The sequence below is a fragment of the Synechococcus sp. MU1648 genome (genome assembly GCF_023630615.1).
Taxonomy (GTDB): domain Bacteria; phylum Cyanobacteriota; class Cyanobacteriia; order PCC-6307; family Cyanobiaceae; genus Parasynechococcus.
Window position 1 is genome coordinate 1 of the sequence record NZ_JAKUHI010000005.1, and the last position, 55,943, is coordinate 55,943.

General features: G+C 60.6%; 57 protein-coding genes, 1 tRNA gene and 1 pseudogene (1 of these 59 running past the window's edge). 22 read left to right on the forward strand and 37 right to left on the reverse strand.

The features are described 5' to 3' along the window. Positions 1-276: pseudogene (locus tag NCN06_RS06945) on the forward strand (Rne/Rng family ribonuclease); the annotation flags it as partial. Positions 277-281: 5 nt separating this feature from the next. Next, positions 282-881, forward strand: a complete 600-nt coding sequence (locus NCN06_RS06950; protein WP_226397935.1) for a ribonuclease HII — start codon at positions 282-284, stop codon at positions 879-881. Here NCN06_RS06950 and NCN06_RS06955 read toward each other — a convergent pair. Next, positions 828-1,403, reverse strand: coding sequence for a DUF1997 domain-containing protein (locus NCN06_RS06955; RefSeq protein WP_226409150.1), 576 nt, complete (start codon positions 1,401-1,403; stop codon positions 828-830). The two genes, NCN06_RS06950 and NCN06_RS06955, sit on opposite strands and share 54 nt — an antisense overlap. 52 nt (positions 1,404-1,455) lie before the next feature. Between NCN06_RS06955 and pheA the strand changes: the two genes are divergently transcribed. Continuing rightward, complete coding sequence (gene pheA, locus NCN06_RS06960; RefSeq protein ID WP_226397936.1) at positions 1,456-2,298, forward strand: prephenate dehydratase; 843 nt, start codon at positions 1,456-1,458, stop codon at positions 2,296-2,298. A 37-nt stretch (positions 2,299-2,335) separates the two neighbouring features. Here the strand turns inward: pheA and NCN06_RS06965 are convergent, their stop codons facing one another. The 9 genes from NCN06_RS06965 to NCN06_RS07005 form a co-directional block, all read right to left on the reverse strand. Beyond that, positions 2,336-3,268 (reverse strand): methyltransferase domain-containing protein, encoded by a 933-nt coding sequence (locus tag NCN06_RS06965; RefSeq protein ID WP_226397937.1) that lies wholly within the window; start codon positions 3,266-3,268, stop codon positions 2,336-2,338. Next, positions 3,268-3,903, reverse strand: coding sequence for an LON peptidase substrate-binding domain-containing protein (locus tag NCN06_RS06970; RefSeq protein WP_115022728.1), 636 nt, complete (start codon positions 3,901-3,903; stop codon positions 3,268-3,270). The genes NCN06_RS06965 and NCN06_RS06970 overlap by 1 nt, the downstream gene beginning before the upstream one ends. Before the next feature lie 56 nt (positions 3,904-3,959). Further along, positions 3,960-4,280, reverse strand: coding sequence for a 30S ribosomal protein S10 (rpsJ, locus tag NCN06_RS06975; RefSeq protein ID WP_011363346.1), 321 nt, complete (start codon positions 4,278-4,280; stop codon positions 3,960-3,962). A gap of 121 nt (positions 4,281-4,401) precedes the next feature. Beyond that, positions 4,402-5,601: an elongation factor Tu gene (gene tuf, locus NCN06_RS06980; protein ID WP_226397938.1), complete on the reverse strand. Its 1,200-nt coding sequence runs from the start codon at positions 5,599-5,601 to the stop codon at positions 4,402-4,404. 44 nt (positions 5,602-5,645) lie between these two features. Beyond that, a complete protein-coding gene (fusA, locus tag NCN06_RS06985) occupies positions 5,646-7,721 on the reverse strand; it encodes an elongation factor G (protein WP_115022731.1) in 2,076 nt (691 codons plus the stop codon). A gap of 90 nt (positions 7,722-7,811) precedes the next feature. Beyond that, complete coding sequence (rpsG, locus tag NCN06_RS06990) at positions 7,812-8,282, reverse strand: 30S ribosomal protein S7 (protein WP_115022733.1); 471 nt, start codon at positions 8,280-8,282, stop codon at positions 7,812-7,814. A gap of 41 nt (positions 8,283-8,323) precedes the next feature. Beyond that, on the reverse strand, positions 8,324-8,698 hold the full coding sequence (gene rpsL / locus NCN06_RS06995) for a 30S ribosomal protein S12 (protein ID WP_006850614.1): 375 nt from the start codon (positions 8,696-8,698) through the stop codon (positions 8,324-8,326). A 72-nt stretch (positions 8,699-8,770) separates the two neighbouring features. After that, positions 8,771-9,097, reverse strand: coding sequence for an AIR synthase (locus NCN06_RS07000; protein WP_115022735.1), 327 nt, complete (start codon positions 9,095-9,097; stop codon positions 8,771-8,773). A 34-nt stretch (positions 9,098-9,131) separates the two neighbouring features. After that, entirely contained in the window at positions 9,132-10,829 is a 1,698-nt protein-coding gene (locus tag NCN06_RS07005) for a phosphodiester glycosidase family protein (RefSeq protein WP_250398789.1), read from the reverse strand. A 102-nt stretch (positions 10,830-10,931) separates the two neighbouring features. Here NCN06_RS07005 and gltB point away from each other — a divergent pair, with 102 nt between their 5' ends. Next, positions 10,932-15,533 carry a glutamate synthase large subunit gene (gltB, locus tag NCN06_RS07010; RefSeq protein ID WP_250398790.1) on the forward strand — a complete coding sequence of 1,534 codons (4,602 nt, stop codon included), beginning with the start codon at positions 10,932-10,934 and terminating at the stop codon, positions 15,531-15,533. Between the two features lie 14 nt (positions 15,534-15,547). Next, a complete protein-coding gene (locus NCN06_RS07015; RefSeq protein ID WP_226397941.1) occupies positions 15,548-15,856 on the forward strand; it encodes a YciI family protein in 309 nt (102 codons plus the stop codon). Here the strand turns inward: NCN06_RS07015 and lipA are convergent. Further along, positions 15,834-16,703, reverse strand: a complete 870-nt coding sequence (gene lipA / locus NCN06_RS07020) for a lipoyl synthase (protein WP_226423280.1) — start codon at positions 16,701-16,703, stop codon at positions 15,834-15,836. The genes NCN06_RS07015 and lipA overlap by 23 nt on opposite strands. Positions 16,704-16,792: 89 nt before the next feature. Between lipA and NCN06_RS07025 the strand changes: the two genes are divergently transcribed. Beyond that, a tRNA-Pro gene (locus NCN06_RS07025) sits at positions 16,793-16,866 on the forward strand. A 65-nt stretch (positions 16,867-16,931) separates the two neighbouring features. Here NCN06_RS07025 and NCN06_RS07030 read toward each other — a convergent pair. After that, positions 16,932-17,459, reverse strand: a complete 528-nt coding sequence (locus tag NCN06_RS07030) for a hypothetical protein (RefSeq protein WP_226397943.1) — start codon at positions 17,457-17,459, stop codon at positions 16,932-16,934. Between the two features lie 15 nt (positions 17,460-17,474). Continuing rightward, entirely contained in the window at positions 17,475-18,230 is a 756-nt protein-coding gene (locus NCN06_RS07035; RefSeq protein WP_226397944.1) for a CsgG/HfaB family protein, read from the reverse strand. 802 nt (positions 18,231-19,032) lie between these two features. Here NCN06_RS07035 and NCN06_RS07040 point away from each other — a divergent pair. The 3 genes from NCN06_RS07040 to NCN06_RS07050 all read left to right on the forward strand — a co-directional run bounded on the left by NCN06_RS07040 (position 19,033) and on the right by NCN06_RS07050 (position 21,142). Further along, the gene (locus tag NCN06_RS07040) at positions 19,033-19,305 is read left to right on the forward strand and encodes a DUF3303 domain-containing protein (protein ID WP_115022469.1); all 273 of its coding nucleotides are present in this window, start codon (positions 19,033-19,035) and stop codon (positions 19,303-19,305) included. A gap of 713 nt (positions 19,306-20,018) precedes the next feature. Further along, a complete protein-coding gene (locus tag NCN06_RS07045; protein ID WP_250398791.1) occupies positions 20,019-20,537 on the forward strand; it encodes a hypothetical protein in 519 nt (172 codons plus the stop codon). Positions 20,538-20,635: 98 nt separating this feature from the next. After that, complete coding sequence (locus tag NCN06_RS07050) at positions 20,636-21,142, forward strand: DUF2808 domain-containing protein (protein WP_226397946.1); 507 nt, start codon at positions 20,636-20,638, stop codon at positions 21,140-21,142. A gap of 10 nt (positions 21,143-21,152) precedes the next feature. Here NCN06_RS07050 and NCN06_RS12780 read toward each other — a convergent pair whose 3' ends face one another. The 3 genes from NCN06_RS12780 to NCN06_RS07060 all read right to left on the reverse strand — a co-directional run bounded on the left by NCN06_RS12780 (position 21,153) and on the right by NCN06_RS07060 (position 22,135). Beyond that, positions 21,153-21,287 (reverse strand): hypothetical protein, encoded by a 135-nt coding sequence (locus tag NCN06_RS12780; RefSeq protein WP_255453091.1) that lies wholly within the window; start codon positions 21,285-21,287, stop codon positions 21,153-21,155. 68 nt (positions 21,288-21,355) lie between these two features. Further along, the gene (locus NCN06_RS07055) at positions 21,356-21,892 is read right to left on the reverse strand and encodes a PAP/fibrillin family protein (RefSeq protein WP_226397947.1); all 537 of its coding nucleotides are present in this window, start codon (positions 21,890-21,892) and stop codon (positions 21,356-21,358) included. A gap of 27 nt (positions 21,893-21,919) precedes the next feature. Then, positions 21,920-22,135, reverse strand: a complete 216-nt coding sequence (locus NCN06_RS07060) for a Nif11-like leader peptide family natural product precursor (RefSeq protein WP_226397948.1) — start codon at positions 22,133-22,135, stop codon at positions 21,920-21,922. 83 nt (positions 22,136-22,218) lie between these two features. Between NCN06_RS07060 and NCN06_RS07065 the strand changes: the two genes are divergently transcribed. Continuing rightward, complete coding sequence (locus NCN06_RS07065) at positions 22,219-22,905, forward strand: SDR family oxidoreductase (protein ID WP_226398033.1); 687 nt, start codon at positions 22,219-22,221, stop codon at positions 22,903-22,905. A gap of 13 nt (positions 22,906-22,918) precedes the next feature. Here NCN06_RS07065 and NCN06_RS07070 read toward each other — a convergent pair whose 3' ends face one another. Genes NCN06_RS07070 through NCN06_RS07105 form a run of 8 tightly spaced genes read right to left on the reverse strand, consistent with a single transcriptional unit; the run spans position 22,919 to position 32,127 of the window. Further along, on the reverse strand, positions 22,919-23,770 hold the full coding sequence (locus tag NCN06_RS07070) for a sulfotransferase domain-containing protein (protein ID WP_226397949.1): 852 nt from the start codon (positions 23,768-23,770) through the stop codon (positions 22,919-22,921). Further along, a complete protein-coding gene (locus NCN06_RS07075; RefSeq protein WP_115022459.1) occupies positions 23,754-24,530 on the reverse strand; it encodes a sulfotransferase family protein in 777 nt (258 codons plus the stop codon). The genes NCN06_RS07070 and NCN06_RS07075 overlap by 17 nt, the downstream gene beginning before the upstream one ends. 3 nt (positions 24,531-24,533) lie before the next feature. Next, entirely contained in the window at positions 24,534-25,451 is a 918-nt protein-coding gene (locus NCN06_RS07080; protein ID WP_250398792.1) for a hypothetical protein, read from the reverse strand. Further along, the gene (locus tag NCN06_RS07085; RefSeq protein WP_502988830.1) at positions 25,448-27,748 is read right to left on the reverse strand and encodes an N-acetylneuraminate synthase family protein; all 2,301 of its coding nucleotides are present in this window, start codon (positions 27,746-27,748) and stop codon (positions 25,448-25,450) included. Before NCN06_RS07085 ends, NCN06_RS07080 begins: the two co-directional genes overlap by 4 nt. A 23-nt stretch (positions 27,749-27,771) precedes the next feature. Next, positions 27,772-29,091, reverse strand: a complete 1,320-nt coding sequence (locus NCN06_RS07090; protein ID WP_226397951.1) for a DUF6716 putative glycosyltransferase — start codon at positions 29,089-29,091, stop codon at positions 27,772-27,774. Further along, positions 29,088-30,116 carry a DUF6716 putative glycosyltransferase gene (locus NCN06_RS07095; RefSeq protein ID WP_226397952.1) on the reverse strand — a complete coding sequence of 343 codons (1,029 nt, stop codon included), beginning with the start codon at positions 30,114-30,116 and terminating at the stop codon, positions 29,088-29,090. The genes NCN06_RS07090 and NCN06_RS07095 overlap by 4 nt, the downstream gene beginning before the upstream one ends. Further along, the gene (locus tag NCN06_RS07100; RefSeq protein ID WP_226397953.1) at positions 30,113-31,420 is read right to left on the reverse strand and encodes a DUF6716 putative glycosyltransferase; all 1,308 of its coding nucleotides are present in this window, start codon (positions 31,418-31,420) and stop codon (positions 30,113-30,115) included. Before NCN06_RS07100 ends, NCN06_RS07095 begins: the two co-directional genes overlap by 4 nt. Before the next feature lie 26 nt (positions 31,421-31,446). After that, on the reverse strand, positions 31,447-32,127 hold the full coding sequence (locus tag NCN06_RS07105; protein ID WP_226397954.1) for an acylneuraminate cytidylyltransferase family protein: 681 nt from the start codon (positions 32,125-32,127) through the stop codon (positions 31,447-31,449). A 32-nt stretch (positions 32,128-32,159) separates the two neighbouring features. Here NCN06_RS07105 and NCN06_RS07110 point away from each other — a divergent pair, with 32 nt between their 5' ends. Continuing rightward, positions 32,160-34,157, forward strand: a complete 1,998-nt coding sequence (locus tag NCN06_RS07110) for a capsule polysaccharide biogenesis protein (protein ID WP_250398793.1) — start codon at positions 32,160-32,162, stop codon at positions 34,155-34,157. Positions 34,158-34,197: 40 nt separating this feature from the next. Further along, positions 34,198-36,216 carry a capsular biosynthesis protein gene (locus NCN06_RS07115; RefSeq protein WP_226397956.1) on the forward strand — a complete coding sequence of 673 codons (2,019 nt, stop codon included), beginning with the start codon at positions 34,198-34,200 and terminating at the stop codon, positions 36,214-36,216. Here the strand turns inward: NCN06_RS07115 and NCN06_RS07120 are convergent. Genes NCN06_RS07120 through NCN06_RS07130 form a run of 3 tightly spaced genes read right to left on the reverse strand, consistent with a single transcriptional unit; the run spans position 36,167 to position 38,718 of the window. Next, positions 36,167-37,447, reverse strand: coding sequence for a beta-ketoacyl-[acyl-carrier-protein] synthase family protein (locus tag NCN06_RS07120; RefSeq protein WP_250398794.1), 1,281 nt, complete (start codon positions 37,445-37,447; stop codon positions 36,167-36,169). The two genes, NCN06_RS07115 and NCN06_RS07120, sit on opposite strands and share 50 nt — an antisense overlap. 2 nt (positions 37,448-37,449) lie before the next feature. Further along, positions 37,450-37,740, reverse strand: a complete 291-nt coding sequence (locus NCN06_RS07125) for an acyl carrier protein (protein ID WP_226423272.1) — start codon at positions 37,738-37,740, stop codon at positions 37,450-37,452. Between the two features lie 39 nt (positions 37,741-37,779). Continuing rightward, complete coding sequence (locus NCN06_RS07130) at positions 37,780-38,718, reverse strand: GNAT family N-acyltransferase (RefSeq protein ID WP_226423271.1); 939 nt, start codon at positions 38,716-38,718, stop codon at positions 37,780-37,782. 69 nt (positions 38,719-38,787) lie between these two features. On the opposite strand from NCN06_RS07130, the gene NCN06_RS07135 reads away from it, so the two are divergent. Next, positions 38,788-39,981 (forward strand): polysaccharide biosynthesis/export family protein, encoded by a 1,194-nt coding sequence (locus NCN06_RS07135; protein ID WP_226397959.1) that lies wholly within the window; start codon positions 38,788-38,790, stop codon positions 39,979-39,981. Here NCN06_RS07135 and purB read toward each other — a convergent pair whose 3' ends face one another. Together purB and NCN06_RS07145 are read right to left on the reverse strand one after the other, a co-directional pair. Next, the gene (gene purB / locus NCN06_RS07140) at positions 39,982-41,277 is read right to left on the reverse strand and encodes an adenylosuccinate lyase (RefSeq protein ID WP_226397960.1); all 1,296 of its coding nucleotides are present in this window, start codon (positions 41,275-41,277) and stop codon (positions 39,982-39,984) included. It abuts the gene before it with no gap. Positions 41,278-41,575: 298 nt separating this feature from the next. Then, the gene (locus NCN06_RS07145; protein WP_006851285.1) at positions 41,576-41,914 is read right to left on the reverse strand and encodes a P-II family nitrogen regulator; all 339 of its coding nucleotides are present in this window, start codon (positions 41,912-41,914) and stop codon (positions 41,576-41,578) included. 126 nt (positions 41,915-42,040) lie between these two features. Here NCN06_RS07145 and queF point away from each other — a divergent pair, with 126 nt between their 5' ends. After that, a complete protein-coding gene (gene queF / locus NCN06_RS07150; RefSeq protein WP_226397961.1) occupies positions 42,041-42,430 on the forward strand; it encodes a preQ(1) synthase in 390 nt (129 codons plus the stop codon). Here the strand turns inward: queF and NCN06_RS07155 are convergent. From NCN06_RS07155 to NCN06_RS07170, 4 genes are all read right to left on the reverse strand, one after another. Continuing rightward, positions 42,418-43,725, reverse strand: coding sequence for a cytochrome c biogenesis ResB family protein (locus NCN06_RS07155; protein WP_250398821.1), 1,308 nt, complete (start codon positions 43,723-43,725; stop codon positions 42,418-42,420). The two genes, queF and NCN06_RS07155, sit on opposite strands and share 13 nt — an antisense overlap. 11 nt (positions 43,726-43,736) lie before the next feature. Further along, a complete protein-coding gene (locus NCN06_RS07160; protein ID WP_226397963.1) occupies positions 43,737-44,450 on the reverse strand; it encodes a cytochrome c biogenesis CcdA family protein in 714 nt (237 codons plus the stop codon). A gap of 54 nt (positions 44,451-44,504) precedes the next feature. Then, positions 44,505-45,602 (reverse strand): FtsW/RodA/SpoVE family cell cycle protein, encoded by a 1,098-nt coding sequence (locus tag NCN06_RS07165; protein WP_370629806.1) that lies wholly within the window; start codon positions 45,600-45,602, stop codon positions 44,505-44,507. Positions 45,603-45,805: 203 nt separating this feature from the next. After that, entirely contained in the window at positions 45,806-46,006 is a 201-nt protein-coding gene (locus NCN06_RS07170) for a hypothetical protein (RefSeq protein ID WP_115022436.1), read from the reverse strand. A gap of 97 nt (positions 46,007-46,103) precedes the next feature. Here NCN06_RS07170 and NCN06_RS07175 point away from each other — a divergent pair, with 97 nt between their 5' ends. Continuing rightward, entirely contained in the window at positions 46,104-46,910 is an 807-nt protein-coding gene (locus NCN06_RS07175) for a TlyA family RNA methyltransferase (RefSeq protein ID WP_115022435.1), read from the forward strand. Positions 46,911-46,966: 56 nt separating this feature from the next. Here the strand turns inward: NCN06_RS07175 and NCN06_RS07180 are convergent, their stop codons facing one another. From NCN06_RS07180 to NCN06_RS07195, 4 genes are all read right to left on the reverse strand, one after another. Beyond that, positions 46,967-47,167 (reverse strand): phycobilisome linker polypeptide, encoded by a 201-nt coding sequence (locus tag NCN06_RS07180; protein WP_006851140.1) that lies wholly within the window; start codon positions 47,165-47,167, stop codon positions 46,967-46,969. A 5-nt stretch (positions 47,168-47,172) separates the two neighbouring features. Next, positions 47,173-47,661 (reverse strand): allophycocyanin subunit beta, encoded by a 489-nt coding sequence (gene apcB / locus NCN06_RS07185; protein WP_115022433.1) that lies wholly within the window; start codon positions 47,659-47,661, stop codon positions 47,173-47,175. A 39-nt stretch (positions 47,662-47,700) separates the two neighbouring features. Then, complete coding sequence (apcA, locus tag NCN06_RS07190) at positions 47,701-48,186, reverse strand: allophycocyanin subunit alpha (RefSeq protein ID WP_006849995.1); 486 nt, start codon at positions 48,184-48,186, stop codon at positions 47,701-47,703. Between the two features lie 406 nt (positions 48,187-48,592). Then, a complete protein-coding gene (locus tag NCN06_RS07195) occupies positions 48,593-51,544 on the reverse strand; it encodes a phycobilisome rod-core linker polypeptide (protein WP_226423267.1) in 2,952 nt (983 codons plus the stop codon). A gap of 146 nt (positions 51,545-51,690) precedes the next feature. On the opposite strand from NCN06_RS07195, the gene NCN06_RS07200 reads away from it, so the two are divergent. The 7 genes from NCN06_RS07200 to atpH all read left to right on the forward strand — a co-directional run. After that, positions 51,691-52,860 carry a class I SAM-dependent methyltransferase gene (locus tag NCN06_RS07200; protein WP_226423266.1) on the forward strand — a complete coding sequence of 390 codons (1,170 nt, stop codon included), beginning with the start codon at positions 51,691-51,693 and terminating at the stop codon, positions 52,858-52,860. 43 nt (positions 52,861-52,903) lie between these two features. Further along, positions 52,904-53,242: a hypothetical protein gene (locus NCN06_RS07205; RefSeq protein ID WP_115022430.1), complete on the forward strand. Its 339-nt coding sequence runs from the start codon at positions 52,904-52,906 to the stop codon at positions 53,240-53,242. Between the two features lie 24 nt (positions 53,243-53,266). Further along, entirely contained in the window at positions 53,267-53,992 is a 726-nt protein-coding gene (gene atpB, locus NCN06_RS07210; protein ID WP_115022428.1) for a F0F1 ATP synthase subunit A, read from the forward strand. 169 nt (positions 53,993-54,161) lie between these two features. After that, positions 54,162-54,410, forward strand: a complete 249-nt coding sequence (gene atpE, locus NCN06_RS07215) for an ATP synthase F0 subunit C (RefSeq protein WP_006851467.1) — start codon at positions 54,162-54,164, stop codon at positions 54,408-54,410. Between the two features lie 70 nt (positions 54,411-54,480). Next, on the forward strand, positions 54,481-54,945 hold the full coding sequence (locus tag NCN06_RS07220; protein ID WP_115022426.1) for a F0F1 ATP synthase subunit B': 465 nt from the start codon (positions 54,481-54,483) through the stop codon (positions 54,943-54,945). After that, entirely contained in the window at positions 54,945-55,427 is a 483-nt protein-coding gene (locus NCN06_RS07225; protein ID WP_115022424.1) for a F0F1 ATP synthase subunit B, read from the forward strand. Before NCN06_RS07220 ends, NCN06_RS07225 begins: the two co-directional genes overlap by 1 nt. Further along, positions 55,427-55,943: the 5' portion of an ATP synthase F1 subunit delta gene (gene atpH / locus NCN06_RS07230; protein ID WP_115022423.1), read on the forward strand. Its footprint extends 32 nt past the window's final position; 517 of the gene's 549 nt are visible here — the first part of the coding sequence; the start codon lies at positions 55,427-55,429; its stop codon lies off the right edge, out of view. The genes NCN06_RS07225 and atpH overlap by 1 nt, the downstream gene beginning before the upstream one ends.

Here is a 55,943-nt window from a genome sequence, read left to right on the forward strand (position 1 = left end):
GGCCGTTCAGGCGCACGTAATGGCGTCAGTCAGCCCGCCGTGACCCCTGCCACGGAAACTCCAGTTGTCGTGACGTCTTCCGTCCCGGATGAGACTGCACCCCTGATGGTGGAGATCACCCCCTTGGAGGCCGTGACCAATCTGACGATCAGCGAACCAGAGCCAACGATCGTTACGGAACCGGTTGAGTCGGAGCCTGCTCCGGTGGCGGAACCGGCTGAGTCAGAGGAGCCCCGCCGTCGTCGTCGCCGCTCCTCTGCTGTCGCCACGGTCTGAACCGGATGACTCCGCAGGAGTCTCTCCCCATCGGGAGGGATGTGGCTGGAGTGGATGAAGTTGGTCGTGGTTGCTTGTTCGGACCTGTTTTTGCGGCTGCTGTCGTGCTGGATGGCGCAGCTGCAGAACGCCTGTTGAAGGCGGGACTGACCGACAGCAAGAAACTCTCCGCCAAACGTCGGGCTGCCTTGGTTCCCTTGATTCATTCGCTGTGTGTTGCCTCCGGCATGGGCCAGGCTTCAGCGCGAGAAATTGACGCCAGTGGTATTCGCGTTGCCACTGAACGCGCCATGTTGCGTGCTCTTCAGCGACTGCCGCAATCCCCTGGCTTGGTGCTTGTGGATGGCAACCTTCCCCTCAGGCTCTGGCTGGGCCCGCAGCGCACTGTTGTTTCCGGCGACAGCCGCTCACCTGCCATCGCTGCTGCCAGCGTTCTGGCCAAGGAGGCCCGAGATGCACTCATTCGGCGTTTGTCCGATCGCTTCCCCGGGTATGGACTCGAGCGCCATGCGGGCTATGGCACGGCACAGCATCGTCAGAGCTTGATGGTTTCAGGCCCCACGCCCTTGCATCGGCAGACGTTCCTGAAGCGGCTGCTGGGATGAGAGTTGCGCCTCTGTTGCACCGCACCAGCTCCGATAGTCGTCAATGAGCTGCTGGCCGACACGGGTTTTGATGCCAATGAGGATGCCGCTCAGGATGGATTCCCCTGTTGACTCCAACACTCGTTTTGGAATCAACTTCAGCAGGGAGGGTTGACTCACGCTGACCGACAGATGCGCGTTCCCCTGAAGCCCCTCGGGTGTGCAGGCGAGTCGTGCTTCCAGATTCAGCGCAAAGTCATCAACGATCCCTAGGCCTTCCAGTTCGCAATCCAGGGCGCGCATCACCAGAGTGTCCCCTTCCCTATGGATCTGAAGCGACACCACGGGCTTCACATGGAGCTGAAAGACCTTCAGGCTGGTCACGACGTAGCGGTAAAGACCCGGCTGTAAGGGGGTGAGCTGGCGTGCGTCTAGTAGGGCTCCGAGAACCCGTTCCTCCTCAAGCAAATAGGTGGGCAGCCGCTCTGCTCCGGTTCTGACAGGCAGATCAAGCTTTTGACTGGCTTCGAAGGCCAGGGGCATGGACTTCACCTGACGCGGCATGATCTTATCGAGTCCATGCAGTGCGGCTTCGATGCCTACACGTCTCGCATTCCTTGGTCCAGCTGGGACCTATGGCGAGCAGGCCGCCCGGGTGTTGATCGACCAGGACGCCCTAAATGATGTCCAGTTGATGCCGTGCACCGGTCTTCGATCGGTTGTGGAACAGCTGGCCCAGGGGCAGTGTGATGCAGCCGTTGTTCCGATTGAGAACTCAGTTGAAGGGGGAGTGACAGCGACCCTCGATGCTCTCTGGTCGCATCCTGAGCTTTGTATTCAAAGGGCGTTGGTGCTCCCGATTCAGCATGCTCTGCTGGGGAGTGGTCCACTCAGCAGAGTCACGGAAGTGCTCTCTCATCCGCAGGCCCTTGCCCAGTGCAGTGGCTGGTTGGCACAGCATTTGCCTGATGCCCTGCAGCTCCCTACCTCGTCTACCGCTGAGGCTGCTCGCATGGTGGCCGGCAGTCCCTTTCGTGCTGCGATTGCATCCAAGACGGCTGCAAGCGAACACGGGTTGGATGAGTTGGCTTTTCCCGTGAATGATGTGGCGGGAAATCGCACCCGTTTTCTCTTGTTGCGCCGTGGTGAACGCAGTGAACATGGAGATGTGGCCAGTCTTGCGTTCTCGCTGCATCGCAATGCACCTGGGGCCCTGCTTGAGGCGCTGGCTTGTTTGGCTCAGCGGGGGTTGAACATGAGCCGAATTGAATCTCGTCCGTCCAAACGGGAGTTGGGGGAATACGTGTTTTTTGTGGATGTGGACCTTCCTTCAGCGCCTTCAAATGCGCTGGCTGAACTCATCGCTCAATTGCAGCCTCTCTGTGAGCATCTCGCCCATTTCGGCGCCTACCCCAGCAGCGACCTCAGTGGCTGTTGAAAATCAGTGGCTGTTGAAAATCAGTGGTTGTTGACGATCAGTCTCGACGGATCCGAAAAACGCCAAATTGCATCAGGCCGGTGGCGAAGGCCCAGTGCATGAGCAACAACGTCGGGGTTTCTCTCAGGCCTTGAAGCACTGCTTTGGGTCCCAGGCTGAGCACAGACCAGGGACGTCGGATGCCCTCGACGATGGAGTCAATCCATGAGGGCAGCGTGGCCTGGGTCCAGTCATCGGTAACGATCTGACCACGATGGTGAGCGCTGTTGTCGAGGTTTTGGCGGAACCCCTTGATGCTGGCGAATTCGGGATGGGCCCACTGGTTGAGCAACTGACGCATCACCCAGCGTTCGGGTCGCGTCATGCCGCCGTCGGATGGGTCGCGGCGGTTCCAGTCGGCCACAGCAAGCAGACCCTCCGGCCGCATCACCCGCAGCAGTTCATCGGCATAACGCTGTTTGTCCGGCATGTGCGGGCCTGCCTCCACACTCCAGACCGCATCAAAGCTCTGATCGGGCAGTTGAAGATCCAAGGCGTCCATCACCTGGAAGCGGCAGGTCAGGCCTGATGGGGTGAGTTGCGTGGCCCGCTTCACCTGGGCTGGGCTGATGCTGATGCCGAGAACGTCCAACCCGTAATCCCGCGCCAGGATTCGGGCACTGCCACCGATGCCGCATCCCACATCCAGCACCCGGCTGCCGGCGGGAAGTTGGTCCAGACCGCTCCATCGCACAAGCTCGTGAACGAAGGCTTCCTTGGCTTCGCGGAAGTCGCAGGAGCCGGGCGGGGTCCCGTAATGGCCGAGATGGACATGTTCCCCCCAGAGTTGCTCCAACAAACGGTCTTCCGTCCAGGCGTCGTAGGCGGAGGCAACACTCTCCGACGATTCGTAGCGCCGGTCGCGACGAAGCCATAGGGCAAGCCCGGTTGCTCCAGCCGCTCCGGCCACCACAAGTAAAGATCCCAACATCACTTCAGATCCATCAGTACGGTGCGGGCCGCCAACTGGCGTCGGGTGTGGTCCAACATTTCAAACTGCTGACTCAAACGCTCTTGGGTGTCGGTCAGTTCCAGAAGACTCTGTTGCTCTGATGCGGCCTGGTCGAGATGGGCACTGATCCAGAACGACAGCTCCCGCGGTAGATCAGGGAGATCATCAGGGAGTTCCACCTCTCGGTTCTGCAGCTTGCTTGTCAGCTGAACGACGTCGTTCAAGGCTTCGCTGACCTTGTCCCGCAAGCTGTTGAGTGCCTCGGCATCGGCCACGGGCTCATCTTCCAACCAGCTCACCATGGCTGTTCTGTAGGGCGTTTCACGGGTGATGTTCAACAGGCGGAACCGCTGTTGGCCCAGCGAAACGATGTAGCTGCGACCGTCTTCAGTGGTTTGGTGCTGGAGCACCTCTGCGCAGCACCCGATTTCGGCCATCTCGCCGTTCTCAGGATTGATGCGAACGATGCCGAATCGTTTGTCGGTCTCCAGAACCGTCTGGAGAAGCATCCGATAACGCGATTCAAAAATGTGCAGCGGCAGGAGCTGCTGAGGGAACAACACGACGTCCGGCAGGGGGAACAGGGGAAGCTCCCTCACGGAAAAATCGGACACGAACGCCGTGTTGTAGGCAACTGAATCCTAGGAAAGTGAAGTCCTGATCGACTGGATCAGAGCTTCACTTCGATGTCCACACCACTGGGGAGATCAAGCTTCATCAGCGCATCGATGGTTTTGGCTGAAGGGCTGTAGATGTCGATAATCCGACGGTGCGTGCGGGTCTCGAAGTGCTCGCGGGAGTCCTTGTCCACGTGGGGGGAGCGCAGAACGCAGTAGATCTTGCGTTTCGTGGGCAGGGGGATCGGACCGATGGCAGTTGCAGCGGTGTTATCGGCCGTTTCAATGATTTTCTCGCAAGACAGATCCAGCATGCGGCGGTCAAACGCCTTAAGGCGGATGCGGATCTTCTGCTGAGCGATGGCAGTGGACATAGGAGAGAGGCGAAAGAGCTCCGAAGACGAAGCAGGACTTCAGTTGTCGAGGTTCTTAGAAATGTAGGAGATGGGGGGCGGAGCCCCTCCATCTCCTGCTTTGTGGTTCAGCTCGCGCTGATCACTCGATGATCTTGGAGACCACGCCAGCACCGATGGTGCGGCCGCCTTCGCGGATAGCGAAACGCATGCCGGTTTCCATCGCAACAGGACAGATCAGCTCACCGGTCATCTGGATGTTGTCACCAGGCATCACCATTTCGACATTGCTGCCGTCTTCAGCGGTGAAGGCGGTGATCTGGCCGGTCACGTCAGTTGTACGGATGTAGAACTGCGGGCGGTAGCCAGCGAAGAAAGGAGTGTGGCGGCCGCCTTCTTCTTTCTTCAGGACATACACCTGACCTTCGAATTTGGTGTGAGGGGTGATGGAGCCAGGCTTCACCAGCACCATGCCGCGTTCGATGTCTTCCTTCTGGATGCCACGCAGCAGCAGACCAACGTTGTCGCCAGCCATGCCCTCGTCGAGCAGCTTGCGGAACATTTCCACACCGGTGACGGTTGTCTTCCGAGGCTCGCGAATACCGACGATTTCGATTTCTTCGCCGACTTTGACGATGCCGCGCTCAATACGGCCGGTGGCCACGGTGCCACGACCGGTGATGGAGAAGACGTCTTCCACAGCCATCAGGAAGGGCTTGTCCACTTCCCGCTCAGGCTCAGGAATGCTGGCGTCAACAGCCGCCATCAGTTCCTCGATCTTGGCTTCCCAGGCAGCCTCGCCTTCGATGGCCTTCAGGCCAGACACCTGAACGACAGGGATGTCATCGCCGGGGAAGTCGTAGCTGGAGAGCAGTTCACGGATCTCCATTTCCACCAGTTCGATGATCTCTTCGTCATCGACCATGTCGCACTTGTTCAGTGCAACAACCAGAGCGGGAACGCCCACCTGCTTGGCCAAAAGGATGTGCTCCTTGGTCTGGGCCATGGGGCCGTCGGTAGCAGCACACACCAGGATGGCGCCGTCCATTTGAGCGGCACCGGTGATCATGTTCTTCACATAGTCCGCGTGGCCAGGGCAGTCCACGTGAGCGTAGTGACGTGACTCTGTTTCGTACTCAACGTGAGCGGTGTTGATGGTGATGCCGCGCTCACGCTCTTCGGGGGCGCCGTCGATGTCGGCATAGTTCTGAACTTCAGCCTGACCCTTCTTGGCGAGCACGTTGGTGATCGCGGCGGTGAGGGTGGTCTTGCCGTGGTCAACGTGGCCGATGGTGCCGATGTTGACGTGGGGCTTGTTCCTTTCGAACTTCTCGCGTGCCATGGGTGTTTAAAGAATCGAGGGTTGGGTTTGGAGGAGTTTAGAGATCAGGAATTGCCCTGATTCTTGGAGATGATGGCCTCGGCCACATTGCGAGGAACTTCGGCGTAATTGTCGAATTCCATCGAGAAAATGCCCCGGCCCTGGGTCATGGAGCGGAGCTCGGTGGCGTAACCGAACATCTCGGCAAGGGGCACCTTGGCCGAGATTTTGGACGTGCCGTCATCGACGGACTGGCCTTCAACCTGACCTCGACGGGAGGACAGGTCGCCGATGATCGAACCGAGGAAATCCTCGGGGACTTCGACCTCGACCTTCATCATCGGTTCAAGCAGCACAGGATTGCACTTCTTGACGCCGTCCTTGAAGGCCATGGATCCGGCGATCTTGAACGCCATCTCCGAAGAGTCGACGTCGTGATATGAGCCATGCACCATCGTGCATTTCACATCGATCAGCGGATATCCGGCGATCACACCGGATTCGCAGGTCTCTTTCATGCCCTGCTCGGCGGGCTTGATGTATTCCTTCGGAACGACACCGCCCACGATCTTGTTGACGAATTCGAAGCCGGAGCCGGGCTCACCCGGTTCCATTTCGATCACGACGTGGCCGTATTGACCCTTACCACCGGTCTGACGAGAGAACTTGCCTTCGCCACCTGCGGAACCACGGATGGTTTCGCGATAGGACACCTGAGGTGCGCCGATGTTGGCTTCCACCTTGAATTCGCGCAGCATGCGGTCCACCAAGATTTCCAGGTGGAGCTCGCCCATGCCGGCGATCACGGTCTGACCGGTTTCAGAGTCAGTATTGACGCGGAACGTGGGGTCTTCCTCTGCCAAAGACACAAGTGCCTTGGAGAGTTTTTCCATGTCTCCCTTGGTCTTGGGCTCCACGGCCACTGAGATCACCGGTTCGGGGATGAACAGGGTCTCAAGAACGATGGGATCGTCCTGGGTGCACAGGGTGTCACCTGTGGTGGTGTTCTTCAGACCCAGCACCGCGCCGAGGTCTCCGGCTCGCAGGGCATCGACTTCTTCGCGGTCATCCGCCTTCAGCACCACAAGACGAGAGATGCGCTCCTTCTCTCCCTTGGTGGAGTTGAGCACATAACTGCCTTTCTCCAGCACGCCGGAGTACATCCGGACGAAGGTGAGTTTGCCGTAAGGATCGGCCATCACCTTGAAGGCGAGGGCACTGAAAGGAGCGCTGTCGTCGGAAGGACGCACGGCTTCGCTGCCGTCGGGAAGCACACCCTGGATGGGGGGGACATCGACAGGAGCTGGCAGGTAGTCGATCACGGCGTCGAGCACCAGCTGCACGCCTTTGTTCTTGAAGGCAGAGCCGCAGAGCATGGGTACAAGACCGTGCTTCAGCACGCCTTCGCGAATGCCTTGCTTGAGCTCATCAACGCTGAGTTCGCCGCTCTCGAGGAACTTCTCGATCAGAGACTCGTCGGTTTCGGCGACGGTTTCCATCAAGGTGTTTCGCCATTCGGCCACCTCGTCGGCCATAGCAGCCGGCACCTCGGCCTCTTCGATATCGGTGCCGAGATCGTTCTTATAGATGTACGCCTTGTTGGCAACGAGATCGATGATGCCGCTCAGTTCACCTTCAGCCCCGATCGGAAGCTGGATCGGGACAGCATTGGCCTTGAGGCGATCCTTGATCTGGCCGTGAACCTTGAGGAAGTCCGCACCGGTGCGGTCCATCTTGTTGACGAACACCATCCGGGGGACGGAGTAGCGATCCGCCTGACGCCAAACGGTCTCGGATTGGGGCTGAACACCACCAACGGCGCAGAAGACGGCGATCACACCATCTAGCACACGCATGGAACGCTCCACCTCAATGGTGAAGTCCACGTGACCAGGCGTGTCAATGATGTTGATCCGATGGTCCTGCCAAGACGTCGAAATGGCAGCTGCCGTGATCGTGATGCCACGTTCCCGCTCCTGGGCCATCCAGTCGGTGACTGCAGCGCCGTCATGCACTTCGCCGATTTTGTGCACCACACCGGAATAGAACAGGATCCGTTCGGTAGTGGTGGTTTTTCCGGCATCGATGTGAGCAGCGATACCAATATTTCTGACGCGTTCCAGGGGGAAGTCGCGGGCCACAGGAAATTCTCCGGGGGTGGGGCGTGAAAAGGCGGGGAGACTCTACAGGTCAGCCATGAACATCTGTGTTGACGGGCTGGCCTGAAAGGCTCAGTAGCGGTAGTGGGCGAAGGCTTTGTTGGCTTCGGCCATTTTGTGGGTCTCTTCGCGCTTGCGAACGGCGCTGCCAGCCTCATTGGCAGCATCCATCAATTCGCCAGCCAACTTCTGGGCCATGCTCCGACCATTGCGGGCACGGGAAAAGCTCACAAGCCAGCGCAGGGCCATGGCCGTTCCGCGCTCCTGGCGCACTTCCATGGGCACCTGATAGGTGGCGCCACCAACCCGGCGAGCGCGCACTTCCACCAATGGAGTGGCGTTCTTGACGGCAGTTTCGAACAGTTCGAGCGGATCTCCGCCGGTGCGCTCATTGATCAGCCCGAACGCGTCGGACAGGATCCGTTGCGCTGTGGACTTCTTGCCGTGCTGCATCAGGCGTACCACCATCATCGTGGCGAGGCGGCTGTTGAACTGCGGATCGGGAAGAATCGGGCGCTTTTCAGCGGCGTTGCGGCGGGACATTAGGGATCAGAACGTTGTGGGAATGAGGAAGAAACCGGTGATCACTCCTTGGGAGCCTTGGCGCCGTACTTGGAGCGGGACTGACGCCGGTCTTTCACGCCAGCTGTATCCAGGGTTCCGCGAATGATGTGATAGCGGACGCCAGGGAGGTCCTTGACACGACCACCACGGATCAAAACGACCGAGTGCTCCTGCAGGTTGTGACCGACGCCACCGATATAAGCCGTGACTTCAAAGCCGGAAGTAAGGCGCACACGAGCCACCTTGCGCAAAGCCGAATTGGGCTTTTTCGGCGTTGAGGTGTAGACGCGGGTGCAAACACCGCGACGTTCCGGACACGATTTCAGGGCCGGGGACTTTGTCTTGGCCTTGAGGCGTGAGCGCTCAGTGCGGATCAGCTGTTGGATGGTTGGCATCGATGGTCGGTGAGCGGTCGGACTCCCGACCTGATTCGACAATCGACCACGATACTGGGTGACGGTCCCCTTTCAGACGCGGCTGAAGGCACTGCCACAGGCACAGGGTTCAACACCGTCGCTGCTGCGGATCAGAAATCCGCCACCACTGAGGTCGCCGCGGTAGTCCAGACAAAGACCCTCGAGCAATTTGAGCTGCTCTGCAGGGGCGTGCAGCGTCACTCCATCGGCCCTTGCAATGGCAATACCGGCCAAATGTCCTGCTCGAATGCGCAGCACATGCTGTGCGCATTCCCCTGGAGTGACGTCGAGATGCATTTGCCCGGGTGTTCCTGCCACGGCAGCCTGACGCCCTAGCTCGGCAGCAGCGGCAGCGGTCAGCCGCAAATTGGCAGCCATGCTCAGTTTCTTGGGTTCCCCACTGTTGCAGGTCTCAGAGGGGGATAAGCCCCAGTCCGTTGTGAACTCTCGGGGTGCTGCCACGACCGTTCATCACGGTTTGACCTGCCACGACGAGGGTTGTCGAACTGCCGCCATCCATATTCAACGCATCACGTAGGCCCAGTTGTTGGGCTGCCAGTGCTGTTTCCACAAGCGTGGGATCACTGCCAGAGGCACCACGCAGGGTCATTAGCCATTGACCGCTCTGCCCTTGGGCCACCACGGTCCGCGGTGCGGCCAAGCTCATGAAGCCGGGACTAAAGCCTTCTTGGCGTCCATTCAGAACCACCCGCCCGTTCTGCATCAGGAGTGGACCGCCGCCCAGCACATTCGGCTGTTGGGCGAGGGATGAGCTAGCCCGTGATCTCACCAGGATCCGATCGCCAGGTCGCGCTGGTAGTGGGGTGCGCCCGCGAGCCACCACCAACTCAGCGTCCTGTGGGATGGAAATCCCGCGCTGCAGGTTGGTTTGCTCGAACGTTGCCTCGACGCGGCCACCGCGAATCAAGAGTGCTTCCTCTTCACCGCTCAAGGCCCGGTAGCGGGGGCCCCAGGCCGGTGTGTAAAGGCTCAGTCCCTTTTGGACGTAGCCGCTGTTGATCGCTTTGATGCCCCAGTGCTGACCGTTGTTCACCTGCAACGTTTGGTCCAGGCGAAGTCGGCCGAACTGCAGATCTCCTGACGATCCCCAAGCGATGACGCCGCGGTTCAAAATCGGTCCCGATAGCCAGACCCCCTCGCGCCGCAGGGCTCCAAGGGGGAGTTGATTGATCCGGTTGAAAAACCCTCCGTTCACGGCGACCAGCGCCCCTGCGGGTTGGGAGAGCTGCGGAAGAAACTGCAGGCCCTGTTGCTGTTCGGTCTTGGCCAGGGGCTGCAGGGTGATCCCGAGGCCTCTCAGGTCACCGCCAGCACGAAACACCTGGATGGGTTTCACCCCTACCTTGATCGTGCGTTGCTCCAGCACAAAGCCCCGCCTGAGCAACGCGGCAACAGTTGGATTGCTTAGGGGCAGGCGTGCGCTTGGGGGTTGGCGGCGGCCGCCGACCAGCACACCGTCCAGCACCAATCGCCAGGGAGACGACAGGCTCAAGCTCCGTAGCTTTGTGGCTTGTCCCTGCAGCACAAGGCCGCCGTCACGACGCTGCTGAGGAGCGAGCCCCCACGCTTTGAGCTGACGTTTCTGTGACGGCGAGACCTTGAGCTCCAGCAACAGGTCACCGTTCAGCTGCTGCACCAAGGCGGGTCCGTTCAGGTCAAGCACCAAACGATCGGCTGTTGAACCCTTGCCGCGGCGCAGGTTGTTCACGGTTGGGGTGGGCAGCCGAAGCGTCAGGCTGCTTCCGTTCACTTGGGTGGTAACACCGATCTCGGTTAGCCAGTCGCTCACTTCGAGACCGACTTCATCCCCGAGGGAACGGGTCTCTAACGAAGCCAGGGGGACGGTTCGACCGAACCATTCCAGTGCCTCTCCGTCGATGCGAGCAACGCGCCTGAAACCCAGCCGGGATTCCAAGAGCTCCAAGGGCAGCCAGAGTTCCTCTGTTGCTGTGTCGCTGCCCCTCCAAAGCCAAACCGCTTTGCTGCGCTCTCGGCCGATGAGGACTTCATCGCCACTTTGCTTCGGCACAAAGCGCAGCTCTGGAGGTGGCGCGGGCGGTGGCGCGGAAAGTGGGGCAAAGGCCAGCATGAAATGCCTTGGCGGAGAGGCGCCTGCCTAGGATCGTCCCTCGAGATGGTTTCTGCAGAGCTCGAAGCTGCAGGCCCATGCGACCGTCCGGTTGAGTTCCCTATGACTGAAGCCATCCGTTCCGCTGTCTGGCCTTACTGCGACAGCCCTGCGCCCGAGGTTGTTGCGGGTGAGAAGGATGCTTGTGGAGTTGGCTTTTTGGCCCAGCTCCAGGGACAGGCCAGCCATTGGGTGTTGGAGCAGGCCCTGCGTGGTTTGGGATGCATGGAGCACAGAGGCGGTTGTGGGGGAGATGGAGACTCCGGCGATGGCGCAGGGGTGTTGTGTCAAATCCCCTGGACGTACCTAAAAGCCGTCTGGCCTGAGGCGGGTGCAGCGCGGGGCCTCGGGATGATGTTCATGCCGACCGATGCCACCCGTCGTGCCGAGGTCCGAGGCCTCTGTGATGACGAGGCCAAGGCGCTCGGCTTGCAACCGCTTGGTTGGCGAATTGTTCCTGTGGACTCTGCGGTGCTTGGCCCCCTGGCCCGCGCCACCGCTCCCGTTATTGAGCAGTGGGTGCTCAACGGCGATGCTGACGACGCAGGGTTTGATGGGCAGCTTCTCCGCTTACGGCGGCGGATTGGCGCCCGTGTGCGGGCTGCCCTTGGCGCCGAGGTGGCCCAGGAGGTTTATGTCGCTTCCCTGAGCAGCCGGACGGTTGTCTACAAGGGCATGGTCCGGTCCGAGGTTCTGGCGCAGTACTACGCCGATCTGCAGGATCCACGTTTTGCGGTGAGTTTTGCGGTCTATCACCGTCGCTTCAGCACGAACACCTTGCCCCGTTGGCCTCTGGCGCAGCCGATGCGGCTTTTGGGTCATAACGGTGAGATCAACACGCTGCTGGGAAATCTCAACTGGGCCAAGGCGTCAGAAGCCAGCCTCGAGAACGTTTGGGGAGAGGCTGCAGACGACCTGATCCCAGTGGTAAACCCTGCGTTCAGTGATTCCGCCAACCTTGACGCCACCCTGGAGCTGATGGTGCGCAGTGGGCGGTCGATCACCGACAGCCTGATCACGCTCGTTCCGGAAGCCTTCCGCAATCAGCCCGACCTCGACAGCCGTCCCGATGTGACGGCGATGTATGAATTCAACGCGGGAATTCAGGAGCCATGGGATGGCCCAGCCCTGCTGGTCTTTGCTGACGGCAAGCGGGTGGGTGCCACGCTCGACCGCAATGGGTTGCGCCCGGCGCGTTGGTGCACCACCGAAGACGGCTTCGTGATCATGGGGTCTGAGACCGGCGTGGTCGACCTCAGCGGCAAGACGATTGTTCAGAAAGGACGTCTTGGCCCCGGCCAGATGGTTGCCGTTGATCTGGAACGCGGTGAGTTGCTCGACAACTGGTCGGTTAAGGAAGACGCGGCATGTCGATTTCCCTATGCCGATTGGTTGCAGCAGCATCGTCGCGGTGTGGAACCCCAGCCTTGGACTCAAAACCGACAGGTGGGTGAACTCGACCTGCTGCGGTTGCAGACCGCCATGGGCTTCACCGCTGAAGACTTCGATTTGATCATTGAAGACATGGCGGCCCTCGGCAAGGAGCCGACTTACTGCATGGGGGATGACATTCCCCTGGCGGTGCTTTCCGATAAGCCGCACCTGCTCTACGACTATTTCAAGCAGCGCTTCGCCCAGGTCACGAACCCACCGATTGATCCCTTGAGGGAAAAGCTGGTGATGAGCCTGGAGATGCATCTGGGTGAACGCCGGCCGGCCCTGAAGCCCCAGCCGGAAGCGGCTTCAGTGATCCACCTCGAGACTCCTGTTCTGAATGAGGCGGAACTAGCGGCCATCAGTCAGCAAGGTTTGCCCGTCCAGACCGTGTCCACCCAGGTGGCAGTGGAGTCCTGCGCGGGAGGCCTTCAGAAGGCCATTGATGCGCTTTGCAGCCTTGCGGAACAGGCGGTGCGCGACGGTGCACAGGTGCTGGTGCTCTCCGATCGGGTTAGCAGCACGGGGGCGGCGGCACAGCTGACGCCCACAACGGTGGCAATGCCGGCCTTGCTGGCCGTGGGTGCTGTTCACCACCATCTGTTGCGCCAGAAGTTGCGTCTGCAGTGCTCTCTTGTGGTCGATACCGCCCAGTGCTGGAGCACCCATCACATGGCGTGTCTGATCGGCTACGGCGCCAGTGCCGTCTGCCCGTGGCTCACCTGGGAGACAACGCGCCACTGGCTGGAGCATCCCAAGACCAAGAAGCGGATCGAACAGGGCAAGTTGCCAGCCCTGGATGTCGATCAGGCGCAGGCCAATGTGCGTTTGTCGCTGGAGAACGGTCTCCGGAAGATCCTCTCCAAAATTGGAATCTCATTGCTGGCCAGCTATCACGGCGCCCAGATCTTTGAAGCGATTGGACTAGGTGCGGATGTGGTGGAGACCGCCTTCACCGGGACAACGAGCCGTGTTGCAGGCATGACGCTCTCCGAGTTGGCGAATGAAACGCTCTCGATGCATGCCAAGGCCTTCCCCGAGCTCAACCGCAGCAAGCTTGAGTTCATGGGCTTTGTTCAGTACCGCAGTGGTGCTGAATACCACCGCAATAACCCCGAGCTTTCCAAGGCGCTGCACAAGGCAGTGGCCCAGGGCCCTGGTTATGACCACTTCTCCACTTACCAGGCGCTCTTGGAGAACCGCCCGGTGATGGCCCTGCGGGACCTGTTGGAGTTCAAGCTGGCGCCCACCCCGGTGCCGCTCGACCAGGTGGAGAGTGTGGAGAGCATCTGCACCCGCTTCTGTACGGGGGGGATGAGCCTCGGTGCGCTGTCCCGGGAAGCCCATGAAGTGCTGGCCGTGGCGATGAATCGCATCGGTGGCAAGAGCAACAGCGGTGAAGGTGGTGAAGACCCCGCACGTTTCCAGATCCTCAAGGATGTGGATGGGGAAGGACGGTCCGCCGCATTCCCCAGCATCGGCGGGCTTCGCAATGGCGACACCGCTTGTTCGGCGATCAAGCAGGTGGCTTCAGGGCGTTTCGGTGTGACGGCTGAATACCTGCGCAGTGGCAAACAACTGGAGATCAAGGTGGCCCAGGGGGCCAAGCCCGGTGAAGGGGGCCAACTGCCTGGGCCGAAGGTCGATAAGTACATCGCCTGGCTGCGCAACAGCAAGCCAGGAGTGGCCTTGATTTCGCCGCCGCCGCATCACGACATCTATTCCATTGAGGACCTGGCGCAGTTGATTCATGACCTGCACCAGGTGCATCCTGCTGCTCCTGTGAGCGTGAAGCTGGTGGCCGAGATCGGCATTGGCACCATCGCTGCGGGCGTGGCGAAGGCCAACGCGGATGTGATCCAGATCTCGGGTCACGACGGGGGCACGGGAGCATCTCCCCTGAGTTCGATTAAGCACGCCGGCAGTCCATGGGAACTGGGCCTGACCGAGGTGCATCGCTCTCTGGTGGAAAACGGTCTGCGCGATCGGGTCCTGCTGCGTGCTGATGGAGGTCTGAAAACCGGCTGGGACGTCATGATCGCTGCCCTGCTCGGCGCGGAAGAGTACGGGTTCGGGTCGATCGCCATGATCGCTGAGGGCTGCGTCATGGCTCGTGTCTGCCACACCAACAATTGCCCTGTCGGGGTTGCCACGCAGAAGGAGAACCTGCGCAAGCGCTTCAACGGTGTACCTGAGCACGTCGTCAACTTTTTCTGGTATGTCGCCGAGGAAGTGCGGCAGCTGATGAGTCTGCTCGGCGTTACCCGCCTGGAAGAGCTGATTGGCCGTACGGATCTGCTCAAGGCTCGTTCCGTCGATCTGGCCAAGACAAACTGTGTGGATCTATCTGGCCTGATCGCTCCGATCAGTGGCGCTGCGGATCGGTCCTGGCTTCGTCACAGTGATCAGGCTCACGGCAATGGTCTGATTCTTGAGGATCAGCTGCTCGCCGATGTTGACCTCATGGCAGCGCTGGAGAACCACGGTGCCGTCAGCCGCAGCATCGAGATCATCAATACCGATCGCAGTGTCTGTGCACGTCTGGCTGGTGAAATTGCCCAGCGTCATGGCAACTGCGGATTCAATGGACAGCTCGATCTGACGTTCCGTGGTGCCGCGGGCCAGAGCTTTGGGGCTTTCCTGGTGCAGGGCATGCAGGTTCGTCTTGAGGGTGAGGCCAACGACTACGTCGGCAAGGGCATGAACAGTGGTCGCATCACCCTGGTGCCTTCTGACGGTTCTGCCTCTCCAGGGGATCAGGTGATCCTCGGCAACACCTGTCTCTATGGGGCCACCGGTGGTGAGCTGTTTGCTCATGGCCGGGCTGGCGAGCGCTTCGGCGTTCGCAACAGTGGAGCCCGCACCGTGGTGGAAGGCGCTGGTGACCACTGCTGTGAGTACATGACCGGTGGTGTGGTGGTTGTCCTCGGAAGCACCGGCCGCAATATCGGTGCTGGCATGACCGGTGGTGTGGCCTTCTTGCTGGATGAGGAGGGCCGTGTCGCGCCTCGGGTTAACCCGGAGATTGTTGAGGTCTGCACCATCACCACCCATGAGCAGGAGACGCTGCTGAAGGGCCTGCTGCAACAGCATGTGGATCTAACGGGCAGCGAAAAGGCTGCCGATCTCTTGGCCAACTGGTCTGAGGCGAAGCATCGCTTCAAGGTGTTGGTCCCACCAAGCGAGCGGGAACCCATGGGATTGGCCGTTAAGCAGGCTGTGGCCGCCTAGCGCCGTCGTCTCTCGTGGCCTGGTTCGTCAAGACCGAAACCTTCACGGCCGTCGCCGCCGCTCTGCCCGTCGAGCAGCGGCGGCCCACCTTGGAGGCTCACCGCCACTGGGTTGTGCAGGAAGCCGCTGCAGGACGACGTCTTCAGAGCGGTTACCTGGTTGATGACAACCGGCGGCCTGGTGGCGGGGGATTGCTGATGTTTGAAGCTTCGTCCTACGCCGAAGCTCGTGCGTGGGTGCAGAACGACCCGATGATTCGAGCCGGTCTGGTGGACTGGCAGTTGCACGAATGGATCCCCGTCAGCGGGGATGGCTGGTCATAAGCCGCTGCACCTCACCGGCGTGGTAGCTGCTGCGGGTGAGTGGTGTGCTGACGACCTGGAGGAAGCCCAGTTCCTCTTCGCCGACTCTTCTGTAGGTGTCGAACTGAGCAGGAGTCACAAAGCGGTCGACGGCCAGATGTTTCGGACCGGGAGAAAGGTATTGGCCGATGGTGACGATGTCGACCTTGTGCTGGCGCAAATCCCGGAGCGTCTCGATCACCTCTTCATCGTTTTCTCCTAGTCCCACCATCAGGCCTGACTTGCTGTAAGCCTTGGGCCATTGGTCACGCACCCGTTGCAGCAGTTCCAGAGAGCGTTCATAGATGCCTTGGGGCCGAGCCAGGCGGTACATCCGCGGCACCGTTTCGATGTTGTGGTTCAGCACATGGGGTGCAGCTCCCATCACGCTTGCCAAAGCGTCCCAGTTGCCACAGAAGTCAGGAATCAGCAGCTCGATTGTTGTGAGCGGTGAGCGCTTTTTGACCTGTTCAATGCAGGCCACGAACTGGGAGGCGCCGCCATCAGCGAGATCATCACGGTTCACGGAGGTGATCACCACATGTTTCAGGCCCAGACGGGCTACTGCTTCGCCAAGTCGTTGCGGCTCGGTGGGATCCAGCGCGCGCACGCTTTTGTCGAAGTCGATGTCGCAGTAGGGGCATGCGCGGGTGCAGCCAGGCCCCATGATCAGAAACGTGGCTGTGCCGCCTGCGAAGCATTCCCCGATGTTGGGGCAGCTCGCTTCCTGGCAGACCGTGTTCAGGTTCAAGTCCAGCAGCAGGTCGGCCACGGCGCCAATCCGTTCGCGCTGCGGAGCCTTAACGCGCAACCACTCCGGCTTAAGCACGGCGAAGTCTCTTCAATCCATGACCTTAGACCTTGCGCCGATGGCGCTACTGGCCTCTCGGAAACACCAATCTCCTAAGATTGACATGCCGGGATGTGGCGCAGTTTGGTAGCGCACTTCGTTCGGGACGAAGGGGCCGCAGGTTCGAATCCTGTCATCCCGATTGATGCATTCCCTTTGCCCAAAAGGATCCTGTCCGGTGGGTGAGGCAAGGTCCCTGGCGCATGCTTAGTTGAAGATCAGGATCGGCGAATAAGACCGACCGGCCCAGAGTGACCACCAACGGGTTGCACGGGCCTCAGCGATCCGACGTGCCTCCACGGCCATTCGGTACTGATGTTCCCGTTGCTCCCGCAGTTTTCGTTCCCGGGTTTCTCTTTTTTGGTCGTAGTTGGCGGCTCCTTCACGCTCCATTTGTTCTCTGGCAACAGCTTTAAAGGATTTGAGTTGCCTGAGCTGATTCACTCTTGCGCTGTAGACAGCCTCGATTTCATTCACGCCTTCAATGCCGCGGTTTTTGCTGAGGAAGGCATTGATCCTCGCGATCGTCAGGTCAGCAATCCGATCCGCTTCTTCGAACATCAGGTTGTCGTAGAGCTGTTCGGCCCGGTCCAGTTCCCTGCTGAAGAACTCCATCTGGCCGGCAGAATCCTTGGGAGGGAGCTGGGCAACCAGCGCTGAGCTGGATTGCTCAACCGCCAAAGCAGGGTGAGCTGAACAAAGAAGCAACCCTGCAATCAGTACGGGAAGACGCATGGTCAGTGGCCCTGTTCAGAAATCCAGCACATCTTTTGTCGCTTCCCGCCGCCGCTGCTCCTTCGCGTCGTATTCAGCGATGCAGCTGTTCTTCAGATACAGAACACAGTTCAAATATTCGCTGATTTCGATCATCGCAGCCCGCACAGCTTTGGAGGCGGGTACTTTCTTGCTCGAGGACTGGTTGTCACTGAAGCCGACCCCATACAAGCCTCCAGAAGTTGACTTTGATTCCGATTTGGAGGTCGCTTTGCCTTCAATCGTTCGGACGTAAGCGATTTCACCGGTGGTGGTGTCCACGACGCGCACATCCACAGCGACATAGGCCGAGCTGGAGGATGACGACTTGCGCTGGCCGAAGCCCATGATGTTGAAGCCACCGCCACCACTTTTGGTTTCGGTGTTCTCGCGGTAATCGCTGACACTGCCCAGGATGTAGTACTTCGCACCGGTCATGATTCCCTTCTTGGGAGCCGTGGCTTGTCGGGTGATGCCCAGCTCAGCTAGTTCCTGCTCGCCGAGCACTTTTTTCAGCCCTTGGCGTTCGACAACAGTGAAATGCCCGGTGCTTTTCAGCTCATTGGCGAGCATTCCTGTGAGTTTGCTGGAGACCGCAGGGCTCCACCACCAGGCTCCTGTGGCCGTGTTGGTGATCTCCTTCACCGCAACGGTGACAGGGCCTGACGACATTCCTGAAATCTGAGCCAAGCCGGGTTGCACTGTTGCTCCCGAAACCATCAAGGCTGTGGCGGCGATCCAGGAGAGTTTCATAAACCTCAGGGAGTGACTTTCTTACGAGAAAGCTAGTCACAACCTGCAGAAAAAACATTCATAGGTTCAATCCACTGGGTGGTGGGGCTGTCTTATTTCTGAAAGCTTGGTTTATTGGGGCAGCAGCTAAGGCAACGTGGTTCGCACCCTGAAAGACCAATGGTTCGCTTTGGCAGTTGGGGCCACCGCGCTAACCGCACTGTTTTGGCTTGAGTTGATCGCGTCGTAGCAAAGATTCAGTTAAATATGCAAAGAGGACACACCTCAGGCCGTCACGTCTGAACCCTGACCCTTGATGCCCGCATTGCACTGTTCCTGTGGCAGCTGGTTTTTAGAGCTGTGTTCTCTTTTCATCCCCCCAATTCAGTCAATTGACTCCTAGGCACCCAACAGGCCGCTTTTCTTAATTAGGACGTAATCAGGCCTTGAATTTCAATCTGTAGAACAACCTTGCTGAGTTCAAAAAGCAGCTTTGCAAGACCTTCTCGTGAGATCTCCCTTTTGGTCATGGCTGTTTGCAGCGGGGGTCGTATGGGGACCAGGTTTCGTGGCACTCCACTTACAACAGAACGGCATGATGCCGATGCCCACCGATCAAGCTTCGTCTGTGCAGCGATCCGCCGATTGATGTCTCCAGACTCTTTGCCTTGCCACGCACGGACGTGGGCATGAATCCCCTGCCGGAGAAACCGGGCTGTGACGTTTGGCTGGCTGCGCTGTTCACTACCCCTGTGGTGACGTGATTTGACTTGCAGACAAGATTTCGGATGTGTGGGAATCTTCGTCGGCTTCAACCATTTCAATGACTTTTTTGATGCACTGGTCGTTCAAGACCGGCTACCATGAAATTGCTGCCAAGAAGTTCCTGGCAACGGGTGCGCCCTTTCCCGAGTGCAAGTCATGGAAGCGTTTTCATGCGCCTGGCTCCGTAGAGGGGTGGATTCTGGTGGAGTCTGACAACGCTGATGCTTGTTATGAGCACGCTGCGGAGTGGGCAGAGTGCCTCGATTGGGACGTCACCCCCGTGCTGGCAGACGAGCAGGCGGGCCCCCTGATCGCCAAGGCATACAGCTGATCATCAGCGTGGAAGGCTGCCCCTCGCTCATGCGGGGGCTCCACAAGCCCAAGTCGCACAAAAACCGGCCCCCTCGGACCGGTTGACGCATTCAAAGAGCACTGAGGCTTGGCCTGAGCTCATTCCATTGGCTCCTTAGTTGTGGCTTCAGTGTTCAGATGGATTTATGAGCTGGCTCTGCATGGCGCATTGATGGACAGCCAAATGCAAGTTGAGAGCCAATGCTCAATCAATTGCCCTCAATGCCTGCCTCCGGGTTAATGCCGACATCGTCGATATAGGCTTGCTTCTCCACCTGGCACAACAGCTGCATCAAGTTCTGATGATCGAGAGCTGACAGCTATCCGGCGATCTCCTGCGTCAGGCAAGTTCTGCGTTGGCAGCGGCCCGTGTGTTCCTTGAATACCTCGAACATTGCAGCCTCCTCTGGGCTGATGATTCGATTCTTATGACGGCTTGATGGTGGGGTTCTAGAGCCTCAAGACCCACTCTCATCCTGTTGTTGTGTGGATCGCCCCTGGTCAAATGAGGTGTGAGAGAGGCGGTAGGTCGTGACACCACCCACCAAATCAAGCAACCACGCCCGAAGAGGTCTCCCTCTCACCTCAGAACCATAGGTCTGCATTGCAATTCAGGCGGCTCTTGGGTGGCGATCTGACTGGAAGCGGGCTTGAGCGCAGGCCTAGGCTCAGCGTGCGTCTGATGCGTCTTGCTTGCTAGGCCTCCGTCTGCTGCTCCCCATTGCGTTGCTGGTTGCCTGGGGCGCTCCTGCCCATGCGGTTTCGCTTTCAGCTCGGACGGATCGTTTGATCGATAGGCTTCAGCAGCTTGGTGTTGTTATTGATCGCCTTGATCGTTGTGGCCCCGGAGCCGAACGAGCTGCTTACAATATGGGCGTGAACCGACTGTGTTTGTCGCAGGGGCTGCGCGATGAGCCAGGGCTTCAGTTGGATGTATTGACCCATGAGGCCATCCATGTGGTTCAGGACTGTCTGGCTGGTTTGGGCACGCCGTCCTCGTCCACCATCAGCTTGATGTTGCAGTCGCAGGGTGGTTTCAGCCGTGTTCAGGTCGACAAGTTTTTTGCCCACCATCTCGACTCGTCCACGGCCGACCATGTGCTGCGGGTGACTCAGTCGCTGGGGCCGCTGCAGCGCCGCCGTGAAGTCGAGGCCTATGCCCTTCAAGGCCACACCGGCATGGTCGAATCCTTGTTGGCCAGGCATTGCTGAAGTCGGTCGATGGCTGACACTTCGGCCTGCAATGTTGACCTGATCACCCTGGCTAATCTTGTTTCATTCGTCGGGTTAATCGGGTGAAGCGACAGTGGATGGCGATGCTTTTAGTGGCTCCGATGCTGTTGCTGGAGGCGCCGTCGCTCGCGCAATCGTTGTTTGATCGACCCCCAACGCGGGTCAGGATTCATAACCCTGAAGCCACAGAAGGATTACGCAATCGCACCACAATCACTGTTGTAGTTCCTGAGGATGCAGGCAATGCTTTGAGATCGATTGTTTTACGTCAGTTGCCCAACATTGATCAGTGGGACTGGGGGCGCTCAGAACCTCGGGTTTATTTTGGCGACTACTCACTTCGCGGGAAAGGAGTAACCGGTTTGGCCTCTGCTGTTGTCTCAGATTCCGAAGGGGTTTTGAACATCCAACTCACTCCGGCGGTTCAGCCGGGGCAGACTGTGAATGTTGTCTTCCGTGGCTTTAATCCCGACTCCAGTATTTATCAATGGTCCACGGAACTCCTGGCAGATGGTGAGGATCCCGTCCGTTATGTAGGCCCCACCTTGCGTTCGAATGTTTACGAGCAGGACCAATTTCGCTAGTTGGCACCGCCTAAAGCATGTTGGGGTAAGCGTTGAAAAGACCCCAGATCACAAGTGCGGTGATCGAGGCAAAGATCACGGCAGTCCATGCCGCCAGATCGGCACTGTTGCTGGATCCCTGCAGAATCTGAAGAAGGCGTGCCATCAGGACGAATTCAAGCCCTTCGGTTCTGGCTCAGTTGGTTGGCAAATTCCAGCCTTGTTTGCGACTCCTCATACGCCCAAGAGTTCACTCAGGTTCAAGTCGTTACGTCTCAGCAGCGCGAATGTTGTTCCTGCGTTACCGCGGCAGATCCGCAGCTTTTGATCCAGCACGGTGATGTCGAGCCAGGCCGGAGTGCTCTGCTGAACCTGTCGCATCAGGCTCAACTGTTGCCGGTTAGGCAGGAATGGCCCCATCCAGCCTCCCCGGCGAAACCGCACCTCGACCCTCTTGTTGTCGGCGATTTGCAGCTCGGCTTGCAGATTGATGCCGCCGAGTGCGCCGAAGGGGGCGCGAAGCCGCAGCAGATTGCAGCCGCGCCCCTGCTCTGGATCCAGCGCCTGCAGGTTCTCCAGCCCGGCGGCCTGTTTCAGCCATGGTTGTTTGGAACTGCTCCAGCGCAATTCCCAGACCCCCCGCAGCAAGCTCGCTGAGGTTGTGAGGTCGGCGGGATCCTCCTGTTCCACCCGGTTGATCAGCCTCTGGAGGTCTGGATCGCTGGGTCTCTTCTGCAGCAGGTGCACCAGTTGGTCGCGGTGATGCCCCACGGGATGGCTTTTACTGCTGCAGCTGTTCTAGTGGTATTCACCGGGGTGCTGAATCTTGGTGACGCTGACGCCCGACGCGCTCTTGCCGGAGAACCGCAGCAGTTCATCGCCAGAGACTTCGTAGCCCAGCTTTTGGGCGATAAGGGCGGCAGCATCGGCACTCACGGCCTGCAGCACCTGCTCCTTAAGGGATGGATCCCTGGAGATGTGAGCAAAAAATTGCCGGAGTTGATCCGTACTCATGCGGCTAGGGCTTTCGCGCTGATTCTGACCGGTCTGGTCTTGACGCTGGTCTGTTGACTGGTGCGGAGACGAGTTTTGGTGGGATGACTCAACTGGCGGTGTCAGGCGCCTCTGGAAAAACCGGATGGCGGGTTGTAGACGAGGCGCTCAAGCGGGGTCGATCTGTCAGAGCCATTGTTCGGCCCGCTTCCGTGCTGCCCCCTGCCCTTGCCCAAGCCGAGCAGGAGGGGCGCCTTGATGTGCGTCGGCTGGAGCTGGACACGGCGGAAGCACTGCTTCATGCGCTGCAGGGCTGTACGGAGTTGGTGATCGCCACCGGTGCTCGCCCTTCGATCAACCTGGCGGGCCCCTTGCGGGTGGATGCCTGGGGGGTGCAGGACCAGCTGCAGGCCTGCTGCTCCCTGGGGTTGCAGCGTGTTGTGCTGGTGAGTTCCCTCTGTGCCGGCCGTTGGCTGCATCCCCTCAACCTGTTTGGCTTGATCCTGATTTGGAAGCGGGTTGGTGAGCGCTGCTTGGAACGGAGCGGTCTGGATTGGACCGTGATCCGGCCTGGAGGCCTCAGCGAAGACGACAGTCGCGCCATCACGGAGGGCGTGCTGGTGACGGAGGCGGATCAACAGCAGAGCAACAGTATTCCTCGGCGCCTCGTGGCCCAGGTGTGCCTAGACGCTTTGGAGCAGCCGCGTGCCTGTGGTCGCATCCTCGAAATCACCAGCTCGCCTGCCCAGCCTCAGCAGAATCTGGGCGAGTGGTTGGATCAGCTCGGTTGATCCAGGGCGGGAGTTACTCCCAGGTCCAGGTGCTGCTGGGCCGGCCTGTGCTGGCCAGGAACTGTTCGCTGTCGGGGCGAATCAAGGCAATCGTCTGCTGTTTGAGCTCGTCGTTCCAGCTGGGGGCAGCAACCTCGCGTCGTCCTTTGGACCCCGCCAGATTCATCAACGGCAGTTCGCCCTTTTCCAGCAGACTGGAGCAATCCGGGGTTGCGCCAATGAAGCTCAGGATGCGTCGCAGGCTGGTTTGCGGGTGCGCGCTGAGTTCTTCGGTGGTGACGCTCAGCATCGACTGCTGCGGAAACCAGCGTCGGTAGCGCTGCCATTGCTGGTGATAGAGCGAGGCCTCCACAACGCGTTGCCTCAAGCGAGGCGAGCGGAGGAGTTGATCAAATGACGGGCAGTCCTTGATGCGTCCGCGCCAGTGCCGCCAGTGGGATTCAATCCTTCGCAGGGGATGGCGCACCAGGTAGATCAGCGGAATGGGGCCGAGGTGGTGGTGGATTAGCTCCGGTGTTCTGGCGTAGGAGCCATAGGACGAGGTGTACATCGTGCTGGCTTCACCCCGCAGGGGCCGCCGAGGATCCGCCGCAAACTGATTCGCGTACCACTCCCAGCCCCGCAGATAGTTCCGGCCGAAGAATTTCGGCTCCATCGACTTACTGATCTGAATCTGGGGATGGCGTCGCAGCGCCGTGGCCAGACTTGTTGTGGCCGATTTGGCCGCTCCAATAATGATGAACGAGGGCAATTGAGAGCGGTAGACCGCCGCTATGTGGTCGTGCCGTCCCTGCAGGCTGCGATTGATCTGATGCCTGCAAAGCCAGGACTCCAGCCAACCTCTTCGATCAGCGCCCGAAGCCATGGGTCCGGAGCCAGTTCGACAGCTTCAATCCCGTACTGCGCAAGGGATTGATCGTCGGCAGGGGGGAATTTTTGATCAATTGATCCACAGACACATCATTATAAAAAAGACGCACATCATCCCCATAAATTTGCATTGTTTTTTCGATTAGAGCATCGCTGTTGAAGTAACTCTGCAGGCCGCCGCGATCACTCCGTCGCACATTTTTCTGAGGTAAAGATTCCATCACATCGATCCCATTCCGGGCCAGGATGTCGCGCAGTTCAGACCAGTGTTCGTTGATCTGTTCAACGCGTCCCACAAACTTCGGCACGATCTGATTGCCGATGCAAAGCAATTGGTTCTGGGGCAAAACGTGAACGTCATAGTGCTTGAACGGTGTCTCGATTAAGACATCGAGAAAAGCGTCAAACGACATGCCATGGGTGATTCCCATGTTCTGCATCGGCAGAGGTGGCTCCTCGATTTCGATCACTTTGTTGTTGTAAGCCGCGATCAGTCGGTCGAACGGGTTGCGCACGAAGCTGAAGCTGAAATGGCTGCGCCGGTACTTGCGCGCACGGCGCAGGGTGATCAGCTCCGTTTCCTGATTGGTTTCGTGCTGCCAGAACTTGTCAGAGGTCGTTTTGGTGCCTTTTGGAGGCCTTTCGCTGAGCAAGCGGCATAGTGCCGCTTTGATCGAGGAATTTGCCGCCTTTGGAACCCGCCCATAGAGAAGGTTGTGGCGTTTCATCCGGATGAAGTGATGCGGTTGTGCCATGGATTAACGGACTTTGGCGAAATTTTTTTCGAGGAATTTGCGAAATAGCTTCCATTCGCTGCGGCTGAACAGCGGTCGCGCCTGGATGGCCAGTTCAACCCCCCGTTCGTTCAGCCCTGGATTGGTGTTTCTGTTCAGGTTGACGTTGTCCGTGTTCGCTTCCAGCTGCTGTCTGAGCCGGTCGGCTTGCTCGGGCAGGGCCAGCTTCAGCACATTCCACAAAAAGGTCCTGGGCTCATGAGGATCGCTGGCTTGTTCATAGTTGATGCTCACGAAATTAAGGTCGCGTTTACCACCCAGCTTTGAGAGGGTCTGCTCCAGGTGGTTGGGGTCGGTGTAAGAGAAATCGGCTGTTCGTCGGAACGTGTCGAAGTGACTTGCTTCGGGATTGAGTCGCCCTTCCTTGAGCAGCTGGGTATGGCATGAGCGGATGAACGCTTCATGGGTTCTGCTGGCGAACAGGATGCTCCACGAGATAGAACGCTCTTCAAGACTGTCTTCCAACCCGACCATTAAGCGTTTGGTGCGCGACTTGGCATAGCGATACAAGCCCGTCCTGTGTTCCTTATTGCGAGGTTTTCTGCGTGGTGGCTCCGCAAGGCCGCTGCGCAATGTGCCGAAAATGGCCTCGAAAGACAGAACAATGGTGTGGATCGATTCCGGATGCTCCCCTGCCAGCTCGAGCAGAGTGGTTCTGGTCTGTGAGGTCAGTCTTGTGGACGTTTTTCGATCTCTACGTCCCCATTGCAGGTGACGCCATAACTCGGAGCAACGCTTTTTGAAGGTCTTGGGTCCGAGATACAGCACCCCATGCTCCAGTAGCAGCTCTCGGTTGGTCTGCAGGTTTCGCTGGATGTAGGTGCTGCCGGTTTTGTGCAGCCCGCAATGCAGAACAATCCGGCTCGGTTTGAGCTGAATCACGCGACCTGCCGTTGTGGGCTGGACTCAAGACAGCCTTCAAGGCGTTCGAGGGCAAGCCAGGCGCCTTCGCCGTTGTTTTTGTGGCCCTGCCAGATTTCGGGAATGAAGCTTGCCTTGGGGGCGAACTGGTCCATCAGGGCAAACAACTGGACCCAGTCGATTTCACCGTCGTGGATCTGTAGGCCTTCACCATCGACACCTTTCGCATCGGCCAGGTGCATGTGCGCCGTGAAGGGAAGGATCGCCTTGAGGAAGGTGCTGAAGGAGGCATTGAGGTGGGTGCAGGCGAGCTTGGAGTGGGACACATCCAGGCAGACGCGCATGCCCGTTTCGTTGCAGAACTCCTGGATGAAGTCGGTGTCGACAAACAGGTTGTGATAGCGCTGCCCACCGAAGTGCCAGGGGAAGGGGGGCATGGTCTGGGGAATGATCTCTACTTCGCCAGCTGTGTTGATCTGCTGAAGGCTGTCAATCAGGCGTTGCCTCAGCGGTTGCAACTCAGTGCGCTCGAGATGGTGGTGCTCTGAGAAGCCACCGACGTTGGTCACCAGAAGGACGGGATCGGGGCAGTCGAAGCGACTACGCAGGTCACGGGAAATGTCGACCACGCGCTGGAGTTCCTCAATCGAGTGACGCCGATAGTCGTAATCAGCGCTGCAGAGGTCGAGGGTGTGATCGCCTGCAAAGAGTTCAGGGGCGTGCACCACCAGGCCGAGCTGTTGTTGTGTCGGCAGCACCTGATCAAGGTTGACCTCGAGGTCCTTGTAGCTGAGGTGGATTTCAACGAGGTCGAGATTGCTGGTGGCGGAAAAACTCTCAATGTCGTGATACCTGACCGGAACACCGAAGTGATGTTGGAAGCGGTAGGCGCGCGGGGCGGCGGCCGGGGTCTCGAGGTCTGAGGGGAAGAAGAAGTCCCCGGAGGTTTTGCTCACCGGCAACGTCTTCCCAATCAGATCCTCCAGACGGTTCGGCTGCAGCCCTTGCCCCGGGCTTTGGATGCCGACCATCGCTTCGGTGATCTCCATACCGGCGGGGATGTCGCAGGTGGCGACCAGGCTCTTGGCGAGTACCTCGCGGTTCATCATTTCGCCCTGGCTGATGCTGCGTTCGCCGCTGCTGCCCATCGATTCCTCCACCCGGCGGATGCCGTGGATCATCTGGGCGAATTCATCGGGCAGCAGGCTCACCTTGTGATCGTTGCCTTCCATGGATCGATCGAGGGTGATGTGTTTCTCAATCACCACGGCGCCAAGGGCGGCGGCGGCAATGGGCACTTCGATGCCCCGCTCATGGCCGGAATAGCCCACGGGAGCCTCGGCCAGGTCACGCAAACGCTCGAGATAGCGGAGGTTGACGTCCTTGAACGGGGTCGGATAGGTGGAATTGCAGTGGAGCAGCACATAGCCAGCCCCCTCATTTTGGAGATGACGGATGCCGGAGCGGATCTCCACCTCGGAGGCCATGCCGGTGGAGCAGATCAGGGGCTTGCCTGTGGCCGCAAGGCTGGAGAGCAGGGCGTGGTTGGTGAAATCTGCCGACGCCACCTTGAAGCCTTCCATCCCCCAGCGGTTGAGCTTGTCGAGGCTGGTTTCATCCCATGGGGTGCAGAGGGGTACCAGCCCCTTGCTGGCGGCGTGATCAAAGCAGCGGAACAGCTCATCGTCGCTGAGCTGAAAGCGCTCAAGCAGATCCAGGGTGTATTGGGTGCCCAGATCTGAAGCCATGTCGTTGCTGTCGCCCGCATTGCGGTACAGCCGACTCATGTCCCGCATCTGGAACTTGGCGCAGTCCGCTCCCGCTGCGTGGGCTGCATCAATGAGTTGGAGAGCGATGTCGAGATCGCCGTTGTGGTTGTTGCCGATTTCGGCGATCAGGAAGCAAGGGGCGTCATCGCCGATGCGATGGGAGCCAATTTGGAGCCCATCGGTGGCACGTCGGGCCACCGCGACAATGCGGCCATGGCTGTCCAGCAGGGGCAGCGCGATGATGCGTGAGTTGAGTAATGCGCTCAGATCACCTGCGCTGGTGCCCTCGGCAGCCGAGCGGCAGTTGGCGTTCATGGCGGCGGTGACCGGCCGGTTCAGGTCGATCTCTCCGCAACCGGCAATCCAGCGGCGGAAGTCGCCATCCGTGAGGACACCCTGGAGGATGCCGCTTTCCGAGACAACAAAGATCAGGCGTGACTGGTTGGCCGTGATCTTGCTCAGCGCCGACAGGATGCTGTCTTCCGCGAAGACAACAAACTGGGTGAAATTTCGCTCAATCAGGATGCCTCTCACCGTTCTGTCGGCCACCTGGGTTGAGTCAGTCGTCGAACTTACTTCAGATCTCTGTAAGAGATCACTAGTGCGATCTGCCGGAGCAGTGGGTTGGGCTGGCGGACAGCCCAATATCGACGGGCGACGCCGCGGTGGAGCGGGCGCATCAGGGCCGCCTGGCACAGCAGTTCCTGAGCACTGCTCCAGTCGCCAGTGGCGATGGCGGCTTCCGCTCCCAACCGCAGTTGGTTGAAGCTGGACTGGGCATTGCCCGGGTAGCCGCTCGTGCTGGGGAGGGATTGCGGTGGCTGGCCTTTCTGCTCCTGCAGGGCCTGGAGCAGGGCGGAGGGGCTGAATTGCTGCCCGTAGCCCATCCACTCCAGCCAGCGCGGATCCGGGGATGGCCCTTCGGCATCAAGGGCATCCAGGTTGGGGATGGCTTCCAGGGAGCGCCACACCCCGCTGCCCGCATAAACGTGGCCTCCGTAGTCCGGTTGCAGGCCCAGATCGCTAATGGCAATCGTCCGGCAGCCGAAGTCGAGGGCGTCGAAAAAAGCTGTCGAGGAAAGGGTGGCCAGCAGCCTGGCTTGCTTCAGCAACACCGGCAGCGGGCGATAGTCCAGCCGCAGATTGGCGGGAGGCACCCCCAGGGTCTGCTGCAGGGTCGTGCTGATGTGGGTTTCGACGTCATGAAAGGTGGCGTCTCCCGGCGCGATTCGGGGTTTGATCAGCACCTCCCAGTTGGGCGAACGGATGGCCAGATCGCTGAGCAGACGCACCAGCCGGGCCCGTTCGGGGGGTGATGCGGGCATGATCACTTGCTCGGCAAACACCAGGCGCCGCGGACGCTGGGCGACAGGAACCAGGTCTGAGCTGGGGGCGTTGCGCCGCAGACCGGTGAGCACGGTGCGCTGATGTGTAAATGGGGTCCCCTCCACCAGCTGGGCCAGGGCCTCTTGATCACGCGGTCCGCTGAGGCAGATCAGGTCGTAGCCAAGCCGCCAGCTCACCCCTTCGATGAAGTGGTCCAGCACCACGCCGTTGAAACCACAGAACAGCAAGGGGCGTTTGGGATGCCGTTGCAGGGCAAGACGGATGTCATTGAGCTTGCTGCCCGTCAAGAACACGCCGATGGCATCAAAGCTCTGCAGACGCTGATCGCTCAGCAGCCGAGCCAGGCCCTGATGGCGCAGGGTGACGTGCTGACCGAGGCGTTGCAACAACCCCTGGGGTGTTCCATCCCGTGGAATCACGTTGAGGGTCCAATGCACGTTCAGTGCGGTCGGAGCGCCGCAGAGGGCCTCGCAGGCCAGCAGTTGGCTGTCACTGTCAGCGATCAACAGCACGTTGAGCGTGGGCCGGGTCGGTGTCGCTGTCATCTCACGTCCTGGCGGGCAAGCTCGCTCAGGGCTTCGATCAGGCGCTTCGGTCCGTCTTTGATGTCAGCGCCCATGCCATCGAGCCAGGTTCGGTTCGCCGTTGGCAGCGCGTTCACGGCATCGAGGTTGGGGATGCTGCGCAGGCGATGCATGGCACCGCAGCCGAAGAAGCCCGTCGTGTTCTGTTCATCATGGATGCCGTAGTCGCCCACGATGATTGGGATGCGGCCCCAATCCATCGCTGCCAGGCTCCAAGGGGAACTCACCGTCAGGCAGGCGGTGCAGGATCCCAGCAGTGGCAGTAGCTGGCCTGGTGAGGCTTCCACCAAGTTCTCGGCGAGGGGTGCGTCGCCTGGCATGAGCGCCGTCGTCGAGCTCCAGCTGTGGTCGCGTTGCAAGATCACGGTCCATTTCGGCCGTTGCCGCGCCCAGGTGTTGAGTTGGCGCAGCAGTTGATCGCGGGCTCCAATGTGGGTGGGGATCCTCTCTTGGATCAATGCGAGCAGCAGGGGCTGCTGGGCTGGAGCGCAGGGTGTGGTCTGGGGAAACCAGAAGCCCGTGCTGATCACGGGCGGCGTCGGCAGGCTGGCGGGCCAGTTGAAGGTGAGTGATCGAAGTTGACGGCGCTGGTGTTCGCCGCTCACCACAAGAAGATCACAGCCCATGCGCAGCGTGAGATCGCGGATCAGGGCATCGCCCACCAAGGGCACGAGGGGGCCGCTGAACAGCTTCGCCGCGCGCCGACCGCGCGCGTTACAGAGGCCTTGATAGGTCTCGATGAAGTGCTGAACCTGCTCTGGCTTCTCCAGGAACAAGCCAATGGCTGAGACCTGATCCAACAGAGGGTGTGCGGGCAGATGCTGCAGATCGATGTTCAGCTGCTGTGCAGGTGTGGCCAGGGGCTGGTGTCCATGAAGTTTTGGCCCAGCCGTGATGCAGCGATGACCCTGGTGTTCCAGCGCCTCTGCCATCAGCAAGCAGGCGGAACGCTCCAGCCCTCCGTCGCTGACCAGCAGAAGGGTCATCGTTCCCGCAGCAGTTTCGAGAGCCAGCCGAACCCCACCACACTGTCCCGCAGGCTGCGCAGCATGCGCCGGGTGCGGTGCCGTTTGCGCTGGCTGGAGCGTGCGCCACCACTGCTCAGCATCCGCCGGCCGCCGTTGCGCAAGGCGGCCTTCTGCCAGTCACTGCTGCCCCAGCTCAGGGGACCATGGTTTGAGGTTCCAAGGGGTGTGGCCGGTCTGTTCAGTCGGTCGACTAAGGCCGTGATGAAGCGATCCTCACCGTCCCGCTGCAGGCCTTGCTGCTCGAGCCACTGAGCGTCATGGGTTATGTCGAAGGGGTTGGCCTTGATCGCAGCGAAGCTGGCGATGGCGCCCGAACTGGCGAAGAAGTGGTTGCCAAGGGTTTCGGTCACACCCAGATCACCGACGATGCGTGTGCTGATGCCCATCGCCATCGATTCCATGGCGGCCGTCGATGAGACGGTGATGGCGCAACCGCACTGGCGCAGAAGTCGGGTGGCGGGCTTGAAACTGAGGCGAAGATTCGGCTGATCGCGCGTCATCTTGTCGATCACACTCGCCATCTCTCCATGGCGCCGGTGCAGGGTGCTCTCGATGCTCGACGTTCGCGGTTTGAAGATCACGGGGTGATCGGGCCAGGCCGCGGCTAGCTCTTTGATCTGCTCACAAAGGAACCGGCGCTGTAGGGGATGCACCGGAATCGAGGGCTGTTCGAAGAACACGATCGATGGGTTCTCCGGGACTGCCGTGCGCGGTTTTGTGTGCCAGAGAATCGGCAGGCCCGTCACCACGGCATTGCTGCTGTCGAGGCCGAGGGCCTTGCGACCTCGCCCATAAAGGGCCAGATCGTCAGCACTGTTGAGACAGAGCAAGTCGGCGCCCGACCGATCCATCATCCCTTCGAGACCAAACCGGAACAGGATTCCCGGGTAAGCGCTGATGAGGCGTGGCCGTTGCTCTTGATGCGCCCAAATGTTCTGGAGTTGCAGCAGAGCATCGCGGCTGCGCTGGCCATCCAGACCCAAGATCAATCCATCCACGTCCCCAGCCATGGCGCCACAGAGCTGGCGCAGATCGTTCCAGTTGTGTTTTTCAATGCGGATCTTGGGATCGATCCGCCGAATTTCGAGGCGCTGCCGCCTGGACAGGGCCCGGTTGTTCAGCTGCAGGAGCAACAGAGTGGTCTCAGCTCCCTCCCGCCGGCAGGCAGCCAGCATGGTCATCGCCAGCTTCCCGAAGGAGTCGAAGCAGGCAACAGCTGTGACCTTGCGGCCGAGGAGGCGCTTGGATTCTGCGGGCGCCATCGACTCCGACACTTTGCCGAGCAAAATTACTCGGCTTTCTGTTCCGCGATGCTGCGGCATAGGGCCAGATCGTCGGGCGTGTCGATTTCTGGCCCCATCTGCTCCAGCACCACCGGGATTGACGGACGGCAAAAGCGGCTGCCGCAGCGCCGGAAGGCGGCGACGCGCATGGCGTAGATCGCGCCGGTTTCCAGAAAAGCCGGTTCCAGGTCCTGGCGGCGTTGGCGGGGTTGCTCAGGGTCGTGGTTAATGCCCCGCCCATCGGCGCGCCAGAGGAAGCCATGCCATGGGGTGACGGCGAAGCTGCTGTTGCAGCGTTCTGGGCTCAAGGCAGTCAGCACCGCATCGATTTGCGCCCCAGTCGTGAACGGGGAGGTGCATTGCAGGAAAACCAGCTTGGTTTCCAAGGGCCCCTGCTCTTCCAGGAGGTCGAGAGCATGTAACAGTGCCGATTCCGAACTGGCGGTGTCGCCGGCGATGGCTGCGGGGCGCCGAATGACACCCGCGCCCTCGACTTCGGCGGCTGCCGCGATGGCGTCATCGTCTGTGCTCACCACCACCCGGCCAACGCCTTGGCTGGCCTGGGCAGCACGAATGCTGCGGCAAACCAGAGGCACACCGCCCACCGTTTGCAGGTTCTTGCCCGGAATTCCCTTCGATCCACCGCGGGCGGGGATCAAGGCCAGCGCGCCACGGGGGACTGCCATCGGTGAGGATTCAGTGCGTCCTGTCTTACCCGATGACCAGGCCTGCTGCTCTGCGGCTCGGTGTTCCTGCCCGGGGCATGCTTGCGCACCGCTCACTGCCGCAGCTCATGGCGCCGGATCGTTTGGTGCCGGGCCGTCGTCGTGATGTGGACGTTCTGCTCGCCTGGGGGCGGCGGCCCAGTGCGCTGCGGGTAGAGCACCTCGCCCGCCGTTGGGGGCTACCGGTGTGGCATCTCGAGGACGGTCTGCTGCGCTCCGTGGCCAAGGGCCGGGCTCACCCACCGCTTGGTCTGCTGGTGGATGAGCTGGGGGTGCACTTCGATGCAACGGCCCCCAGCCGAATGGAGCAGTTGATTGCGGCGCCGATTAACGCGGCTGAGGCCGATCGTTCCCGCGCACTGCAGAGGCTCTGGCGCGAGCAGCGGCTCAGCAAGGTGAACCCTCCCGTGGAGGCGGAAGCTCCCCAGGAGCCCTATGTGCTGGTGGTAGATCAATCCGCCGGGGATCGATCGATCGCTCTCGGATTGGCCGATGCCAATTGTTTTCAGCGGATGCTTCAGGCCGCCTTGGTCGAACATCCCGACTGCACGGTGGTGCTGAAGGTGCATCCGGATGTGATCTCCGGCCGCGCCCGGGGCCATTTCAAGGCTCGGGATCTGGCCCAGCCCCGCGTTCGCTTGAGTGCGGATGGTGGCCATCCCGCGCAGCTGCTCGAGGGGGCTCGGGCGGTGTATGTGGTCACTTCCCAGATGGGATTTGAGGCTTTGCTGTGGGGGCGCCCTGTTCACTGCTTCGGCATGCCCTTCTATGCCGGATGGGGGCTCACCCATGACCGATGTGAAGCCCCGGCCCGGCGACGCCAGGGAGCCAGCCTTGAGGCCCTGGTGCATGCCGCACTAGTAGGTGCCTGCCGCTGCATCGACCCCCACCGGCATCAGCCCTGCAGCATCGAAACCTTGATGGATGCGATTGGTTTACAGCGGACCCTGCAGAGGCAACAGCCGAGGCGATGTGTGGCCTTCGGCTTCACGCCCTGGAAACAGCGCAATTTGCGTCGTTTCATGGCAGGCGGTCAGCTGCGGTTTCGAGCCCCATGGCGGCGGATTCCGCAGGGCGTTGATGCTGTGGTGGTCTGGGGCCGCCGAGCCAGGCCGCGGCTGCTCGAGGCCGCTGCGCGTCGGCAGCTGCCTGTGCTGCAGGTGGAAGACGGTTTTCTCCGCTCGGTCGGACTGGGGGCTGATCTGGTGGATCCGGTGTCCTGGGTGGTGGATCACCAGGGCGTTTATTACGACGCCACCAGACCCAGCGATCTGGAAACACACCTGGCAACGGGGCAGTGGACCTCTGCGCAACGGCAGAGGGCTTCAGCATTGCGTCAGCGGTTGGTGCAGGAGGCGATCACCAAATACAACCTCCAGGCCGAGCCTTGGCTTCGTCCTGCTGGTCAGCGTCGGGTTGTGCTGGTGATCGGACAGGTGGAAAGCGATGCGTCAATCCGCTATGGCGCCCCTGGCCTGCGCAGTAACCGTGCCTTGCTGGCGGCGGTGCGGGCGGCGGAGCCGGAGGCTTATCTCGTTTACAAACCTCATCCGGATGTTGTGGCCGGCCTCTGCCGTGCCGGTGCTGGCGAGGAAGATGCCGCCGAGCTCTGTGATGTTGTGCTGCCGCAGGGCTCGATTCAGCAGCTGTTCACTCAGATCGACGCTCTGCACGTGCTCACATCGCTGGCGGGGTTTGAGGCGTTGCTGCGCGGCCTGGAGGTGCATTGCTGGGGCTTGCCGTTTTATGCCGGCTGGGGACTCACCCACGACCGTGAGCATTGCGGCCGCCGTCAGCGGCCCTTGTTGCTGGATGAGCTGGTTCATGCCGCACTGATCGACTATCCCCGCTATGTCAGCCGCGACAGCGGCTGGTTCATTACGCCGGAGCAGGCCATCAACGAACTGGTGGCTTGGCGCGCCGCTCCACCGCAGCGGCGCACGCTTGTGCAGGCCCTGTTCCGCCACTGGGGCAGGCTCCGGCGCCGTTAAGGCGTGCCAGGATTTTGCTCATTCATGGGCGGGATGCAGTTTGGCCAGGGGACGGGCGCCAGCTCTAGTGCAGGTGCGGATCGACGGACCGGTTCTGCTGTTGATGGGCCCCATCGGTCTGTTCTTCGCTCGCTTCTGTAGCTACCTGCAGGGGTGCGGCATTCCGGTCACCAAGGTGGCTTTCCCCCTGCAGGAATTCGGCTTCCCGGCCGATGTCTGTGTGCCGTACAGCAAGGGGATGGAGTCGTGGCGGCCCTTCCTTCGCCGGCTGATCGAAGAGAGGGGAATACGCCACATCTTTATGTATGGCGACTTCACCATTCCCCACCGGATCGCGATTGAAGAGGCACAGAACCTCGGCATTGAGGCCTGGGTGTTTGAGCTGGGTTACCTGCGTCCGAACTACGTGACCCTGGAACGGGACCGGGTGAATGCTCGCTCCAACCTCAACCAGCCAGCAGCCTTCTACAGGGCGTTGCCCCAGTGCGACCAGCTGCCGCAAAATATCGTGCTGGATCCGGGCTGGCGCTGGCGTAAGGCCTGGAAGGCTCCCACATTTATTCAGCACGCCTTTACCCGCTACCCGATTATTGAGGGTGAGCACAAGCTTCAGCCCTCACCAGGGTTCCTCTGGTGTCAGGTGCGCGGCACCTGGCGTTATTGGCTTTATCGCTGGCAAGAACGATCGGTGAAGCAGCGGTTGCTGGAACACCTCTCTTTTTTCCTTGCTGTTCTGCAGGTCTCGAGTGATTCGCAGATTCAGATGGGGTCGCCTTATCGCGGCATGCATGACTTCATTGAAGACGTCATCCGCTCTTTCGCCGGCCATGCCCACGCCTCCGACCATCTGGCCTTCAAGCACCATCCTCGGGATCGGGGCTACAACAACTACGCCTCTCTGATCCGGCTTCTCGCCAAGCAATACGGCGTCTCCGGCCGGGTCCATTACATCCACGATGGCCCCCTCAGCCGATACCTGCGGACTTGCCGTGGGGTGATCACGGTGAACAGCACCGTGGGTCTGCAGGCTTTGTTCCATGCGGTGCCCACCAAAACGATGGGGAACACCTTCTACAACTTGGAGGGTCTGACGGATCAGAAGCCGCTCAATGCGTTCTGGTGTGATCCTCAGCCCAGTGATCGGGCTCTGTTTTATCGCTTCTACAACCATTTGGTGCTCACCACGCAGGTGAATGGAAATTTCGATGGAGATTTCCCCTTCCGCACCACGTTCCCGATCGGTCCGGAAGCCCGTCAGCTCCCCCCCAGCCCCAGACTGCCGATCCCGAAATCAGGGCCGCTGGGTAATCCTGTGCTGTTGCTAGGGCGACTCATGGCACGGCTGGCATGGGCCGCCCTGGGTTTCACGCTTTACGGCTTGCAGCTACCGGCCATGCTGCTGCGGCGACCGGACTGGGCAGCAGCCTTGATGGCCCTGGCTTCCTCTGTGGCTTTGCGGGCCCTGGGCATACAGGTGGTGGTGGATGACAGCCAACCCTCGGAACCGGCCGACATCCCCCTGGTGCACATCTTCAATCACCGCAGTCCCTGTGATGGCCTTGTGACTCAAGGGGTTCTGCGTTTGCCGGGGTTGACCACTGCGCAGCTGCACCTGCGCTGGGTGCTGCCCGGTTATGCCGCTGCTGCGCGCAACGCAGGCTCGGCTGTTCTGGACCATCGCCAGCCCCAGTCCCGCCTCGCCGGGATGATGAATGCCTCAACCTTGTTAAGGGATCACGGCGAAATCATGATTGCTCCCAACGGCTCGCTTGTGACGCCGATTGAGGAGAGGGTGTCGCCGAGTGCGTTCATGCTTGCCCATCATTACGGCGGCCGGGTGGTGCCTTGGTTCTTTAGCTACGACGGATTGGAGGGGGCCGTCGGCGCGCGCTACAAACCGCTGCAGCTGTTGCTTGGTCGTTTGACAGCGCCATTGGGCACGATTTACTGCCGCCGTGGGCGAGCGGATGATCTCAAGCTGCCCGCTGACCCCCGCGACCGGGAGGGTTTCAGCGCTGCCGTTCAGCAGTACTACAGGGAGCAGACAGCACAAGGCTGATGTTGTGTCCGCCGAAGCCAAAGGCGTTCTTGAGCATCAGCCGTTCTGCACCTGAGTCAGAAAGTTCGATTGGCCCTTGGCTGGTCACGGCGAGCTCCACTTCAGGGTCGAGAGGATCGGAGTTGATGCTGCGGGGCAACGTCCCCTGCCGAAGTGCCTGCAATCCGAGAATTGCCTCGACGGCTCCCGCGGCTCCAAGCAGATGCCCGAGCTGGCCCTTGGGTGCGAAGACCGGGATGTGATCGGCGGCAGAGCCCAGGCTGCGCCGCAGCGCCCTTGCTTCGGCGAGGTCGCCTAGGCTTGTACCGGTGGCATGGGCTTGGACGGCGCATAGATCGCCAGGCTCAACTCCAGCCCGCCGTAGGGCATCCTCGATCGCCAGGCTGGCCTGGGTGCCCTGAGGTTCAGGAGCCACGATGTGATGGCCGTCACTACTGCTGCCGCAGGCCAGTTGCCAACCCAGTGCAGCACCGCACGGGGTGTCTACCTCCCGCATCATTGCCAGCACTCCGGCACCCTCTGAGAGCACAAAACCGTCCCGGTCTTTGCTGTAGGGCCGAGAGGCCTTCTCAGGGGCATCATTACGGGAGGACAGGGCCCTCATCGCGGAGAAGCCCACGAGCCCCAGTCGGTTCACTGGTGCTTCTGTGCCGCCGGCTAGGACGAGATCGGACCGCCCATCATTGAGCAGCATCTGGGCCAGCATCATGGCCTCGGCTCCCGATGCGCAGGCCGAGACGGGGGTGTGCGCACCACCATGCAGGCCCAGGTCGATCGCGACTTGGCCGGCTGCTGCGTCGGGGATCAGCATTGGCACGGTGAGGGGATTGACTCGGCTCGGACCTCCGGCGGTCAGCTGGGTGTGCTGTTCATGCATTGTGTGGAGCCCGCCGATGCCGGTGCCCAGCACCACAGCCACGCGCGCTGGATCGATGCCTCCGATGGCTGCGGTGGCCATGGCCCAGGCCTCCCGGGCGGCCAGGAGTCCGAGCTGGGCGCAGCGATCGGAGCGGCGCAGAAGGAGCGGCTCCAGGGATGCTGTGGCGGCATCGGGCACGCAGCCTGAAATGCGTACCGGCAGATCGTCGCTCCAGGTTGCGCTCAGGGCGCGGATGCCGGAGCGCTCTGCTAAGACGCCATCCCAGGTTGATCCTGCGTCACAGCCCAAGGGTGAGACTGACCCCCAGCCCACGATCGAAACACGCTGGGAGAGCTGTTGCAGCACTGCCACGGTTAGGCGGTTTTGGAGCTGGTCAGATCGATGTCGAGAGATTCCAGATGGCTCTGGATATCACCAACTGTCTTGAATTGCAGCAGCTGCTCCTCTTGAATGCGAATACCGAAACAGGTGTCGGCCTCGATCAAAATTTCGTAGAACCCCAAGGAGTCGATCCCGATGTCCTCCATCAAGCGTGCGTCACGGGTGATGACAGCTGGATCGGCGCCGGAAATGCGATGCAGTATCTCGACAAGGCGTCCCTCCAGCTGTTGCTTATTGGAGATTCCCTCTGTCAACACCCGCACCCTTTTGATCCAGTAAAAGTACCAGCGTCGCTTCGTTTATCACTCTCCCCGGTACCAGCTGAATTGCTGGTAGACGGGTTGGTGGTCAACGTCGATGAAAAAGGAGAGGCGATCTTTTGGCAGGCGAGAGAGGTCGGCGGCCATCAGGATTTCAGTGATCTGGTTGAAATCCTTCGCCAGAGACAGGTCACAGACCTTGGCTTCCATCAGGTTGAAGTACTGGCGCAACAGCACCGGCAGCCGGAAGTCGTCACTGTGTTCTTCTCGGATCGCTACTTCAAGGGCCTGAACATTGCCGATCGGGTGGATGCTGTCATTGGGCTGGATTTCGTTGATCGGGTGCCGCGGAGGGGGCAGTACTGGACTGATCCTGCGGTACGGAGGCCGCATCAATGCAGTCAGAAAAGCTGTATTGACGGCATCGCTGTGGGCGAAGTGGTTGTAGGAGACCAATCCATGCAGGATGCTGAACCCCGAGCGAGCCGCGATTAGGAGCCCTCCGCGGAAGAGGGCCATTAGGGAATGCGGTTGGCGTTGAAAGCGGCGGGCCAACGCCACCCGGCCAATTTCCACGTGGTGGGTTTGCCCAGCCAGCATCGCCTTGATGCCGGGGTAGACATGCTCCAAGTAGGACTGCTGGCTGCCGGGAAGGTCTTCAGCGGCTGTGAACTGAGGAATGAACTGCAGCCTGGCGGAGCCCGCCAGAGCACTGCTTCCGGCCTCCAGCAGGATTAAGTGGTCGTAGGCCGTGTCACGGCCGTCGAGGTCCCGCGTACTGCCGGAGCCGGAAAGCTGCTGGCGGTAGGTGGATTCCCTCAGGGTGCCGACGGCATCGGCGACGGCCTCAAATCTTGATCCAGGGATCAGATGCAGCTCAAGGCCGTCGAGGCGGAACAGGAGGCTGCTGTCCTGGTTGGTTTCGCTCCAGCCCTGAGGAAGCAGGACGTCTTCCTGCGCTGCTGGTCCGGTCTGCGTCATGGGCCATATCCCTGAATCGCATTATGCGGGAAGATTGGCGTCAAATTGGCTGCTGTCTCAGTTCCACCCATGGTTGTGCCCTCAAGGACCGGTCTCTCCGCAGGCGTTGCTGCAGCGGTTGTGCTCATGGCTCCTGTGTTCCTGGGCGATGGGCTGAAGGCTGAAGAGCGGATCAACTGGCTGAAAACACCGGCGAGGGTCACCACGCCGCTGCAGGCGCCGCCGCCGTTGCCATCCACTCCCAGGCTGCCGCCCCAGACCTATCGCTACCGCCTGGCTCCTGGGGACAGGCTGGTGACCTCGGTGTTCAAGATCGAGGGTTATGAGGCTCAGGTTCAGGTCTTGAGCGACGGCACCATCAACCTGCCGCGGCTTGGCACGGTTGAGGTGTGGGGGTTGACTCTGGAGGAGGCGCGTCAGCGGATCACCGATGGCTACAACCAATTCCTGCGGCGACCTCTGGTCTATCTCGACCTGGTTGAGCAGCGTCCGGTCCGTGTCACGGTGACGGGCCAGGTCCTGCGCTCGGGAGTTTTCACCCTTCCTGTCAACAGTTCGGGATCCCTGGGGACGAGTGGCGAGGTCACCGGAGTCGGCAGCGACGGGGGCGGCTGGCCGACCATGGTGGATGTGATTCAGAAGGCTGGGGGGATTAGCGCTACGGGGGATTTGGCCCGTTTGGAGCTTCTACGCCCTTCCGCAACCCCTGGTGGACCCACCCGGAGCTATGTCTTCGACTACCTCACTGTGCTGAAAAACGGAGGGTTTGCTCCCAACCCGTTGATTTATGACGGCGACAGCATCCGCGTTCACAAGGCGAAATCGCCAGTCAATGTGGACCTGCTGACGACTGCTGCCTCAAACTTTTCCCCGACGGCGATCAATGTTCAGGTCATTGGTGAGGTCTTTTCTCCGGGAGTGGTTGAAATCCGTTCCAACGCTCCGTTGTCCGGTGCCATCCTGGCTTCCGGTGGAGTCACCCGCCGCGGCAGTGTGAAGCGGGTGGACTTGATCCGCATGGATGGCCAGGGCCGCAACACGGTCAAGCAACTGCGTTACGACCCCAATGCTGTGCTCAGTAGTCCCAACAACCCTCCACTGCGCAATGGTGATGTTGTGGTTGTGAACCGCAATACCTTCACCAAGGTCACTGACACGATGACTGATGCCATGTTGCCGCTCGAGCCGATTGTCGATGCGGCCTCGGTCTTCCGGCTTCTCGGCCTGCCGACGGGATTTGGATCATCCTCTCCCAGGCGCTGATTAGATCCCCAATCGCTCCCAGATCACGCCCAGGTGCTCCTGGTGCAATGCGGTGCTGAAGCAGTCGGCCAGCTCGGCTGCGGAGAGCCTGCTGGTGACATCGCCATCCGCTTCGAGGTTGGCGCGGAAGTCGCCGCCGGCGGTGTTCCAGGCCGTGTGGGCATTCCGCTGAACGACCCGGTAGGCCTCTTCACGGCTCATGCCGGCGCCCACTAAGGCAAGAAGCACCCGCTGGCTAAACACCACGCCGCCGTACACATTCATGTTGCGACGCATGTTCTCGGGATAGATCCCGAGCCCCTTCACGACGCTGGTCATTTCCCGCAGCATGAAGTGCAGGGTGACCGAGCAATCGGGGAGCATCATTCGCTCCGTGGAACTGTGGCTGATGTCGCGTTCATGCCAGAGGGCCACGTTCTCCAGGGCAGCAATGGTGTAACTCCGCAGGACCCTGGCCAGACCGCTGATCCGCTCGCTGCGGATTGGGTTTCGTTTGTGGGGCATGGCGGAGCTGCCCTTCTGGCCCTTGGCGAAGTTTTCCTCCACTTCGAGCACATCGGTGCGCTGCAAGTTGCGGATTTCGGTGGAGAATCGTTCCATGGAGGCGCCCACAAGGGCGAGGGTCTGCACGTAGTCGGCATGGCGATCGCGTGAGATCACCTGGGTGCTTGCAGTGTCGGGTGTGAGCCCGAGGATCTCGCAGGTGATTGCCTCCACCTGAGGATCGGTGTTGGCATAGGTGCCCATGGCGCCGCTGACCTGGCCCACGGCTACATCCTGCTCGAGCCGTTCGAGGCGGGTGCGGTTGCGCTCGGTTTCGGCCAGCCAGCCGGCCACCTTGAAGCCGAAGGTGATTGGCTCACCGTGAATGGCATGCGAGCGACCGATCATCTCCGTGCTCTTGTGGGCCCGGGCCAGTTCGCGCAAGGCCTCAGCCAGCAGATCGAGTTCGTCCCGCAGCAAGGCTACGGAGCGTTTTAGCTGCAGGGCCACGCCCGTATCGAGCACATCGCTACTGGTCATGCCCACATGGATGTGGCGACCGGCATCGCCGACGTGTTCGTTCACGTTGGTGAGGAAGGCGATCACGTCATGACGAACCTCGGCTTCGATCTCGAGGATGCGTTCCACCTCAAAGCTGGCCTTGGCCTTGATGGTGTCGAGGGCCTCCTGGGGCACCCGGCCGAGCCGGCAGTTGGCTTCGGTGGCGGCGATCTCCACATCCAGCCAGCTTTGGAATTTCGCCTGCTCACTCCAGACGGCTCCCATCTCAGGGAGGGTGTAACGCTCAATCACCGGCGCGCACGGTTGAACAACCCAACAAATCTATGGGGCCGCCCCTGCGCGACAGCTACAGCATCACCATCTTCTGTGCCTGTATGAGCGGGTGCCCGCCCCCCTTTGAACAGAACCAAACTCCGCAAGGAGGCTCAGCTCCGGTGATTCTGAGGGGGATTCTTCCACCCTGGGCGAGTGGCGAATGACCTGGTATCGGCTGGTCGAATTCGCCGAAGAATTCGGAATTCCGTCAGTTTTGACCCGCTCAGGCTTGGAGAACGCCGGGGCGGATAGGAGCTTCTTTCGCTTCGGCAGCTCAGAGCGCCGTGCTGTCACGGTCGCCGGTGCGGATGCGCACCACCGATTCAACGGGGCTGATGAAGATCTTGCCGTCGCCGATTTCGCCGGTACGGGCGGCATCGGCGATCGACTTGACCACCTCTTCCACTCGGTCGTCTTCGACCACAACTTCGATCTTCAGTTTCTGCAGAAACTCAACGGTGAATTCCGAACCGCGATAGCGCTCTACCTGCCCTTTTTGGCGACCGAATCCGCGGACCTCGCTCACGGTCATGCCGATGATTCCGGCTTCGACCAACGCCACCTTTACGTCTTCCAGCTTGAAAGGACGAATAATCGCTTCGACCTTTTTCATGGGGGGAGTATTGATCTTGTCTAAAGGATGCCGCGGTTCTCAGAGCTGTGCGTGGCCGCTGTTACAGAACGCTGCTGAAGCTTGACTTCTTAGGGTCACTGCTCAGTACTGGCCCAGTTGATCCCTTTGACTCAGACCCCCCTCTACGGCGAACGCGCCATCGCCGACGCCGAGCTGATCTGCTTCGACAATCCTAGGCCTGGCCGGCCCTACGAGATATCGATCGAGCTGCCCGAATTCACCTGTAAGTGCCCTTTCTCCGGCTACCCCGATTTCGCCGTGCTGCGCTTGATTTACCAACCAGGGCCCCGTGTAGTGGAGCTCAAGGCCATCAAGCTTTACGTGAACAGCTTCCGTGACCAGTCGATCTCCCATGAGGAGGTGACCAATCGGATCCTTGACGATCTGGTCGCGGCCACCGATCCGGTTTGGATGCAGTTGGAAGCCGACTTCAATCCCCGTGGCAACGTTCACACTGTGGTGAGGGTCAGTCACGGCACCCGTCAGCCCTGCTGATCGACTCTTTGTCCAGGGTCGGCCGATGGAGCTACCACCTGCTGCACTAGCAGGGGTAATTCATTGGCGAAGGCGGCGAGATTGCGGTTGCAGAGGCCGCCCACACTGAGGGTTCCATCGGTTGCGATGGCCCAGAGCTGACGGGTGGCTACAAGGCTCAGACCACCTCCTACCAGCAGCACCGCGAAGCCCAAGTAAACCAGTGGAACTCCAGGATCCCGTTTGAGCAGAAGGCCGCTGGCCGGTAGAACCGAGTCCACCCGCATTGGTAATCCCTTCACCTCAGCGGCTGGACCGCCAGGCTGCAGCCGAGCGATCTGTTGGCCGTCCGCATCGAACACCGTGGCGGGCCCTTGTTCACTGTCCAGGCTCAGGAACACCGGTTCCGTCCCATCGGGGCGGGTCGGCAGCACCAGTCCCCAGATCTGATCACCCAGCTCCGGATAGGTCTGCAACGGCAGTTCCAGCACGGGGCTGCGCCCGATCTGCAGGCTGATCGTTGCGAGCGACCAATCTGCCTGATAAATGGTGATGCCCCGATGCCGCAGCGGGTGATTGACGCTGATCTCGGCATCCAAGCTTTGGTTGGGTCCCTTGAGCTGCAGCGCCGATCGGAACTGTTCGGTACGCCCGGCTGGATCTCGATCAATGGCGAAGCGGTCCAGGGTGATCGTCAGCTGACTGGTGCCATCGCGATCCAGCAGATCGAGGCTGCGGCCTGGGGCCAGGAAGCGCTCCAGGCGGTTCCCCGCCAGTGCCCCCCAGGCCGCGCCCAGCATCAGCAGTACCAGGCCGGTGTGCACGAGCAAGGGTCCCACTCGACCGATGGCGCCGCGCCGGGCCGCCAGCCGTTGTGACTTGCGTTGCACCTCCCATCCGCTGGCCCGCAGCACCGTCTCCAGCTGCGTCAGCCCCTGGCTGGGGTCCGGGCAGGCCTGGCTTTCGGCGATGGCCAATTTGCTCAGTTGGCGCGTGGTTCGGTAGTCGATCCAGCGCCGGGCTGCCACCAGGGCTGGCCATTGACGTCTCCAGCTGCAGAGGATCAGGGCGAGGCCGAGCCAGGCCAGCAAGGCCAAAAACCAACCGCTGGAATACACATGATCGAGCTGTAGTCGCAGTACTTGCTCGCCGTGGAGCAGGCCCAGCCAGGGGCTCGTGGCGTAAGCATCGATGTAGCTAACGGGGGGATCCCCCTGGGGGATGGCTGTTCCCACGGCACTGGCCAGGGCGATCAGCAGCAGCAGCACGATCGCCAGCCGCAGATCGCTGAGCCAGGCCGCCAGGCGTTTAAGCATCGCCACGGCCATCAGCTCCAGCGGGCCAGCAGAGTGAGCAGGCCGGTGGTGAGCAGTACGACGCCACTGGCCGGCGGCACCCAGCGGCTGATGCCCCGCAACGCCAGCAGTTTGGGAATAGCTGCTGCAAATGTGCCGGCCAGCAGCAGAGGCAGCACCTGGCCGATGCCGAAGCTGCTGAGCAGGGCCACTCCCACCAGGGGACGTCCGCTTTGGGCGATCCAGCCCAGCAGAACCGCCAACACTGGTGTGGTGCAGGGGGAGGCCGCCAGGCCAAAGGCCAGTCCCGCCGCAACGGGTGCCAGTGGGGCCGGGACCTTTTGACGCCACAGCTCCGGATCCGGCCCACTGGGCAGCGGAATCCGCAGCACCCCCAGCAGGTTCAGCCCCATTGCCACCGCCAGGATCGCCACCAATGTGGGAATCAGTGCCGGCACCTGCCCGTAAATTCGGCCCAGCAGCCCGCTGACGCTGCCCAGCACAACCAGAGCACCGACGATGCCGCCGCAAAAGGCCAGGCTCCGCTGCCAGGCCGGTTGGCCATCTTCAAAGCCCGCCAGATAGGCCAGGGTCACCGGTAGCAACGACAGGGAACAGGGGCCCAGGCTGGTGAGTGCGCCGCCACCAAACACCAGTGCCAGGGTCAGCGGACCGGGATCCGCCAGGGCACGCTGCAGCAGCTGTTCGCTGCTCTGGGCCAGATCGGAGAGCAGCAGCAGGTCCACAGAAGCCCACGAGTTTCCAAAGCCTATCCAGGCAAGCCGGTTGGCTCGTCAAGCTCAGCGTTGGCGCACTGGCCGTGGTCGTGTGCTCGATCGTCCGCCGATCAAGCCGGTGGATTCCAGCGAACAGCGGATCAGCAGCCCCAGGATCACCAGGCTCGACATCAGCGAGTTGCCTCCATAGCTGATCAACGGCAGCGGCAGACCGGTCGTTGGCATGGCCCCAGAGGCCACCGCAATGTTCAGAATCGATTGGCCCACAAGGATCGTGGTGCAACCGATCGCCACAAGCCGCGCCTGGTTGCTGCGGCAGCGCAGGGCCACTCGCAGCCCCACCCAGGCCACCAGCATGAGGAACAACAGCAGCAGCACCGAGCCGACAAATCCAAATTCTTCGGCGAAAACCGCATAAATGAAGTCGGTGCTCTGGATCGGCAGATACTGCAGCTTTTGGGTGGAGAGGCCGTACCCCTGGCCCATCCAGCCTCCCGATCCGATCGCCAACAGGCTCTGCACCAGTTGGTAGCCATCCCCCATCGGATCGTTCCAGGGATCCAGAAATGACACCACCCGCAGGCGTTGGTACTCGTTAATCAGGATGCTTGCGGTGCCCAGAAGCGATCCGGCTAGGGCGGTGCCCACCAGGCTGCGCCAGCGCAGGCCAGCCGCCATGGCCACCATCCACAGGGTGAGTCCCATCAGGGCGGCGGTGGAAAGGTTGGGCTGCTTGAGGATCAGCAACAGCAGTCCGCCAAAGCTGCCGAGCCAGAGCAGCTTCTGGTCGAGACTCATCCGGCTCCAGGGAGCGAACAGGTTGGCGGCCTGCAGAACCACGAAGGGCTTCACAAGTTCTGATGGCTGCACCTGCAGGGGCCCCAGCACCAGCCAGCGGCTGGCGCCGTTCACGGTGGTGCCCATCACCAGGGTGGCGGCGATCAGCAGGCAGCCCATCCAAAGCCCCGGGCCTGACCAGCGCAGCCAGCGCCGAAGGCTGGTGGAGATCGTGATGCCGAGCAGGCTCCAGCTCGCCATCAGCCAGATCGCCTGCCGTTTCAGGTAGAAGGCGCCATCACCCATTTCCCGCAGGGCTACCCACCAGCTGGCCGAGGCCAGGATCACCAGTCCTGCAATACTCCAAAACCCGGCCAATCCCATCAGTAGGCGGGCCTCTGCCGGCCAGAGCTGCCAGGGCAAGGGCAGCAGCTTTTGAAACACTCCGTTATTACGTCCCCCGGTCTTTTCACGCCTGGCAGAAATGGACTTAGGCGCTGTCGCGTTCACCGGTACTGGGCAGAGGGACTCTCGATGCTCCATTGAGCCGTGAAAGCTGGGCTTTGCCAAGGCAAAGATGCTGTTGTTCAGGCGGCACTGAGGCGCTCGTGCTCCACTTCCCATTGCACGTGGGACCCCCAAGATTGCTGGCGCACCCAGCAGCGGCCCCCACGGCAGTGCAGCACCTGGAAGGGAGGCAGGTCGGACGGCTGGTTGTCGAGCCGCACAAAGCTGCCGGGCCTCAACAGAGGCACCACGTTGGCGGGTTGGGGGCGGTGGGTGGACACGTCTCTCGACGCAGATTGGAGGAAATCCTCACGGCAGAACCGGCTTCAGCCTCTGGATCGCCGGTTTTCTTCGGGATCGGTCTGCTTTTATGTCGCAATGGCGTCCAAACAGCGTCTGGATCTGGAACTCCTGACCCGTGGCCTGGTCAGTTCACGGCAACAGGCGCAGCAGCTGATTCGTGCTGGCAAGGTTCGGGATGGAGCCGGCATGCTGCTGGACAAACCCGGCACGGAAGTCACGGCCGAGCGTGAATTGCGGGTGGAACAGCCCCCTCGCTTCGTCTCCCGTGGCGGCGAAAAACTGTTGGCTGGATTGCAGGCCTTTTCTGTACGGGTGGAGGATCGCGTCTGCCTGGATGGCGGCATCTCCACTGGTGGCTTCACCGATTGCCTGCTGCAGCACGGAGCCAGCCGGGTCTATGGCGTGGATGTGGGCTATGGCCAGACGGCTTGGAGCCTGCGCACCGATCCCAGGGTGGTTCTGCGTGAACGTACCAATCTGCGCCACCTCCAACCCGAGGTTCTCTATACGGCGGATGACCCCTGGCCCAGTCTTGCGGTCACCGATGTGTCGTTCATTTCGCTGCGTCTGATCCTTCCTGCCTTGCGCCGGCTGTTGCAGGGTCCAGGTACCGAGGCGCTGGTGCTGGTGAAGCCGCAGTTTGAGGTCGGTAAGAACAGGGTTGGCAAGGGGGGTGTGGTTCGTGATCCGGCGGCCCATCGTGATGCCATCGAATCCGTGATCACAGCCGCTGGGGAGTCGGGTTGGCAGCCGCAGGGCCTCGTGGCCTCGCCGCTCACAGGCCCCGCCGGCAACCACGAGTACGTGCTCTGGTTGGGTGAGGCCGACGCGGCTGATTTGCCGGATCTAGAGCTTCTGGTGGCGAAGACGCTTAATGGTTGATGGGCCATAAAAAAGCCCGGTGTTGAACCGGGCTTGGCCTTGAATTGGAAGGGAGTTCAGTTGCCGACGTTGACCTGCTGCCCCCCGGTGCAGAGTTCCACCTTGATAATGCGTCCCCCCTGTTTCTGGATGCGCTGTTGCTCAGCGAACCAGCTGTCATAGGGAACCCATTTGGTGAAGAAGGTGTTCTGCAATTCGCGCTGCGTCCGAACCTTTTCAGGGCTGGGGATGCAGGCTGTGACTTTGAACAACCGCATGGGGCTCAGTTGCCGAGGCCGGAGCAGATGTAGTCGAAGTAGACGCCCATTTCCTTGCCGGCGTCAGGGCCGACCAGTCCAGCGGTGACTTCTTTCATGGCTTGGATTGCCTGAACAGTGGCGCCGATGGGAACTCCCAAGGAGTTGTAGGTCTCCTTGAGGCCGTTAAGCACCCGCTCATCGAGGATGGAAGTGTCGCCGGCGAGCATGGCGTAGGTGGAATACCGCAGGTAGTAGTCCAGATCGCGGATGCAGGCGGCGTAGCGGCGGGTGGTGTACATGTTGCCGCCGGGACGGGTGATGTCCGAATACAGCAGGGCCTTGGCAACGGCATCACGGATGATGGCTGAAGCGTTGGCGCTGATGGTGGCGGCAGCGCGCACGCGCAGTTCACCACTGGCGAAATACGACTCGAGGCTGCTCATCGAGGACGTATCCAGGTACAGGCCCTGGACGTCCGACTTGTTGATGACGTTGGTGATGGCGTCTTGCATGGATCCGTGAGGAGACGAGGGAGAAAATCAGCGAGCGGTTCAGGCGAGGGCGCCAACCACGTAGTCGAAGTAGGTGCCGGCTTCCTCTGCGTCGGCTCCTGTGAGGAGGCCCATGGCGACGATCTTCATCTCGCGCACGGATTCAGCCAAAGCTTCCAGAGGGGTTCCCAGGGAGCGATAGAGCTCTTTTGCGCCGATCACACCGATCTCTTCAATCGGAGTTACGTCACCGGCAACGATGCCGTAGGTGACAAGGCGGAGGTAGTAATCCATGTCGCGCAGACATGTGGCGGTCATCTCCTCGCCGTAGGCGTTACCGCCAGGGGAGATGACGTCGGGACGCTTCTGGAACAGCTGACCTCCAGCCTGCTTGACGATGCGCTCGCGGCTCTCGCACAAGACCTGAGCCACGCGCAGACGGCGTTGACCGCCGGTGACGAAGGCTTTGATCTGGTCGAGTTCGCCAGGGCTGAGGTAGCGGGCTTCGGCGTCCGCGTTGATGATCGAGTTGGAGACGATGCTCATGCAGTTCTGCCTCGAAACAAGCGGCCGCCCGTAGGAGACCGGTATCCGGTGAATAAGGGGTGATCCCGAGGGATCGAGTCTCAGACTAAAGGCTGGGACAGGGGGTCGAAGCGTCGGGAGTGAGACTTGTTCACATCGGTCAACAGTGACCGCTGTGAGCTCGCTCCGTTGGATTCGGCTGAGGCATTCTGCGCTGACCATGGCCGGGGAGTTTTGCCCGGGTAACAGTTCTTCATGGCTGATTTGTTGCGCAGAAAAGTACTGGCATAACTGCGATCTGCGACTTCGCTCGGGATGCGTCTTAGACGCACAAAATGATCCCGAGGAAGCTGTACTTCACCGGGATCGAATGAGAACAACCGCCGCGAATGTGGCGGTTGTTAGTCACTGAAATGGGCCGTACGGCTTAGATCGCCTCGCTCGAGGAGGGATTCATGCCGGCGTTTCCGTTGTACAGCGATGCTGTCCGCTGAATTGTGGCCTGTGGAACCCCTGAGCTGGTGTTCATGCCATCAACGCGAGGCACCGCTGTGCCGATGCGATCTGCTAGCAATTCGGTCACCGCAGCACCATGGCCTGCCTGGGCTCGTGTGATCAGGAAGCGGCTGGTCTCAGCAGGTGTGGTCGCCCGCCCCAGCAGGGCTAAACCAGCAGCGGAAGCGGCCCGAAGCGGTGCCATCGAGGAGATCCGGTTCTGGAACGCCTCGCTCATCGCCACTTCAGCGATGAAATCAGCCAGGTCGATGTCCTGATTGCGCAGACGTGACTCCGCGCTGATCAGACGCTCACTTCCGGTGGGGACACGGTTGAGCAGCTGCTTGTAAGTCGCATCGAGAACCGTCTGTAGCTCATCTTCGCTGCAAGGCTGTTTCAGCTCGAGCATCGCGGGAAGTCCACCCCGCAAGCGGAACCCTGAAGCTCCTTCCGTGACAAGGGCCATTCCCATGCGTGGGAGTGCCTGTCCACTCCGCGCGTTGGAAGAAATGAGCTCAACGCTCCAGGTGCGACCCCCGATGCTGGTTGGCGTTGAGTTGCTGGCTCGACGCATTGGGAAGCCAGTCTTGTTGGATGCAAGACCTTGTCGACGCACCACCGACAGCCAACTGGGCCCCGCGGCGTTTGCGTTGGTTGTTGTCGTGAAGTCTTGGCTGGTTGCTTTTTGCGTGTCAGGCAGGTTGCGTGGTGTTACATCGCCACTGCTGCGGAACGCTTCGGATCGATGGGTTTCAGGACGGCTGCCAAGGGTCAGATCAGCGGCAGCTTCAATCTTGAGAGGACGTGACCAGCCGGGAGCCCGGCGAGCAGTCACATCACCGGGTGTGATGAAACGTTCGTAGGGGACTGTGTCGGCTCCAAACGCTTGGCTGTATTCCTTGCTGTCGATCAGTGCGTCAACCACTCCATAGAAACCGTGTCGTGCGGCTGTATCGAAAAGGGCATCGATTTCCCAGCGTCCGAAGGTGGGTCGGCCAAGCAAACGGCGATGCATCACTTCGATCGCCTTCACGATGTAGAGGCCGCTCCAGTAGCGGCGTCGGAAAGCATCGGATTTGGCGACGGCCCGAACAAAATCCTTGAGCGGAATATCCCCATTTTCGAGGCGGGCTTCATCAGAGCTCATTCGCTCTCCCGCATAGCCGCCGTTGCCTAGCACTTGCACGTAAACCGCCTTGATCACGGCTTGGGTGCTGGCCTCAGTCGTGCGCACGCTGGGCTGACCACCACGGCCTGGATTCACAGTGCCACCTGTGGCGATCTGCTGAAGTCGCATGACGCGCGGACCACTCTTGCGTGGGCGGCTCTTGCGGAAACTGTCGCTGTCCAGCTGGCCGGGGCTGTTGAGCCCATTGCTCACGAGCAGGCGGCGGCTGTCGTAGCCGTAGGGGGCTGGTCGGGTGGCCACTGAAGCTGTGCCGCTCGGGAAGATGGCTCCGAATTTGTTGGCTACCGGATCATTGCCACCGCCGTAGACGTGCTGGTCGGCAAACGGTTGGCGGTAGGAGGCGTAGAGGGTGACGTATTGCGGTGCGCCATCGAAGGGGGCGCTGAAGTTGAAGAGCTTTCGGTTGGATCCCCAGCCGGCGCTTTCCTGGGCTTCCGTGCCGAGATCCCGCAGGTAGGGAACTGTTTCTTCACCAAAGGCCTGGGCGTATTCCGAGGAATTCACCAGTACATCCACGAGGCCATTGAGGCCCTGGTCACTGAGGATGGCGAACGACTTTCGGAATTCCTCGAGGGAGCTGATGCCCCGTCCGAGGAAGTGGCGATAGGCCAGTTCAACAACACGGCTGTTGACGAAACCGTCGTGGAACTGCTGGCGATATTCCTTGCTGCGGCCGAGGGCGCGAACGAATTCGCGCATCGAGATCTGGCCTTGGGCGACCGCGCTGGCTTTGTCTGCGCAGGGGGTCTGGGAATAACCCTTGGCGATGTCGCGCTCAAACACCTGGCGGTAAGCGGCGCGAATGATTTCTGCTTTTTCTGCTCCGGAGAGGCCCGGCCGCATCTCAAAGAGCTGGCGGCCTTCTGAGGCAAGGGCGTAGATCGCCGGGAGTTGCAAACCTTGTTGAACTGCACTCCCCTGCCGCTGCTTGGTGCTGGGGGTGGGTATGGCCAGCTCCTGCAACAGCACGTTGAAGCAGTCGATCGTCATCTGACGGGCTTCAGGACGGTCCCGTAGCAGTTCGGCGGAGGCTGCCCGCATCTCCTGAAGGGCCACGTTGGTGGCAGCCAGGGAGCAATTCTCCAGAAGAATGTCCCGCAGGCCGCGGGTGTTCACCGCGAGGATGCTGGGGTCACCAGCCACCAGGGCGTAACCCACATAACGCAGGAACCAGCCCATATCGCGCACCGACTTGCGCATGAAAGCCGGGCCGTACTTGGCCACACTGATGGCGTTGAAGCCTGTCGGAAGCACCACACGAATATCAGCATCCCCACCGGCTCCTTCCAAAAGACGGGTCAGAAAGTTGCCTCTCTTTGTGCTGCCGCTGTCGCCGGTGAAGGTGCGTACCGACTGTTCAAAGGCGGCTTGGTCTGCTGCCAGTGGTGTGCCCCCCTGACCACTACTGCGTCCGGTCTCGCCCGTTGTTAGCGGCGATTCAAGGAAGGAGAGGGGCGTGCCCCCCACAAAAATTCTGTTGGCGGCGCGGGCCACGATGGCCTCGGCATTCGCCGCAATGATCCTGGACGCCTCGATCCGGTCTTGACCAGTTCGGAAGAAGGTCACAAGACTGTTCAGTTCCCCGTTGTCAGGGAAACGGTCCTGCTGCTCTGCCTGACGGACGCTGGAGAGCGGCAGCGTGTCGAACAGTTGGGGAGACACGCGCGGGCTGCCGCTGCTGGCGGTCACTGTCATCGACGAAAGCAAGCCGGATCGCGCCACGTTACGGCTGTCGGGATGGTGCTCCGCGGCCCCATGAACAAATGTTTGCAGGCCCTGCGGTGTCGGAGTGTCTCGCTGGGTGTGACGTGAAAAGCTCGCAGGCGCCGAATCTGCACTCCATGGCCCACCCAAAGCCCAGTGATGCTGCGACCCCCGTGGTGAGTGCGTTCTATGACCGCTTCCCTTTCCCGGGCGACCCGCTTCAGGACGGACCGCCCCCGGGATACAACTGGCGGTGGTGTCACCGCAGCGTTCTGGCCGCAGTCCACGGACTGATCCCATCTGGGATGGAGCGGCCGCGGATTCTTGATGCCGGCTGTGGCACCGGCGTCAGCACTGACTATCTCTGCCATCTCAATCCGGGTGCGGATGTGCTCGGGGTGGATATCAGTGATGGGGCCCTGGCGGTGGCGCAGGAACGGTGTCAGCGCTCCGGGGCGGCCCAGCAGGTGACCTCCCTGCGTCAGGAGCAGCGCAGTCTTCTGGATCTCGCTGACGAAGGACCCTTCGACTACATCAATTCGGTGGGGGTGTTGCACCACCTGGATCAGCCGGAAGCGGGCCTGCGCGCTTTAAGCGGTTTGTTGGCCCCCCATGGTTTGCTCCATCTCTTTCTTTATGCCGATGCAGGGCGCTGGGAGATTCACCGGACCCAGAAAGCTCTCACTCTTCTGCAGGCCGGTACCGGGGCGGAGGGGCTGCGCCTTGGTAGGGATCTCTTTGACACCCTGCCCGAAACCAATCGTCTCGCCCGTCATCACCGTGAACGCTGGGCCGTGGACTGTGCTGCGGATGCCAACTTCGCGGACATGTATCTGCATCCGCAGGAGACCAGCTACAACCTTGAGCGGCTGTTCCAATACATCGCCACGGCAGGCCTTCATTTCGCCGGCTTCTCGAATCCGGAGGTCTGGGATCCGGCACGCTTGTTGAACGGGGAGTTGTTGGAGCGTGCCCAAGCGTTGCCCCTTCCTCAGCAATGGGAGCTTGTGGAGCAGCTGGATCCCGACATCAGCCACTTCGAGTTTTTCCTTTCTGCCCAGCCGATCGAACCGGCAGTGCTGAGCGATGAGGCCTTGCTGCAGTCCCATGGGTTGCGCCAGCCCTGTCTGTGGGGCGAGCCGGATCCGATCCTTGGCACCGATATGGAACCGCTGCAGCTTTCGAATGAGGAGCGGGAGTTGCTGCAGAGGCTGCAGGAACAGCCCGATGCTCCGCTGGGAACCCTGGCTCAGCCGACGGTGATTCGCCGCCTGGTGGATCGGCGGCTGGTGCTGCTGAAGGCTTAAGGAAATACGCGTGATAGATTCCGCGCGCCATTTCAGGCAGCGCTTGGAGGATTTCTACCGTCTTCAGCGTCGTCTGCTGTTGGCCACCGTTCTGGTGTCCGTCGTCACGATTCCGATCGTGGCTCTCACCATGAACCTTTCGGTGGCTGGCAGTGTTTTTGTGGGCTCCTGCGCCGGACTTTTGTACGTGCGCTTGCTTGCCCGCAGTGTGGCCCGGCTCAGTGACCAGTCCCGTGGACTGGGGCGTTTTCAGCTCATCGTTCCAACCTTGCTTGTGGTTGGTTCGGCCAAGCTGCCCCAGCTCGATCTGTTGCCGGCTTTCCTGGGATTCCTTCTCTACAAGCCCGCCCTGATTCTTCAGCACGTTTTCGACGACCGCTGAAGCTGAGCACTTTTCTCTGCACCCATGGCTTTGCTGCCCCTACCACTTCCGTTCGCTGAACTGGAAGTGGGCCACCACCTGTATTGGCAGATCGGCGATCTGTACCTCCATGGCCAGGTTTTCCTGAGCTCTTGGATCCTGATTGGCATCCTGCTTGCCCTGGTGCTGGCTGGCACCCGCAACATGCAGCGCGACCCTTTGGGGCTGCAGAACCTGATGGAGTTCCTCTGGAACTTCATCCGCGACATCGCCCGCGACAACATCGGCGAGAAGTACTACCGCGATTGGCTGCCATTCATCGGCACCTTGTTCCTGTTCATCTTTGTGAGCAACTGGGGCGGTGCCCTGATCCCTTGGAAGATCTTCGAACTACCAGAGGGTGAACTCGGCGCTCCCACGGCAGACATCAACACCACGGTGGCGATGGCTCTGCTGGTGTCGCTGGCGTACTTCTATGCCGGCTTGAGCCGCAAGGGTTTGCGTTTCTTCGAGCTGTACGTGGAGCCGACTCCAATCATGCTCCCGTTCAAGATCATCGAGGAATTCACTAAGCCTCTTTCGCTCTCGTTCCGTTTGTTCGGCAACATCCTCGCCGACGAATTGGCGGTGGGTGTGCTGGTCTACCTGGTTCCGCTTTTAGTGCCTCTCCCCGTGATGCTGCTTGGCCTGTTCACCAGTGCCATTCAGGCTTTGATCTTTGCGACCCTCACCGCTTTCTACATCGGTGAAGGTCTTCACGAAGCCCACTAAACGCCCCCTTTTCTTTCGCCTTTTATCGGCGATCTGCTAAACACATCCGCGCGCAGGTCCGGCAATGCACCCGGGCCCATTCCTTCGGGAATGTCCCTGCGCGGGGGGAACCGATCCCCAAGACCATTCCGTACAGCGCTTACCAGCGCTTCCCCTTACACCACTCAACATGGATTCCATCACCTCCGCCGCTTCCGTTGTGGCCGCTGGCCTGGCAGTCGGCCTCGCCGCCATCGGCCCTGGTATCGGTCAGGGCACCGCGTCCGGCGGCGCTGTTGAGGGCATCGCCCGTCAGCCCGAAGCCGAAGGCAAGATCCGCGGCACCCTGCTGCTGTCCCTGGCGTTCATGGAATCGCTGACCATCTACGGCCTGGTGGTGGCTCTGGTGCTCTTGTTCGCCAACCCCTTCGCCGGCTGATCAGTGCCGGGGGATCTCTGATCCCCCCTTCTGAACTCCTTGTTTCGATTCCTTTCCAGCGCACCTTTCCATGACCTGGCTTCTGCTCGCTGAAGCAGGTGTTCCGGAGGGAGGTCTTTTCGACCTCGATGCCACACTTCCGCTAATGGCGGTTCAGGTGGTTCTCCTCACCTTCCTGCTCAATGTTCTCTTCTTCCGTCCGGTCGGCAAGGTCGTGGAAGATCGTGAGGGCTACATCTCCACCAGTCGTGCTGACGCCAAGCAGAAGCTTGCCCAGGTTGAACGCCTGGAAGCTGATCTGGCTGAACAGCTGAAAGGTGCCCGTCAGGCCGCTCAGGCCGTGATCGTTGAGGCGGAACAAGAAGTCGATCGGCTTTACCGCGAAGCACTGGCCCAGGCGGAAGCTGAAGCCAACCGCACGAAAGAGGAAAGCCGTCGCGCCATCGAGGCCGAGCGTGAATCCGCCCGTACCCAATTGAAGGGTCAGGTGGATCAGCTGAGCACCACGATCATCAACCGTTTGCTGACCGCGTGATGACTCTCAATTTCAATCCGCTTGAGACCAATCTGGTCAACCTGGTCATTGTGATCGGTGTCCTGGTTTGGTTCCTACGTGGGTTCCTGGGAGGAATCCTGGAACGCCGCCGCGCTGACATTCTTCAGGACCTGCAGGATGCTGAGTCCCGCCTGAAGACTGCCAGCGAAAACCTGAGCAAGGCCCAGTCCGAATTGGCTGCTGCCCAGCAGAAAGCCGAAAAGATTCGTGCCGATGGTCAGGCCCGCGCTGCAGGTATCCGTGCCGAAGGCGAGAAGCGGACCATCTCCGTGATGGCTGCCATCAAGGCCGGTGCCGATGCTGATGCTGAGGCTGATGCCGCTCGAATCAAAGACAGCCTTCGTCGTGAGGCCGCTCTTGCTTCGATCGACAAGGTTCTTGCCGAACTACCCGGCCGTCTCGATGCCAAAGCTCAGGCCAAGTTGATCGATTCCACCATCAAAAATCTGGAGAACGCCTGATGCCTCTCCTTAACTCCCTGGCCACCCCTTACGCCGAAGCATTGCTTCAGGTCACAGAGGCCCGTGGCGAGTCTGAAACCGTTGCGGATCAATGCAAGCAACTGCTTGAGATCTGGAACGATTCCGCGGACTTCCGTGACGCCATGGTGTCTCCGGTTCTTGAGCCCGACGCCAAAAAGAAAGCTCTCAAAGCTCTTGTTGGTGAGGATGTCACTCCTTCAGTTTTCAATTTGCTGAAGGTGCTGGCTGATCGCCAACGTCTCATTGCTTTTGATGCGGTCATGCTTCGCTACCTCGAGCTCTACCGCGAACAGCAAGGCATCACGCTGGCCCAGGTCCGTTCTGCTCAAAGCCTCACCGAGGATCAACAGGCGGCACTGTCCAAGAAGGTGCAGGCCATGGCCGGCACCAACAAGGTCGACATCGACCTCAGTGTGGATCCGTCCTTAATTGGCGGCTTCGTCGTGAGTCTCGGATCTCAGGTGATCGACGCCAGCTTGTCTGGCCAGGTTCGTC

Bases quoted from the DNA above. Each gene is read 5' to 3' on its own strand.
- NCN06_RS12780 (WP_255453091.1), bottom strand. From the start codon at position 21,287: ATGGCACGCCTTCTTCAGATTCTGCAGGGATCCAGCAACAGTGCCGAT.
- NCN06_RS07135 (WP_226397959.1), top strand. From the start codon at position 38,788: ATGGTTGTGCCCTCAAGGACCGGTCTCTCCGCAGGCGTTGCTGCAGCG.
- gltB (WP_250398790.1), top strand. From the start codon at position 10,932: ATGACTGAAGCCATCCGTTCCGCTGTCTGGCCTTACTGCGACAGCCCT.
- pheA (WP_226397936.1), top strand. From the start codon at position 1,456: ATGCCTACACGTCTCGCATTCCTTGGTCCAGCTGGGACCTATGGCGAG.
- NCN06_RS07155 (WP_250398821.1), bottom strand. From the start codon at position 43,725: ATGCTTAAACGCCTGGCGGCCTGGCTCAGCGATCTGCGGCTGGCGATC.
- rpsL (WP_006850614.1), bottom strand. From the start codon at position 8,698: ATGCCAACCATCCAACAGCTGATCCGCACTGAGCGCTCACGCCTCAAG.
- NCN06_RS06955 (WP_226409150.1), bottom strand. From the start codon at position 1,403: ATGCCCCTGGCCTTCGAAGCCAGTCAAAAGCTTGATCTGCCTGTCAGA.
- NCN06_RS07130 (WP_226423271.1), bottom strand. From the start codon at position 38,718: ATGACGCAGACCGGACCAGCAGCGCAGGAAGACGTCCTGCTTCCTCAG.
- NCN06_RS07100 (WP_226397953.1), bottom strand. From the start codon at position 31,420: ATGGCGCCCGCAGAATCCAAGCGCCTCCTCGGCCGCAAGGTCACAGCT.
- rpsJ (WP_011363346.1), bottom strand. From the start codon at position 4,280: ATGTCCACTGCCATCGCTCAGCAGAAGATCCGCATCCGCCTTAAGGCG.
- rpsG (WP_115022733.1), bottom strand. From the start codon at position 8,282: ATGTCCCGCCGCAACGCCGCTGAAAAGCGCCCGATTCTTCCCGATCCG.
- NCN06_RS07165 (WP_370629806.1), bottom strand. From the start codon at position 45,602: ATGGGATTGGCCGGGTTTTGGAGTATTGCAGGACTGGTGATCCTGGCC.
- NCN06_RS07225 (WP_115022424.1), top strand. From the start codon at position 54,945: ATGACTCTCAATTTCAATCCGCTTGAGACCAATCTGGTCAACCTGGTC.
- NCN06_RS07095 (WP_226397952.1), bottom strand. From the start codon at position 30,116: ATGACCCTTCTGCTGGTCAGCGACGGAGGGCTGGAGCGTTCCGCCTGC.
- NCN06_RS06950 (WP_226397935.1), top strand. From the start codon at position 282: ATGACTCCGCAGGAGTCTCTCCCCATCGGGAGGGATGTGGCTGGAGTG.
- apcA (WP_006849995.1), bottom strand. From the start codon at position 48,186: ATGAGCATCGTCTCCAACTCGATCATCAACGCGGACGCCGAAGCCCGC.
- NCN06_RS07060 (WP_226397948.1), bottom strand. From the start codon at position 22,135: ATGAGTACGGATCAACTCCGGCAATTTTTTGCTCACATCTCCAGGGAT.
- NCN06_RS07180 (WP_006851140.1), bottom strand. From the start codon at position 47,167: ATGCGGTTGTTCAAAGTCACAGCCTGCATCCCCAGCCCTGAAAAGGTT.
- NCN06_RS07005 (WP_250398789.1), bottom strand. From the start codon at position 10,829: ATGCTGGCCTTTGCCCCACTTTCCGCGCCACCGCCCGCGCCACCTCCA.
- NCN06_RS07075 (WP_115022459.1), bottom strand. From the start codon at position 24,530: ATGGCACAACCGCATCACTTCATCCGGATGAAACGCCACAACCTTCTC.
- NCN06_RS07035 (WP_226397944.1), bottom strand. From the start codon at position 18,230: ATGAAACTCTCCTGGATCGCCGCCACAGCCTTGATGGTTTCGGGAGCA.
- NCN06_RS07030 (WP_226397943.1), bottom strand. From the start codon at position 17,459: ATGCGTCTTCCCGTACTGATTGCAGGGTTGCTTCTTTGTTCAGCTCAC.
- tuf (WP_226397938.1), bottom strand. From the start codon at position 5,601: ATGGCACGCGAGAAGTTCGAAAGGAACAAGCCCCACGTCAACATCGGC.
- NCN06_RS07195 (WP_226423267.1), bottom strand. From the start codon at position 51,544: ATGACAGTGACCGCCAGCAGCGGCAGCCCGCGCGTGTCTCCCCAACTG.
- NCN06_RS07175 (WP_115022435.1), top strand. From the start codon at position 46,104: ATGGCGTCCAAACAGCGTCTGGATCTGGAACTCCTGACCCGTGGCCTG.
- NCN06_RS07050 (WP_226397946.1), top strand. From the start codon at position 20,636: ATGGCGATGCTTTTAGTGGCTCCGATGCTGTTGCTGGAGGCGCCGTCG.
- NCN06_RS07220 (WP_115022426.1), top strand. From the start codon at position 54,481: ATGACCTGGCTTCTGCTCGCTGAAGCAGGTGTTCCGGAGGGAGGTCTT.
- NCN06_RS07110 (WP_250398793.1), top strand. From the start codon at position 32,160: ATGACCAGGCCTGCTGCTCTGCGGCTCGGTGTTCCTGCCCGGGGCATG.
- atpE (WP_006851467.1), top strand. From the start codon at position 54,162: ATGGATTCCATCACCTCCGCCGCTTCCGTTGTGGCCGCTGGCCTGGCA.
- apcB (WP_115022433.1), bottom strand. From the start codon at position 47,661: ATGCAAGACGCCATCACCAACGTCATCAACAAGTCGGACGTCCAGGGC.
- NCN06_RS07200 (WP_226423266.1), top strand. From the start codon at position 51,691: ATGGCCCACCCAAAGCCCAGTGATGCTGCGACCCCCGTGGTGAGTGCG.
- NCN06_RS07090 (WP_226397951.1), bottom strand. From the start codon at position 29,091: ATGACAGCGACACCGACCCGGCCCACGCTCAACGTGCTGTTGATCGCT.
- NCN06_RS07145 (WP_006851285.1), bottom strand. From the start codon at position 41,914: ATGAAAAAGGTCGAAGCGATTATTCGTCCTTTCAAGCTGGAAGACGTA.
- atpB (WP_115022428.1), top strand. From the start codon at position 53,267: ATGGCTTTGCTGCCCCTACCACTTCCGTTCGCTGAACTGGAAGTGGGC.
- NCN06_RS07070 (WP_226397949.1), bottom strand. From the start codon at position 23,770: ATGGCTTCGGGCGCTGATCGAAGAGGTTGGCTGGAGTCCTGGCTTTGC.
- NCN06_RS07105 (WP_226397954.1), bottom strand. From the start codon at position 32,127: ATGGCAGTCCCCCGTGGCGCGCTGGCCTTGATCCCCGCCCGCGGTGGA.
- NCN06_RS07000 (WP_115022735.1), bottom strand. From the start codon at position 9,097: ATGGCTGCCAATTTGCGGCTGACCGCTGCCGCTGCTGCCGAGCTAGGG.
- NCN06_RS07065 (WP_226398033.1), top strand. From the start codon at position 22,219: ATGACTCAACTGGCGGTGTCAGGCGCCTCTGGAAAAACCGGATGGCGG.
- NCN06_RS07040 (WP_115022469.1), top strand. From the start codon at position 19,033: ATGACTTTTTTGATGCACTGGTCGTTCAAGACCGGCTACCATGAAATT.
- NCN06_RS06965 (WP_226397937.1), bottom strand. From the start codon at position 3,268: ATGTTGGGATCTTTACTTGTGGTGGCCGGAGCGGCTGGAGCAACCGGG.